Origin of the sequence: Flavobacterium frigoris PS1 (assembly GCF_000252125.1) — a bacterium.
In the GTDB taxonomy this organism is placed as follows: Bacteria; Bacteroidota; Bacteroidia; order Flavobacteriales; family Flavobacteriaceae; genus Flavobacterium; species Flavobacterium frigoris_A.
On the sequence record NZ_AHKF01000017.1, the window covers coordinates 173,015 to 230,685 of the forward strand.

Genomic DNA, 57,671 nt, shown 5'->3' on the forward strand with positions numbered 1-57,671 from the left:
TTAATTAATTTAATGTTAATAGTGATAGCTAGCAGTATTTCATTTTTTGAAATTAGACTGAGCATGTGCCGAAATAGGTATTTTGGTTTATTTTTCATGTTTTTTTTCTGCAATACATTGTTATGATTTGAACTAGGCTATATCGCTTAGATTTCATTTTGGTTTTGAGAGGTGTAGCAAAAAAACAAAGCTTATAGCTATAATAGTAATGGTTTTAAATTGGAGTTTTGTAAGCCGACAAGGTTGTCAGAGAAAGAACTATGAATTATTGATTCAGCTTCAAGTCAATTTTGGGGAGCATAAGCTTTAAAATTTGTATTACATTTAATGAGATGTTCTGAATTATCTCGAAGGGGAAAGGAATACGTAGAATCGAAAAATAGTAAGAAGGGTAGATTATATTTTATTGTGGTATTTTCAATAGGTTTACCTGTATGTTGAATCATTTTTTTTGTTGCAAGTATGCAGGCTATTGCAATTGTTAAGGAGACGGCAATGCTTTTTAAAGAGTTTGCTTTCTCGAATGTATTATCTTTTGATTTTTTTGTTAAACATAGGCAAGTCGATAGTGGAATTGAGATGCAATTTTGATCATTTATGTAAAGGCGGGACTGAAGCTGCTTGATAATGATTTTAATTCGTTAAATTAAGAATTGTGGCTTAATGTGCTTTGCAGTTACAGCGTGCAATTGACAATATAGATTGGTTGCGTATAGTAATTATAAGAATAGATTGTAGTCACAGTACAATTTTGGCGATATCTTTTTGTCTGATTTTTGTGTGTTTTAGTAAGCTATTCTTAAATAGTTGAACAATAATAGGTTTTTAATTTTATTAAACTGTCTTATTTTATATATTTACTACTTAGAGCTTTAGCTAGCTTTTTGTTTTTGATCAAATTAAAACTTACGAATAATGAAAAAAGATATCGGCTCATTAGCTTATTTATTTTTAATGGCATTTTTATATCATATTTCGATTTTCGCGCATACTAAAAGCAGTGTTTTAAGTATTGGGTCTAATATTCATTTAATTAATGGTGATACAAATTATTTAGCATGTTTTTCAGTAGAGATTGAAACAATATCAAATAACAATTTTGCTCCACCAGCCGTACCTACCGGTAGGTATGATCGATATTATTGTTTAAATGATGTAGCAGTTCCTTTAACAGCTACTGGTTCTAATTTGAGATGGTATACAGCTGCTACAGGTGGTGTCCCAAATGCAGTTGCTCCTACTCCTAGTACTGCTAATAAGGGGACTACATTTTATTATGTCACTCAAACAGTAGGTGGCGAAGAAAGTAATAGAGGATTAATTACAGTTAATGTTGATAAGCAATTTAATTTATTTTGTGCAGGTGTTACTACAAGTTCGGTTAGTTTTGATTTTGCAAATGTTGGGCAATCACGATTCGATTATAGTTATGCCATAGATGGTGGGCTTCCAGTACTGGGAAGTCAGACGTCTCCATCAAGTTTTACAGTTAGCGGTTTGTCTGAAGGGCAAACAGTGGAATTAACTGTGACTGCTGTCGGTGCACCAACTTGTGTTTTAAATCCTACTCTTGTGGCTAGCTGTAAAACGAAATGTACTGTAGTTACAGTTCCGAATTTTATAGCTATCGCTCCAATTTGTTCGGGCTCAATTGCTCCAATATTGGGTCCAATATCTCCAAATAGTATATCTGGTACTTGGTCACCGGCGATAGTAAGTAGTACAGCTACTGGAAATTATCTTTTTACGCCTAATTCTGTTTTGTTTCCTTGCGCTACGACTCAAACATTAACAGTTACTGTGATTCCTTTATTAGCTCCTGTTTTTGCGACTGTTCCATCATCTGTATGTCAGAATGCAGCAGCACCCATTTTACCAACAAGTTCTACGAATACCACTCCGATAACTGGTACTTGGACTCCAGCCACGGTTAATACTACTGTTTTAGGACCTGCTAATTATGTTTTTACACCTAATGCAGGCCAATGCGTGTCAAGTCCAACTACTACGGTATCAATCACTGTTAATCAGAATATAGTACCAAATTTTACCGCTGTGCCGGCTATTTGTTCTGGAGCTCCTTTATCAGGTTTACCAACAACATCTACCAATGGTATTACAGGTATCTGGTCTCCTTCATTAAATAATACCGCCACTACAACTTATACTTTTAGACCCACTGCAGGACAATGTGCAACCACGACAACGATGACTATTACGGTTACCCCAAATGGTACGCCAACATTTACTGCGATTCCTTCAATTTGTACCGGTACTGCTTTGTCGCCTTTACCTACAACTTCTAATAATGGCTATAAAGGGGTTTGGTCACCAGCACTAGATAATACGAACACAACAACTTATACTTTTACACCAAATGCAGGTCAATGTGCAGCAAAGGTTACATTAACAATTACAGTTAATCAATTAAGGATACCTAATTTTTCAAGTGTTCCAACAAGTGTATGTGAAAATTCAATAGCTCCAACTTTGTCTTTAAGATCTTCAAATACTCCAGCGGTTACAGGAACTTGGACCCCTGCAACGGTAAACACAGCAGTTGTAGGTACAGCAGATTATATTTTTACTCCAGACAGCGGACAATGTGCAGAGTCACTAACAATCTCCATTAGTGTTAATCCGTCAAATACCTTAGTTGATTTTTCTTGGACTGTTACTGAAGCTTTTTCAGAAAATCAAGTGATTACGGTTGCGGCAACAGGAGCAGGGGATTTTTTATATCGACTGGATGATGGCCCTTTTCAACAGAGTCCAGTTTTTGAATATGTGTCTCCAGGCTATCATTTAATTACTGTGCAAGATGTAACAGGTTGTAGTGTTTCTATAACCAGAAGTGATATTTTAGTTATAGGCTATCCTAAATTTTTTACTCCAAATAACGATGGATACAATGATTACTGGAACGTCTTTACTTTAGTTGATAAATTAGGTTCCAAGATTCAGATATTTGATCGTTACGGAAAGCTTTTAAAAGAGATTAGTCCAAACAGTAGTGGTTGGAATGGCACCTATAATGGACGGCCTCTACCCGCAACTGATTATTGGTTTGTTGTTGATTATCCTGAAGATGGGGTAATTAAAAAGTTCAGGTCACACTTTTCATTAAAAAGATAACACAAAAAAAAAGCTCCCGTTCGGCGGGAGCTTTTTTGTTTATAATAATAAGTTATCAGATTATATTTTGACCGGTTTTTCTGCGGTGAAAATAAAATAAAGACCAATCAATATGAAAGGAATACTGAGCCACTGTCCTGTGGAAAGCAGTCCGAGGGCACTTTCAAAACCACCTTGGCTTTCTTTAACGAATTCTACAACGATACGTACGGAGAATAACAGTACCAGGAAAAGTCCAAAGAGGAATCCTGATTTTTGTCTTGTATCTGTTTTCCAATACAAGAAAAACAAAATGGCGAATACAAAAACATAGCAAAATGCCTCGTATAATTGAGCTGGATGTTTTGCAGGTACTTGAGCTAGTAAATTGGCAAATTGAGGATTGCTGGCAATAGCATGATAAGCTTCTTGTGGGTTTGCTATTTGAGTCGCGTTTACAGCATCATTTGGACTAAAATAATCGCGAATAAATTTTATTCCAAAAACTGAACTAGTTTCTTTTCCTACTATTTCAGAATTGAAAAAATTACCTAATCTTACAAAAATAGCTCCACTTGCAACAGCTATGACTACTCGGTCCAAAATCCATAACAATGGTCTTTTTAGTACTTTTTTACTGTAGTAATACATGGCAATTATTATCGAAATTGCCGCGCCATGACTCGCTAAACCTTGAAATCCAGTGAACTCCCAGCCTGAAATAAATCCAAATAAAGTACCGTTAATATTTTCTCTTATTGGTAAAAATATTTCTAATAAGTGATTTCGAAAATATTCCCAGTCATAAAAAAGAACATGTCCCAATCGCGCACCAAGAAGTGTAGCTAGAACTGTCCAGATAAACAACGAGTCTAGTTTTTCGATAGATTCATTTTCGCGCTCATATATGTTTTTCATGATATACCAACCCAATCCAAAAGCAACTACAAACATAAGGCTGTAGAATCGAATTATAAAAAAGCCTAAATCAATTCCTTCTGATGGGTTCCAAACTATATTTAAAGCGTGTGTCATTATTTTTTATTTGATGTAAAAATACATTTTTTGTTAAGAATTTCGGTGTGAAATTTCTGTTAAAGAATAGTAGCAGCATCTATCACCATTGTGAATGTTGCTAATTATGGCTACATTTCTTCTTAGGAACAGGGTCATAGCCTGTTTTCCCCCAAGGATTACAGCTTACTATTCTTTTTAAGCCTAAAAATCCGCCATAAAATAAACCATGAACTTTTAGTGCTTCTACCATGTAGGAAGAGCAAGTAGGTTCAAATCGGCAAGACGCAGGAGTTAGTGGCGATATAATAAGCTGATAGAGGCGAACCAGTACTAAAAAAGGAAATATGAGTATTTTATTCAGCATGTAATCTTCTTTAATTCGTCGTACATTAATGTTTAAACACTAAAAGTAGTTCCTTCTTTGCCGTCTTTCAATTGTATACCTAAAGCGATTAATTGGTCTCTAATTTGGTCAGAAAGAGCAAAGTTCTTGTCTGCTCTTGCTTGATTTCTCATACTAATAAGCATATTCACAGCTCCTTCTAATTTATCATTCGAACTGTCCGTTGTTTTTTCGTCTTCTAGTCCTAACACATCAAAAACAAAAGCATTCATGGCAAGAGAGAAGATTTCTAAATCAGCAGCAGTTAAACTTTCCTTCCCGTCATTTATTAGATTGATATAACGAACTCCTTCAAATAATTGTGCTATTAAAATAGGAGAGTTAAAGTCATCATTCATGGCGTCATAACAAGACTGTTTCCAAGCGGCGATGTCAATCGTACTTTTTGAAGCTGTAGGTAGTTGTTTAATAACTTCCATTGCTTCCATCAATCTTTTATATCCTTTTTCGGCAGCAACGATCGCGTCATCTGAAAAATCTAAGATACTTCTGTAGTGTGCTTGTAGCATAAAAAATCGGGCTACTGAAGCTGAAAATGCCTTGCTTAAAATAGTGTTTTCACCAGTTAAGATTTCTCTTGGTAAAATATTGTTGCCAGTGGATTTAGCCATTTTTTTGCCATTCAATGTCAGCATGTTGGCATGCATCCAGTAATTGACAGGCGTTTGCCCAGTACAGGCTTCGTTTTGTGCAATTTCACATTCGTGATGGGGAAATTTCAAATCCATTCCGCCTCCATGAATGTCAAAATGGTTGCCTAAGTATTTTGTACTCATCGCTGTACATTCTAAATGCCAACCGGGGAAACCATCGCTCCAAGGAGAGGGCCATCGCATAATATGCTGTGGCTCTGCTTTTTTCCAAAGGGCAAAGTCTTGCGGGTTTCTTTTGTCAGATTGTCCATCAAGGTCACGGGTATTGGCGAGCATATCTTCTATGTTTCGACCGCTTAACCTGCCGTAATGGTTTGTTTCATTGAATTTGACCACATCAAAATAGATAGAACCGTTAGCTTCGTACCCAATTCCGCTTGCAATTATTTTTTTGATGATCTCAATTTGCTCAATAATATGTCCTGTGGCTGTAGGCTCAATACTTGGCGGTAAAAAATTAAAAGCTTTCAGAATTTCATGAAAGTCAACCGTGTACCTTTGCACAACTTCCATAGGTTCTAGTTGCTCTAAACGTGCTTTTTTGGCAATTTTATCCTCACCATCCTCAGCATCGTCTACAATATGCCCCACATCAGTGATATTCCTTACATAACGCACTTTATATTCCAAGTGCAAGAGATATCTAAAAATAACATCAAAAGACATAAAAGTCCTCACATTCCCAAGGTGAACATTGCTGTAAACTGTAGGTCCGCAAACATACATACCAATGTTACCTTCATGAATAGGTTTAAACGTTTCTTTTTCTCCTGACAGAGAGTTGTATATTTTTAGAGTCTGAGTATTGTATAGAGGCATTTAAATTTTTTTTAGGAGCTAGTTCCTGCTTTTCGCTACAATCTTTTTATTTTAAAAAAAACAAAAAGGATTTTCACTTCAATCAGGGCTATGGAGTTGTTTATTAATAAAACAACCTTTCTAGAATTTTGTTTCTAATTTGATGTAATCCAAAAATTCTCTACGAGCTTGAGGGTCTTTAAATTTCCCGCCAAATTCAGAGGTTACTGTACTACTTTCGATATCGCTAATTCCTCTCGAATTTACGCAAAGATGTTTTGCATCAATTACACAAGCCACATCTTCTGTACCTAATGCCTCTTGTAATTCTTGAACTATTTGCATTGTCAGTCTTTCTTGAACCTGTGGTCTTTTGGCATAGTATTCCACGATACGATTCATTTTTGAAAGACCAATCACTCTACCATTAGAGATATAAGCAACATGTGCTCTACCTATAATTGGTAAAAGGTGGTGCTCACAAGTAGAGTAGACGATGATGTTTTTTTCAACTAACATTTCGCCGTACTTATAATTATTGTCGAATGTAGAAGCTTTTGGTTTTTTTTCGGGATTTAATCCTCCAAAAATTTCTTTTACAAACATTTTGGCAACACGATTTGGTGTGCCTTTCATACTGTCATCTGTCAAGTCCATTCCTAGTGTTAATAGGATGTTTTCAACATCTTTTTTTATTTTTTCAATTTTTTCGTCGTCACTAATTGCAAAAGCATCGTCTCTTACAGGGTTTTTTGCACATGAACCAATATGATTTTCTCCTATTTCGTCATGAATTTCTTCATTGTGTTTCATTAAAAGCTACTATTATATAAGTGTATATTTTTAGGCTGTAAAGATAATTAATAAAAACTAAAGATTTTCTATACCTTTTAATAATTAATTAAGGTCGTTTTTGGCATAGCCATCAATATAAAACGTGTTCGACCAAATAAAAAAAAGGCAATAACAAATAGTGTTATTGCCTTTTCTATTATTGTCATTTAACCTCATAACTGTCAGTTATATCGTTTGTCGTTTATGACACGAACTGTTTGTTATATTTTGGCAGCTTAAATTATTTTGCGTTATAAGTTGTAATTGCTGCTTTAAGGATATGTACTGCCTTAACTAAATCTTCTTTTTTTAATACATAAGCTATCCTAACTTGGTTCATTCCTACTCCTGGAGTAGAATAAAAACCAGCTGCAGGAGCTACCATTACTGTTTCTCCGTCAAGATCATAACTTTCCAATAACCAACGTGCAAAATCATCTGCATTTTCAATAGGAAGTTCTGCTATACAGTAAAACGCCCCTTTTGGAGTAGCTACTTTTACACCTTCAATCTTATTTAATTCAGTTATTAGTGTGTCTCTACGTTCTCTATATTCAGAGATTACGTCGTCAAAATAACTTTGAGGCGTGTCAAGCGCTGCTTCACTGGCCACTTGGGCAAATGTAGGAGGACTCAATCTTGCTTGGGCAAATTTCATTGCTGTAGCCATTAGCTCTTTGTTTTTTGAAACAATACAGCCTATTCTTGCGCCACACATACTATATCTTTTAGATACAGAGTCAATCATGATTGCATTTTCTTCTAGTCCAGGGATATTCATTACTGAATAATGAATGTCTCCGTCGTATGTAAATTCTCTGTATACTTCATCAGCAATTAAGAACAAATCATGTTTCTTTACTAATTCAGCAAGTTGCATAATTTCCTCTTTTGAATACAAATAACCTGTTGGGTTTCCTGGATTACAAATAAGTATTGCCTTAGTCTTTGGAGTAATTAATTTTTCGAAATCGGCTATTGGAGGCAATGCAAATCCAGTATCTATAGATGAGATAACAGGAACAACTGTAACTCCAGATGCAGTAGAAAAACCGTTGTAATTAGCATAAAATGGTTCAGGAATGATAATTTCATCTCCGTGATCCATTGTACTTCCCATGGCAAAAAGCAATGCTTCAGATCCACCAGTACTAATGATTATGTCTTCAACTTCAATAGGTAGCCCCTGATTTTTATAGAATTGGGATAACTTTGTTCTGTAACTTTCAAAACCGGCTGAATGGCTGTATTCCAATACTTCAATATCGAAATTTTTTACTGCATTCATTGCGACTTCAGGTGTTTTTATATCCGGTTGACCAATGTTTAGATGGTATACTTTATTGCCCTTTTTCTTGGCTATTTCAGAGTAGGGAACTAATTTACGTATTGGAGATTCAGGCATTTGCTGCCCCTTGTTCGATATTTTTGGCATGATAGTATTATTATTGAATTGCAAATTTGCGATTTTTTTTTCGAATGTAATACCGCTTAGCTGCCTATTTATTGTTAAATCTGCAATGTTCTTTGATATTTTTAGTAAATTTATGGAAATGATATCCTATGAATAAAATTGCTTTATTCTTTTTTCTACTCATTCATAGCCTCCCTGTTTTTGCTCAAGATGGATTTCAATTTAAAAATGGGGTTAATAAGGTGAGTATACCGTTTCAACTTATTAATAATTTGGTGTTCATTCCCCTCGATGTTAATGGAGTTGAATTGACATTTCTATTGGATTCTGGTGTTGAGGAGACTGTTTTGTTTAGTCTGGAAGATAAAAAAGAAGTCAGTCTTAAAAATATTGAAAAAGTCAGTCTAATGGGTTTGGGAAGTGAGGAGGCTATTGAAGGATTAAAATCGGGTGGAAATATGCTTGAGGTGAAAGGAATGAGATCTAGTAAGCATTTATTATATATTATTTTAGACCAAGATTTTAATATGTCATCCCATGTAGGGATTCCTGTGAACGGAATTATTGGGTCTTCTTTTTTCAAAAATAATTTGGTAGAGATAAACTACGGTAAAAAGAGAGTGCTTTTTTATAGAGATAATGACAGAAATAGAAGAAGGATAGAAAGAAAATATAGCAAGCTTGCAATTTCTATAGAAGGAGGAAAGCCCTATGTCACGAGCAGAGTTGTTATTGATTCTGTTACAGTTGATGCAAAACTATTGGTTGATGTAGGAAATAGTGATGCGATATGGCTTTTTCAGAATAGTGCTAAAGAAATATATTTGCCTGAAAAAAATTTTGAAGATTATTTAGGTAAAGGATTTAGTGGTGATGTGATGGGAAATAGGGCTCGAATTGCTGAATTTGGAATTTCCAAGTTTATTTTTAATAGGCCTATTGCTGCTTTTCCGGATTCTAGTTCTTTGCGGCATGTCAAAATGGTGTCTGGTAGATCTGGTTCTGTGGGCGGTGAGATTTTAAAACGATTTTCAGTTATTCTCGACTATAATAATGAAAATATGTTTTTAAGGAAAAATAAAAATTTTGATGACCCTTTTCATTATAATAGAAGTGGAATCGAAATTAGGCACTCTGGGGTGGAATGGGTACAGGAAACGGTGCGTCTTGAAAGTATTCCGGTAGTGGTTGATCAGATGGTCACAAAAAGTGATAAATCAGCTTCTGATTTTAAGTATAAATTTGAATTAAAACCCATTTTCGAAATAGCGCATCTTCGAAAAAATTCACCAGCAAAAAATAGTGGTTTGCAAAAAGGAGATATAATTAAGACGGTTAATGGTATGATGGCCTATAAATATTCATTGGAAAAACTAAATTCACTTTTAAGTTCAGACTATGAAAAATGGATTACAATAGAAGTGGAAAGGAAAAACCAAATTCTAAAATTCAGATTTCAACTTAAAGATATATTATGATAAAAAAAAACACTCCTTGAAATATTTGTCAAGGAGCGTTTTATTTTTTTTTACTAATTTGAATCTAATTGGCAACTACTTCACCTTTAATTTTCAAAGGGACTCTTCCATCATCATAATTAACAGCATTACATTCTACAGTAATTGTTTTTCTGATAGGACCTGGAACCAAATTATACTTCACTTCAATTTTAGCTGTTTTACCAGGTAGAACGGAATCTTTAGGTTTAGAAATAATTGTGACGTTGCTAGTAGACTGAATTGAGAATATAACTAAGGGAGCGTCGCCGGTATTTGTAAATTCAAATACACGTACGCCATTATCTCTTCCTTTTGTTATGGTTCCGAAATCGATTGTGTTGTTCTCAGCTTTGAAATCTATTTTTGCTCCGTTTTGGGCAAATCCAATACTGCTAAACAATACGACTACTATTAATGTTACTATTTTTTTCATCAGAATTTTTTTATATTTATAAAAGTAAAGTTACTTTCTTTTAATTAAGGCACAAATTTTTATTTCGCTTTTTATAGTGTACTTAATTATTTACTTTTGTTCCCAGTGTAAATTACAAAAATCAGACCAAAGTTTAAAACGGTTATTTGTGGGTTTGAATATTCATATAACTGACACAACAAACAATCGAATTTAAAGATTAATTGAATCCAATATAACATGACAATTCCAGCACAATTTGACGCTAAGACTATTGAGAATAAATGGTATGAGTACTGGATGGAAAATAATTATTTCCATTCTGAACCAGACCATAGAACACCATATACTATTGTAATTCCTCCACCTAATGTTACGGGTGTATTGCACATGGGGCATATGCTGAACAATACGATTCAAGATGTCTTGATAAGAAGAGCGCGTCTGAAAGGATTTAATGCTTGCTGGGTTCCCGGTACAGATCATGCTTCTATTGCTACGGAAGCTAAAGTTGTAGCTAAATTAAAGGCCGAAGGAATCAATAAAAATGACTTGTCTCGCGAAGAATTTCTTTCGCATGCTTGGGACTGGACAGATAAATATGGCGGTGTTATCCTTGAACAGCTTAAAAAACTAGGTGCCTCTTGCGACTGGGAACGAACTAAGTTTACGATGGATCCAGATATGTCTGCTTCTGTAATTCGTTCTTTTGTTGATTTATACAACAAAGGATTGATTTACCGTGGATATCGAATGGTAAACTGGGATCCAGAAGCTAAAACTACTTTGTCAGATGAAGAAGTGATTTTTGAAGAGAGACAAGGAAAATTATATTTCATTCAATATAAAATCGAGGGAAGTGAAGACTTCCTGACAATTGCAACGACACGTCCAGAAACTATTTTTGGAGATTCGGCTATTTGTATTAATCCTAATGACGAACGTTTTGCTCATTTGAAAGGTAAAAAAGCGATTGTTCCTATTTGCGGAAGAGTAATTCCTATTATTGAAGACGAATATGTAGATATAGAATTTGGTACGGGATGTTTGAAAGTGACTCCTGCACATGATATGAACGACAAAACGCTTGGAGAGAAACACAATCTTGAAATTATTGATATTTTCAATGAAGATGCAACGATGAATAGTTTTGGTTTGCATTATCAAGGAAAGGATCGTTTTATCGTCCGTGAAGAAATCGCAAAAGAATTAGAGACGATTGGTGCTTTGGCAAAAACAGAAATACATCTGAATAAAGTAGGAACTTCTGAAAGAACTAAGGCAGTTATCGAACCACGATTATCCGATCAATGGTTCTTAAAAATGGAAGATTTGGTTAAACCAGCAATCCAATCTGTATTGGTTGATGGTGATATTAAATTACATCCTAAACGTTTTGAAAATACATACGCGCATTGGTTAAACAATATTCGCGACTGGAATATTTCTCGTCAATTGTGGTGGGGACAACAAATTCCTGCTTATTTCTACGGAGATGGTAAGGAAGATTTTGTTGTGGCTGAATCTATGGAAGAAGCTTTAGTATTGGCTCAGACTAAAACTGCAAATCCTTCACTTCTTATTACCGACTTAAGACAAGATGTTGATGCTTTAGATACTTGGTTTTCTTCTTGGCTATGGCCAATGTCCGTTTTTGGAGGTATTATGGATCCAGAAAGCGAAGATTTTAAATATTATTATCCAACTAATGATTTAGTAACGGGTCCAGATATTTTGTTTTTCTGGGTAGCGAGAATGATTATTGCAGGATATGAATATACAGGAAAAAAACCATTTACAAATGTATATTTGACTGGTTTAGTTCGTGACAAACAAAGACGTAAAATGTCTAAATCCTTGGGTAATTCACCAGATCCTTTGGATTTGATTGAGAAATTCGGGGCTGATGGAGTTCGTGTAGGCTTATTGTTGAGTGCTTCTGCAGGTAATGATATTATGTTTGACGAGGAATTATGCAACCAAGGAAAAGGGTTTACAAACAAAATTTGGAATGCTTTCAAACTCATTAAGGGGTGGGAAGTTTCAGATACAATTCCGCAACCAGAATCATCTAAAGTGGCGATTGAGTGGTATGAGGCTAAATTGCAACAAACACTTTTAGAAATCGAAGATAACTTTGAAAAATACAGAATTTCAGAAGCTTTAATGGGAACTTACAAATTAGTTTGGGATGATTTCTGTTCTTGGTTCCTTGAAATGATAAAACCCGCATACCAACAGCCAATTGACAGTGTAACTTTTGCGAAAGCGATAGAAATGCTTGAAAACAACCTAAAAGTATTGCATCCGTTTATGCCATTTTTAACAGAGGAAATTTGGCAAATATTGGCGCCAAGAACGAAAGAAGAAGCCTTAATCGTTGCTACATGGCCAGAGTTAAAACCATTTAATGCGGATTTAATTTCTGATTTCGAAAGCACCATGGAGGTGATTTCTGGAATTCGTACCATCCGTAAAGATAAAAACATTCCTTTTAAAGACGCTATCGAACTAAAAGCGATCAATAACGATAAAGTTTCGACTTATTTTGATTCGGTTATCACTAAATTAGGGAATCTGACGTCATTAGAATATGTTACTGAAAAAGTAGATGGCGCCTTGTCTTATCGTGTGAATTCTAATGAATATTTTATTCCAATTTCAGGAAATATAAATGTTGAAGAAGAAGTTGCAAAACTGACAACGGAATTAAATTATACTAAAGGATTCTTGAAATCAGTTCAAGGGAAGTTGTCTAATGAAAAGTTTGTAAACGGAGCTCCAGAGAAAGTTTTAGCAAACGAAAGACAAAAAGAAGCAGATGCTTTAGCAAAAATTGAAACAATCGAGCAAAGTTTAGCTGGATTAAAATAAAATTCAAATTGCTTTTTAATAAAAAAATCCCAATTCTGATGTAGTTTAGAATTGGGATTTTTTATGTTTTGAAATTTTTATGCAAATAAAAATAAGAATATCAACGGGAATACAACTCCAGCGACTGCTAGTTTCCAACCGCGTTCTTTGAAGCTGAATTTTCCAGCTTTAATCATTATTGTACCTGTTAATGCAATTATAATGAGGCTGATTGCAAAAATATCAGAATAATAGATCCAAAAATTAGAAGTGTTTTTGTGCAATGACATAGATTGACTAATAATGGGTGTTTTAAAGAAAGAAATGATTTCTCCTTTACCAGTCTTCATATCAATTTCGACATCATGTTTCTCAAATGAAATTGTAAATTGATTTTTCTTTATTCTTTGGCGTCTAAATTTATCATCAATTCCTAGTTTTTTACCTAAATCTTTGGCGAAATCTTCATTAATTTTACTTTCTTCAGGAAGTTGCACTTCAATGGATTTTGTTTCAGAGGTGTACTTTTCCGGATGCCAGGCTTCTCTGTGGTTCATCATGAGCCCAGAAAAGGCAAAGGAGACAATTAGTCCGATATAGAAATAACCTAAGTCTCTATGTAAGTTGCGTAACGTTTTCTTTTTCATTGAATGTGTCGGTTTTGTGTTTGCAAAAATAATGCGTTCTAGTATAAAAAAGCAAAAACTTTTTTCAGTTATTTATGAAGTCAGAAAAAAGTTTTTGAATTTATTTTGACAACTGATTTTAAAATTTATATTTTAATGAAGTCAACACTTGACGAGGTCCAATAGGGTTTACACTATAGTTTTCATGTACTGTATAGGCTAAAACATTTGCAACATTCGATAATTTACATAAGATAGAAAACTTTCCCCATTCGTAACCTGCAGATACATCTATAGTAGTGTAATCAGCTAACGGAACTTGTCTGTCTCTAATAGTTTGTTCTTGGGTATCGGCATCAATAAGAATTTGGTTATTCCATCCACCAACACGTTTACCAATATAGTTTCCTATCGCTCCTATTGAAACTCCTTTTAGTAACCCTGATTGTAACGTATAGAAGAAGCTCATATTCGCAGTGTTAGCAGGTGTTCTTGCTAAACGATCTCCTTCAATAAAACTGCCGTTAAGTCCAGATGTTTTAGTATATCGCATGTCATTATAGCTGTAACCTGCATTGATATTGAACCCATCCGCTGGTCTTGCAGTAATATCTATTTCGATTCCTTTACTGGTTGTTTCACCGCTTAATACTTTTATAGTGGAATCTATATTTAATGAACCATCCGCTTTGAATTCAGCCGTTTGTGCTAAATTGCTATTGGTAATTTGATATACAGTAACATTAGTACTTAATAAACCTTTCCAAAAATCTTTTTTAATTCCCGCTTCATATTGATCAATCAAAGATGGTTTTATTACTTTTCCATCTACCGTGGTTCCTGAATTTGGGGTGAATGAATTCGAATAGCTCGCAAATAATGACATGTCTTTCGTTGGTTGAAATACTAAACCTATTTTTGGCGTAAAGGCTTGGTCAACTCGTACTTGGTCTTTTGATATAGTGATTGGTGTGGTAGTATAATCATGGGTGGTTGCCTGTGATTCTTGCCATGACCAACGCAGGCCTGCTAATACTTTGAATTTAGCAGTAAGTGAAATTAGATCTTGTGCATATACTCCAAAACTATTTGTGTTTGTTTTTACGATTCTTGTAATATCGGCATCAGGAATAGCACCACCTTGATCAAAATTTTCAAAATCAAAAATATTTCCAGATCCATATGTAGATGGTGAGAAGCTAAATCGATATGCTTGTGCAAATGAGTTTTCAAAATCAACTCCAGTAAATAGCTGGTGTTTTACACTTCCCGTATTAAAATCACCTTGTAGATTGATTTGTTGACCAATATTTTGTTCTAGGTTTTTATTTTCTCCAAGAGGCCTGCTCCAATCGCCATTATCGTTTGGTTGAATACGTTCGGTTCCTTTTGAAGTTCTATTATAATTTTGGAAAGAAGTATTGAAATTTAATCTCCAATCTTTGTTGAATTCATGTTTTACTAGTCCAGACACGCTAGATTGTCTTGTTTGACCATTTGACCATGTTGCACCTAAATAAGTACTTCTTGCTACATCAGCAACTTCTTTTCCAATCATACCAGTACCAAAATCAGGTGTCCAATTATCATGTAAATAATCTCCTTGTAATACAATTTCGGTTTTGTCACTTACTTTAAAAAGGAATGATGGGTTAATATAGTAGCGTTCTTTTTTTACTACATCTCTAAAGCTTTCAGAATTTTCATACGATCCTGTAAATCGGTAAGCAATGTAGCTGTTCAAAGGGCCATACATATCAATAGAAGGTTTATAGAAAGCAAAACTACCCGCTTGCATGCTAACTTCTCCTCCTTTTTCAAATGATGGTTTTTTTGTAACCATATTTAAAACTCCACCTGGAGCTACATTTCCAAATAAAAGAGCCGCACTCCCTTTTAAAACCTCTACTTTTTCTAGTGAAGATACTTCAGGAATGGAACCACCGCTAAAACGGAACCCATTTTTAAACATATTGTTTGCCGTCATGTCATATCCTCTGGACCAGATTGATTCTTGAGCACCACCTCGAGCCGAACCTACATAGGCACCATTTACATTTTTTATTACCTCACTTAATCGGATGGCTTGTTGTTGAGTAATAATTTCTTTCCCTATGATCTGTATACTTTGTGGTATATCTAAAGGTTTTAATGATAAACCTGAAAGTACATTTTCTTTTTTCTTATTGGTACTTCCTTTAAATACAATCACAATTTCTTGCAAAGATTCTATGTTTTCATGCAGTTTGAATTCTACATAGGATACTTTGTCTGCTGATACTTTTATTTCTTTTGATTGTTTTTTTAGTCCAATTCCCTCAATTATTAAGGTATGTATACCTACTGGGAAATTATCAAATCTAAATGTACCATCATTATTGGTTTCACTAGTATAAGTTCCTTTTGCTAGTTTTATTACAATTTCTTTCAAAGGATATCCGTCAGCAGAAACTATTTTTCCTTGTATGCTTCCTTTTTCTTGTGCATTTGCAAAAAGGCTTACAAATAATAATAACGCTACGATGCTAATCTGGGTTTTCATCTTATTTAGATTTAATTAAAATAACAGTGCAAATATATAATCTGATTTCGACCTGACAAAGCTTATTTAGATTAAATACTAATAATTATTTTAAGAGTTTGTTTTTCAATTTTTTAGGTCAATTTTTCAGGTCTGAAATGTGTGTGTTTTTGTCAAATTTGAAGCTTTTTTTTCTTTTTTCTTCCCCACCAAATCAATAAACCACTAACTGGAAGGCTCGCTATGAGCAGACTAATCAGGAAAGCAAATATTTTTCCGGCTAAACCAAAGATGCCCCCTGTATGAATATCATAATTCATTTTCATCAGTTTATCGGCAATTTTAGCATCCTTATTTCTTCCCCATAAATGGTTGACTTTTATTTCTTCTAATGAATATTGGTCAAAATAGCGGTAGTCTATTTTACTATAGGTTTCTTTGTCCACATTAGCATTTGCAGCTATAGCGGAACTATCTGTTTCAGGAGGATGTACTTCAATAGATTCTGCTTTGGGATATTCCCTTATCATTTGTAGCCATATTGCGTCTAATGGCTCTATTTGGGTAGTCTTCTGCTCTTTAGTTGCCTTTGAATTTGGCTCTGCATAAACTAACGATTTTTCTCCTCCCAACACTTTGTAATAGGAAAAGGCAAACCATTGAAATCCCCAGACTAATCCCGTCACAGCAAATATGATAGCAATTAGCAGTACATAAAAGCCAGTGATATTATGTAGGTCGTAGTTTTTTCTTTTCCATTTCATTCCCTTTTTCCATTTGAAAGTGAAACGTTTTTTGGCTGCATTTTTATTTTTAGGATACCAAAGGATGAATCCCGAAATGATCAGAATCAGGAAAATTAAGGTTGCTGAGGCTATTACAATTTGGCCAATTTCATCAGGTAGCCATAAATAAAAATGCCCATCTAAAATGAAATGAAAAAAGCCAGTTTCATTATCTACCGTTTTTAATACTGTGCCTGAATAAGGGTCTAAGTAAGTAGTGTAATGATAAGTAGGTTTGTAATGGAAGAATATGGCCTCCGCTGCATCAGTTTTTTTATTGTATTGTAAGGCGTGAATCGTTTTCTCAGGAAGTTGTTGTTGTGCAATTTTCAGCAATTGAGACGGTGGTAAGAAAGAAGCTTGTTGCTCAGGTACAAAACGATACTCTTCTGTCCAATTTTGAATTTCAGCCTGAAAAGCATATAAACAGCCCGTAATGGCAATGATAAAAACAATTATTCCTGAGGACAATCCTAACCATAAATGAAGTAGTCCGATTGTTTTTTTGAAACTTATTTTCATGTGGTGTAAACATTAGAATAACTCCGCTTATTTCAAGCGGAGTTATAGGTTATTGTTAGTTTTTGGTATTAAAACTTATACGCAACAGTTACTCTTGCATTAGTTCCCGCTTCTGCTTGCCAGTAATACATATCACTATAAGTATAATACCCTCCTGAATACAAATACTTGTTTAGGATATTGTTGACAACCAGGTTTACAGATACTTTGTTTTTTTGGTACGAAATCCCTCCGTCTAATCTGAAATAGTCTGGGAGCATAGTCGTATTATCAGTAGATATAAACCATGGTGCTCTTTTTACTTGGTACTGGTATCCCAATGAAAAACCAACGCCGTTTAGTGTACCTCTGTCAATTTTGTAATTTAACCAAGCATTTTGGATGTGCTTTGTTGTTCCGGCAACTTGCTTTCCGATTAGTGACTCATCACTATCTTTGGTTGTTTTTCCTTCTGTAAAAGCATAGTTTAAAATAAGATCTAAGTTTTTAAAAATTTCACCTCTAATATCAAGCTCAAATCCTTTTGTTTTTTGTTGACCACTTTCTCTACTATATTGCATTGCTGTTGTAGAATGTTCAGGATCTGCGGTGAGCACATTGTTTTTGGTAATTTGGTATAGAGAAACAACTGAATTCCATTTTCCATTCAACCAGTCTCTTTTTACGCCTAGTTCTATATTTCCTCCTGTTTCAGGTTTGAATGACTTTCCTTGCCAGTCAGCTCCGTAGTTCTCATTAAAAGATTGGTCGTTTACAAAATAGGCTGCCGTATTTTTATCAATAGAATAACTTAAACCTACTCTAGGTGTAAATCTTGTGTTTTTAGTATCTCCAGAATAGTAGTTTCCTGATTTTAGGACAGTATATCTTCCCGCTAATGTTAATCGCAAGGTATTATCCAAGAAACCTAATTCGTCTTGAACATAAAATGCTTTGTAATTATTTTGGTATTTTACACCACGGTCTTCAAGGCTTTGACTTCTGTCAAAAGTAGGTGAGGCAGCAAGTGTTCCGTGTACTGGATTGTAGATGTCTAAATCAGGCATTGTAAAATATTGCATCCAGTCATGGTAAAATGTTTTATCACTTAAGTCAATTCCGGATAAAATCTTGTGAGATACAGCCCCTGTTTGAGCCTCACCATTTACATAGGCTTGACCTACATATATTTTTCCCAAAATATCCCAAATACCTCCCGCACGTTTAAGAATGGCATCATTAGTGGGGTCAAATCCAGAAGGCCATAAGGACATTCCTTCTTGTTGGTAGTTTAAGTAAGAAGATTGGGCTGTAAATTTCCAATTATCATTAATTTTATGTTCTACAATGGCAAGAATATTTCTTTCTGTCATTTTAGTAGGATCTAAATTAGCTTCAGATGTAGTCGAAGTTCTGGGCAAATCAGCATAACCTCTGTGTGAGAATAAATAATTAGCACCTACAGCATTTACTTTAGAAAATTGCTGAGTGTATTCAAGTGTAATGGCTGTTTTATCACTAACAAGGTATTTTAAGATAGGTGCAAAGCTGTAACGATCATTGAAATCAAAGTCGCGGTAACTGCCTTTCTTTTCTCCCATTACATTAATACGGTATAGTAATTTTCCATTATTAGTTAATTTCCCATCAAAATCTAATGTCCCTCTGTACATATCAAAACTTCCTAGAGTAAAAGTAGCTTCTCCTTTAGTACGCCCACTAGGTTTTTTAGTAACCACATTATAGAAGCCACTTGGATTTCCGTTAGCCAACATAAAGCCAGCAGGACCTTTAACAAATTCGATACGTTCTACCATACTCATGTCCTCAGTAAGTGGTCCCCAAGTCGAACTGAAATTCATACCGTTTCTAAAAGCGGCTACCTGACTTCCTCTCATCGTTATATTAGCATAATTATCCCAGTGCTCAACTCTTGTAGCACCACTTACGTTACGGGTAACACCTTCTAACATATCAAATATTTGTTGGTCGTTGATTAGTTTACCAGTGATTACCTGTATGTTTTGAGGAATTTCAATAATGGGAGATTGTAAACGCAGTGACGAGGAGATTCTATTGGTTTTAAAGGCACTTTTATTACTTAGAATCACCACTTGGTTCAGTTCGTTGTTTGATAAAGTAAGTGTAATGTTTACCGTGGCAGTTTCATTATTTAGTGCTGTAACTTCTTTTTCAATATCGTTATTACCTATAAGACTCACTACCAAAGTATAATTTCCTTCAGCTAAGTTTGCCAGTCTAAAGGCACCGTCATTATCTGTAATGGTAGTTTTGTTTTTTCCCTTTAAGGTAATTGTCACTCCTTCCGCCGCTTTATTTCCGCTTGTGTAAACAGTTCCTTTTATTACCGCTGTTTGTTGCTGGCCAAAAGCAGTGTTTGCTGAAATTAATGCCAAACAGAGTATCAGTAGGTAAGTGGGCATTTTTTTATTAAAATAGTACATGATGAAAAATAATTAAGGTTAAATATTTGTCTTATTTAGATTCAATAAGAATAGCGCAAATCTATATTTTTGTTTTTATTTAACAATAGTTATTTAGATTAAATAAAAATAAAGTTATTACGGATTTGTTTTACAGGGTTTTACAAAACAAATAACAGCTCTTATTTTTAAAAGCAAGGCTGTTATTTATGGGATGTTTTGTTAAAATCACTTTTGATTTTTTCTCTTAAGTGGTTTTAATACATAGTTTTCCGTGTTGCTTACGCGAAAATTCAATGGTTAATCTATCTTTTTAAATTTTACATAAATGGTTATGAGAGTATAAATTTGGTTTTGAAAATACTTAAGTTTGCGTCGCCAAATTACTGTATTTTCAATATGTTTAAATTGGATGGGTTTTTTGAAACAAATTAAAATAAATGATATTATCCTATTTAAAAAAAATACAGAATTCACCTAAAGGGTTTAGAATTGCAAATACCGTTTTCTTTTTTATATCAGGATTTGGATATTCCTCTTGGGCATCTCGTATTCCTGCTATTAAAGCGCAATTGCATTTAAGTGAAGCGCAATTTGGAGCTATTTTATTTGCATTACCGGTAGGTTTAATGGTAACGATGCCATTTACGGGAAGATTATTGAATAAGTACAGTAGCCGCTATTGTATGTTAATAGGTGCTGTTTTGTTTAATATTGTTTTGGCTTTACCTGGTTTTTCTGCTTTTGTTTGGCAGCTAGTTATTATCCTTTTCCTATTTGGTTCATCCAGAAACATTCTTAATTTGTCTATAAATACACAAGCCTTAGAAGTTCAAAAATTGTATCCAAAATCGATAATGACCACTTTTCATGCTGTCTGGAGTTTGGCAGGATTTATAGGTGCAGGATTAGGCTACGTAATGGTAACTCAAAATATTGCGCCTTCTTATCATTTACTTGGTATTAGTGTAGCAATGATGGTAGTTACAGTCTGGTTCTATCCATTAACCATTCTTACTGAACCTTTGAAGGAAAAGAAAAAATTATTTTCGATGCCCGATAAAACTCTGACAAAGTTTGCCGTAATTTGTTTTGTGTCGATGGCCTGCGAAAACACCATGTACGATTGGAGTGGGATCTATTTCCAAAATATATTGCATGCATCAGCAAAATGGACTACCGCCGCTTTTGTTTTTTTTATGACTGCAGTTACTTTAGGTCGATTCTTTGGGGACTATGCCGTCAGTAAATATGGGATAAAACAAATTTTATTTTATTCTGGTATTTTTATCAGCGTTGGTTTTTTGACTTGTTTTCTATTTCCTTTTATTTCAACCACATTGTTGGGGTATGTCTTTATAGGAATAGGGGTTTCTTGCGTAGTTCCGTTGGTATTTAGTATCGCCGGTAAATCAAAAAAATTAAGTAATGGAAGTGCATTAACCTCCATTTCAACTATTGGCTATCTTGGTTTTCTGGTTGTACCGCCAATGGTTGGCTTCATTTCTGAACTTTTAAGTATGAAATGGGCCTTTTTAATAATGGCTTTATTAGGAGTCGTTATGATTTTTATGGTCAATAAAATTACAGCCGAAGATTGATGTTCTAAATCCAATATCCAAAATAAAACTATTTAACTTTTTTCATAATGTATTTTTCCGAGCTAGGTTTTCCTGATTGGATACCTGAAATTTCAGCTACTAAACTATCTTTTGAAATGTTTTTGTAACTTATTTTTTGTGGGTAATCGTGTTTTGGATTTTCAAAAATTAATTCTTTTTCATTAGAATTTGTCAATGGGAAAGCAACTGGTTTATCATTGTTTTGTCCCCTTACCGTTGGAGCATAGGTTAGTTCTTCCCCTATTTGTTGGAGTTGGATCTTTTCAAAGTGAATGGTATCTTTTCCTTTTATGAAATACGATTGTCCTTCATAAGTACTGTCATTTACTTTATTCCAAATTTCCTTTAGATTTCCTTCGGCAGACTTATTTTCCCAAGTTCCCAATAGCCAGTGCGCGGTTTTTATTTTCTCTTTTTCTGTATCTTCTGACGAATTTGAATCTGATTTCTTGCAAGAAACGAAAGAAACGATTAGTAGTATGAAAAGTATTTTTTGAAACATATTGTTTGAAATTATTGTTTATTTAACGGGTACAAAATTATGAAAAATAAACACAACTAGTCCAGATAAAAGCGGCATCAACAGATTTTGACTAACAAGACTTTTTTAATAGTGGTTTTTTTGTAGCAGAAATATAGCAGTTAGCGGGACACGAACGAATTGAACTGACGAAATAAATAGCTCCAAAAAATTGAGGCGAATACTCTTAAATGCCTTCTTTCAAAATAGAATGAACCAGTTCTTTTGTTGGCTTCTGGTCTTTTAGTTTCGCTCGAACTACATCAAAAGTTACTTTAAAATCACAGCCATATTTGTAGGCGCTGCAACCGTAGGCTGTATTTCCTTTGATAACTGTTCCTTTTTGGCATTTTGGGCAGGCTAATGGATTCGAAGTTGCTTTCTTTTCTGCTGATGGAGTAGGAGCAGCTGTTTTTTTAGCTTCTAATTTTAGCTTGAAATTTTCATCAAAGCGCAGTAAACCCTCCACGGTTCCAGCATCGGTTTTAAAGTCTTTTAAATTCACCGTAGACCCTTTTTGAAGCAATCTTAAGTATTGATTCTCTGATATTTTTTTCTCCGCAAAAGTGAAGGGCAACACAAAATTGCAACCTATTTTATAATCAGCGCAACCATAAGCCGACTTCCCTTTGATAAGGGTTGCTTTTTTGCATTTCGGACAAGTTTCTGCTGTAATTCCTGTGGCTTTCTTTTTTACAACCGTAGGTACTTGTTTTTGAAAACTTCCTTCATGCGAAATATTGGCGCGCTTGGCTTCACTTCGTACTTCATACACTAAAGCATCTACCATTCGTTTCATGTTGTTGATAAAGGCAGCTGCTGTAAAAGTTCCTTTTTCAATATCTTTCAACTGCTTTTCCCAGGAACCAGTCAACTCAGCCGATTTTACCATTTCATTTTGAATAGTGTCAATCAATTGAATACCTGTAGGTGTTGGCAAAACCTGTTTTTTGTTTCTTACTATGTATTGGCGTTTAAACAGCGTTTCAATAATATTGGCTCGTGTTGATGGACGTCCAATACCGTTTTCTTTCATTAATTCACGTAAATCTTCATCGTCGACCTGTTTGCCTGCGGTTTCCATGGCACGCAATAAGGTTGCCTCAGTAAACTGATTGGGCGGTTTGGTTTCTTTTTCTAAAAATGAGGGTTGATGAGGTCCTTTTTCGCCTTTTACAAAGCTGGGTAATATGTCGGCTTCTTTTTCTTTTGTGTTTGGGTCTTCAAAAACAATGCGCCATCCCTTTTTTAGGATTTCTTTTCCTGTAGTCTTGAAGGCGACATCTGCTGCTTTTCCTATTACTGTAGTATTGGCAACCAAACAATCGTCGTAAAACACCGCTATAAAACGCTTGGTAATAATATCATAGACTTGCTGCTGATTGTATTGCAAATTGCTTTGTATTCCTGTTGGAATAATTGCATGGTGATCGGTTACTTTTTTATCATTAAAAACCTTAGTCGATTTTTTAATCTTTTTGCCTAAAAGTGGTTCTGTTAACGTAGCATAGTTAGTAAGATTTTGAAGAATCCCAGCTACTTTTGGATAGATGTCATTTGGTAAAAAAGTGGTGTCTACTCTAGGGTAGGTAACTACTTTTTGTTCATATAAGGTTTGGACAATTTTAAGCGTTTCATCTGCCGAAAATCCAAATTTGGTATTACAATATACCTGTAAGCCTGTTAAATCAAACAGCTTTGGAGCAAACTCATTTCCATTTTTCCTTTCAATGGAAATAATTTCGAAATCACTTTCTTGAACTTTATTGGCTAAAAGCTCTCCATCTTCTTTTTTTAAAAAGCGGCCTTCCTCATAGCTAAAAAGTGTTTCTCTATATAAGGTTTGTAATTCCCAATAGGGCTGTGGCTTAAAATTTTCAATTGCTGTAAAACGATCCACCACCATGGCTAAGGTTGGTGTTTGCACCCGCCCGATTGACAATACTTGTTTGTAACCACCATGTTTTACAGTGTACAAACGCGTGGCATTCATACCCAATAACCAGTCACCAATTGCTCTGGAAAATCCGGCGTAATATAAATTATCGTAGTTGGCAGAAGGTTTTAAGTTGTCAAAACCCTCTCTGATCGCTTCGGTAGTCAAGGAAGAAATCCATAAACGCTGTACTTCACCTTTATAATTAGCTTCATTCATGACCCAGCGCTGGATGAGTTCCCCTTCTTGTCCAGCATCCCCGCAGTTGATAACCAAAGTGGCTTGGTCAAATAAACCTTTTATGATTTTGAACTGCTTTTGTATTCCTGAATTCTCCACGACTTTAGTTTCAAATTTGTCGGGAAGCATGGGTAGGTTGTTCAAATCCCAGCTTTTCCAGTAGGCTTTGTAATCGTTAGGTTCTTTTAAGGTACATAAATGCCCAAAAGTATAGGTTACAGCATAACCATTGCCTTCGTAATACCCGTCGCGTTTGGTATTAGCTCCTAATACGGATGCGATTTCACGTGCTACACTTGGTTTTTCTGCAATACAGACCTTCATTTTTTCCTTATAATTTTGAGGGTGCAAATTAGGACTTTTGAAGTTGGTATTAAAAATAAATCTACAGGAGTTATGAACGGGCAGCATTTTCAGCAGCCAGGCAATGTTAGAGGTAATCTTTTGCCTGAGGAGAGGCAGTCGCAACTAGTTTGTTGATTATTGTTTTTAGCTTAGTTTATAAAACGGCACAAGTAATTTTGGATAGTAGTCTGGTCGTATATTTTTTAGTTTTCAAAATCTAGTTTTATTCTCGTCTTATAATAAATCAAAATATAATTTAACTCTAAGGTCAGGTAAAGAGGATATTATGTCGCAAAAATGAAGTTGGTATTCGTTGGCAAAAGACCATAAAAAAACCGTTGCAATTTTGCAACGGTTCTTAAAATTAAGATGAATTAAAATCTTATTTTGGCATAACCACGCTGTCAATAGCATGAATAACTCCGTTAGAAGCCGCCACATCAGCAAGAACAACTGTTGAAGTTCCTCCATTTTCGTCAGTAAGTATCACTTTACCGTCTTTCAAGCTTAAAACAATAGTACCACCTTGAACAGTTGTAACACTATATTTTCCGTTATTGGTATTTATTGCATCAATCACTGTAGCAGCATCAAACTTTCCTGCAACTACATGATACGTTAACACTGCTTTCAGTTTCTCTAAACTTTCAGGTTTCAATAAACCATCTACAGTTCCTGCTGGAAGTTTCGCAAATGCTGCGTTATTTGGAGCGAATACTGTAAAAGGCCCTTCACTACTTAAGGTTTCAACTAGTCCTGCTGCTTTTACTGCAGTAACTAATGTTGAGAAATCTGCATTGCTTGACGCTACACCTACAATGTTTGGTGTTTCTTCCACAGCCACTGTGTCCATTGCTACTGCAGTAGAATCAGTCATTTCTGTTGATTCTGCTTCTTTTTTTTGTCCACAAGAAACAGTGATCAGTCCTAATAATAAAAATGTGCTAATTGTTCTTACTAATTTCATAGTTAATGTTTTAAGTTTAAAAATTGTTATTCTCAAAGATACATATTAAAAGTAAATGTTTAATATTTTTAACAAACAATTAAACAAAAAATAAAAATTAAAAGTAATTTATAGAGGTGTTTTTCCAGTCTTTCACAATATTAATAGGCCTTCAGCCAAGTTTCTTTAGATTATTTTTAAAATCAAAAGAAAACATGCAGTTGTTTTTTTTTAACAAAAGCAAGTGGAATGAAATTTGGTTTTTGGGGAATCACTCTATTTTAAGAATCTTCACTAAGCAGTTAATGAGGGTGATTTATTATTTAGTCTCCAATTTTTGATTACGAGGAACAGTTTGCTTTACGTAGAGAAAGTAATTACATCAACGTAATCAACTGTAATGCTGTTATAAAAAAAACTACAACTTTTTAGGGTTGTAGTTTTTTGCTTTTTATTTGGTTTGAAAACCGTTTTCTATTTAAATCAAAGGCCTATTCAATAACTTCTTTTCTCTTTTTCATTACTATAAAAAATAGGATTGTCAGCGCAATTGAAATTGCAATTCCAATCAAATTTGAGGTCATCACCTCTAAACCAAATCCAATAGTAGGATCATAAAAAAGGTAAGAACCTACTACAGATGTAATAAAGAAAGCTGGTGCCAAAGCAATGATGTAATGCGTTTTCTTTTGGAATAAATATACCGCTCCAATCCACAAGGCGATTGCAGCCGTAATTTGATTTGCCCAAGAAAAATACCTCCATAACAATTGGAAATCCATATTAGTAAGGATATAAGAGATTACAAATAGTGGAATAGCGACCATAAAACGGTTTTTCAAAGCCTTTTGGTCAATATTTAGATAATCAGCAATGATCATTCTCGCCGCTCTAAAAGAAGTATCTCCAGAAGTAATAGGCAATACAATAACACCCAATACAGCGATAGTTCCACCAACAGTTCCTAAGAATACAATAGCAATTTTATTAACTACAGCAGCAGGGCCTCCGTTTTCTAAAAGTACACTAAGATCTTCACCATTCATCAAACTCATAGCAGCCGCGGCCCAAATCATCGCAATTACGGCTTCCAGAATCATCATTCCGTAGAATATTTTTCGGCCATCTTTTTCATTATTTATGGTACGGGAAATAATGGGAGATTGAGTGGCATGAAATCCAGAGAGGGCTCCACAGGAAATGGTTAAAAATATAACAGGATAGTATGGAATTCCTTTTGGATGTAAATTTTCTAAAGTCAATTCAGGTATCGGGTTTCCATACATAAACATACCAATACAAATTCCTACGGCACTCACTAAAAGTAAAAACCCTAGTACAGGATATATTTTTCCAATGACTTTGTCAATAGGTAAAACGGTGGCGATGATATAATAGATAAAGATGCAAAAGACGATTATGGTAAGTACACTAGTTTCATTGCCTATTAGTTCGTTAATCATTTTTGCAGGAGCAGAAACAAATACGGTTCCCACTAAGAGAAGTAGCAAAAGAGTGAAAAAGTTAACGACATGACTGAATGATTTTCCTAAAAAACGAGAAGCCAAAGCCGGTAAATGAGCGCCGCCATATCGCAACGAAATCATACCTGTTAGGTAATCATGAACTCCACCGGCAAATATAGATCCGAAAACGATCCATAGAAAAGCAGAAGGACCGTACAATGCTCCCAAGATAGGGCCAAAAATAGGGCCAACACCGGCTATATTTAAAATTTGGATAAACGCATTTTTGTTGCTGTTCATAGGAACGAAATCAACCCCATCTGTAAGAGTATTTGCGGGTGTTGCTTTGTTTGGGTCAGAATTGAAAGTCTTATCGACAAATTTCCCGTAAGTGAGGTACCCCAAAAGCAATAAAACTATCGCTATAATAAATGTGATCATATTTTCTATTTTTATTATAAATAATGCAATTAAATTTTTGCATATATCGTTATAACCACAAACAAATAATCAAATTATTATAGTATTCGTAATTTTCGGGAAGGTAGCTAAATATATCAGTAAATTTGGCATTATTCTACATATAATAGCTACTTATTGCGTAACCTCATAAAGATCAGTTGTTTAATACGCTATAAAATTTTGAAGGAAAATAGATATAGGCAGCGAAGAGGACTATAAAGGCTTTCATTTGTTACGTTTGCGAAATTGCTATAACAAATAGCTACATCTGATCAGAGGGATTTATTGGGTTGTTATAAAGGCTGAAAACTTCTCAAAGGGATCCCGATTGTGTTTTATTGTTGCGACTTATTTATACTTCGTAGAGCAGCTATTACCAAAAAAATAAAAATTGTTATCTCCATTTTTGTCAGTTTTGAATTTGACTAGAGTTAAATGATGATTTGGCGATTGTAGTAAATATAAAAATTAGTTTTTGTTAAAAAATGAAGAACTAATTTTTATAATTTGATTCGAAAATACGATACTTAAAGAGGCCAACCACAATAGATCCGCCAATACTATTTCCTAAAATAGCCAATATTAAAAACCATAAATAATCGAAAAAAGTAATCGTATCCGAAAATAAAAAAGCTCCAAAAACCTCAATATTACCTACGATACTATGATGAAAACCACCAAAACCGATTACAGCCGTAATCATGAATATTAAAAATATTCTTGTTAGTGAGTTTTTAGCACTATTCAATAGCCAGTTCAGTAACCCCATTAACCATCCCGCAACAATAGCACTCATAAACAACACCCAAGCATCATGATGCAGTACATGACTTCCAATCCTTACAATGGTTTCGTGATCAAACAAACCCAAATGTGGTGCTAAAAGACTAATAAAAAGTGTAAATAAGATACCACCTATCACATTTCCTAAAATTACCAATCCCCATATTCTAAATAATTCTCTAATGGATCGTTGGCCGTTAAGAACTGGTAAGGTTAATACAGACGTTTGCTCAGTAAACAAAGCCGATTTTCCTAAAACAACAAGAATAAAACCAACAGGATATACCAAACTAAAAAGCTTAAATATAGTATTCTCAGCGAGCTTTCCTGAAAGTAAAAAATACAATGCACATATTAGTAAATAGCTAAAACCTATTTCTAATCCAGCTATAATAGCACTAAGAGTAATTGCTTTATTTTTTATTTTAAAAATTTCCTCACCTTCATGAATCACCCTACTTAAAATTTCGCGATATTCATTAACTCCATCTACTTCACTAGACGTTTTCTCCAGTTCTTCTTGGTATTTCTCCTGCTCTTTTTCTTCAGATTTCATAACGATTATTTTACATTATTCGTTGCTTTAAAATTTGGCTGTATTTTTTATTTTAGCATTACAATCTACACTACTTCCAATAATTTTTCGTTTTTGGTAGCTAGGATTTTGTCTGTTTTCTAATGCGTCGTAATTTCTTTTTTTGTAAAGCTCGAGATTTAGTTTGTCTTTTCCAAATAGGTGTATTAAAGGACGAATTCTTACGTCATAAAAGATTCTCGTTTTAGGTGGGATTCCCGTTACAATGTGCTGTAAATAGAAATGAGCAGTTGCTAGAACGAAGTGATGTAGCTTTTACAAATGGTATTTAAATAAAAAAAGTATTGATTTTTAGGGTGCTAGTTTCGTATTTTAAAGCAATCGCTATCTAGAGCTCAATGCGAAGAAAGATGCAATCACATCTAGTTTTTTGTTTTCTTATTTGCTAATCGTTGCGGGCACGGATTGCAAATCCGCCTTTACTTTGTATCAGATAAAAAACACTAAATTTATTCATACTTCTTTGAGCTAGGTCGTCTGCTGGATTAGCAGAAGTTATAGCCTAATAAATCCTCTCTCAATGCAATTACTATTCATTTTTTCTAATGTTTGGATAAATTCCGAAGTGTCAAGGAAGTAACTTGGGTAAGCTTTTTTTAACGCTTTTATTGAATTAGCCGAAACTAATACAACAGCATTTTCCCCTTCAATAATTTCTTTTTCAAATTCAGCATATTCTTTTGCAGCTGTCTCAAATTGATTTTTATTGTATGCGCGAATTTGAACATTTTTATCTTTTACATTTATCCTTAGAAGATAGTAGTCACCATTTAGCTGACCAGACTCAATGTGCTTCGTGGAAACTCTGAGCGCTCTCAAATTTTCTATGACATTCAATCTTTTACAAATTTGAAAATACTTAATCATTAAATCTTTGGTTTCGATTTCTTGATGTTCATTTAACTTTGGAAGGTTTTCTTTTATAGCAAACAGTGAGCTCACTATTTTAAAAAACTCCAACCATTCGTCAGAGCCTTGACTAGATTTTAAAGAGGTATTCGTTAGTAGGCCGGCTGTTTCCACTGCGGTCGCCCAATTATGTTCAAGCTTAGTTCTAATTTGTAATTCTAACTTTAAACCGGAATATTTTTCTGAACTTGAATAATATTTATAGACAAAGTGAATACTTCTGTATCCTGACTCTTTTGGAGTAATAACATAGTTTACAGTTCTCTCTAATCGATGCTTAGATAAATTTACTTCCAATAAATTTTTTAACCGCTTTAAATCTTTTACATCTTTTACAACTATGCGATACCCGCCAATATCTTGCATACCGCCTAATCCCATCTTTTCGTTTAAATCTAATTTATACGTAATGGATTGTAAACGCTTTAGTCTTTGAGAGACCAAAACTGGCGTAATTGAATTTAATTCTAATAATTTTAAAGAGTTATTCTTTAAAACTCTTAATGGATGTAAATGATTCGCACGCCACCTATTTATCATATCTAAAGCGCTCTCAACCTCCATTTCAGATTTAGAAGTAATTAATATATTTCCGGCTTTGTTCAGTTGATTTCTACTATACATATTAAATAATTTCAGATAATTTTATGGCGCTTATCGAGGTTGGGAATTTTAGAAATGAGTGTTTTCGGTTAAAGTAAAGTGATGAGAAACGTTGATTCCACTAAACTCCTGCTGGCTCAAAATTGATTTTAACTGTAGTTTTTATTTTTTTACAGGTTTTGCGTGATCAATTTCCATTAACAAATCTCCAATATTATAATTAAATATTTCGTCATAAATTACATCTTTTGAAATTTCAGTTCCCGGTGAATAATAAACTTGCGGAACAATTAAAAAAACTTCTGTTTTGTCGAGTCTTTTTAACATTCTACCTGAAATCAAATAAGTTCCGTCTTCTTTGAGTTTAGAAGCTTTTTCTTCGGTCATAAATCCTACAATGTCAAAGTTTAATCTGTCAGACAATAGGTTACGATTGTCAGTATCGAAATTGTCGGTGTGAAATTGAATTAGCGCACCTTTTCCGTGTGGATTTTTGCCCATTCTAAAAACTTTAACAGGTATGTCGTCAAGAAAATTTAGCTTATAAACGCTGTCAATTTTTTTGTCTAAATCGTTTTGCATACTTTCTCTAACGATTTGGTTTTCTTTATAATTTGTGTATTTTTTTTCAAGATTTTCCAACATTAAGTCTGTTTTTCTTTTTACTATTATTTGTTCTTGATTTTCTGTTTTTTTTAATTGATTACAACTTGATAGAATACCTAGTGATATCAAAAGAATAAAGAGTTGTTTCATAACTGATTGTTTTTTTAGGGTTCAATCTTTCGTTTTTGTTTAGTATCAAATATATAACTTTCTACCGAAAATACTGATTAAATAAATTCGGTCTCCCAAATGTAAATTGTTTTTACACAAGAACTTTACGGGAATCCTCAAAACGTACTTTCTAATCAAAATCCTCTAGCCCTGATAGAAGCGGCATCCTTTTTATCCGCTTTTTTGCGGATAAAAAGATATAGCGAATAGCAGGAAATAGCTCCTGAAAAAACTTGAAACAGCAAACGTGAAACTTTAAACAAAAATTTCGTAATTTTGCACTCCAAATAAAGGAACAAGAATATGTTAGATAGACTTCAAATAGTAAAACAACGTTTCGACGAGATATCGGATTTGATCATCCAGCCGGATGTAATCTCTGATCAGAAGCGTTATGTGCAATTGAATCAAGAGTATAAAACTTTGAAAGCATTAGCAGAAAAGCGCGATGAATACGTGCTTATCATGGCTAATATTGAAGAAGCAAACGAAATAATTGCCGACAATAGTGATGCTGATATGACCGAAATGGCCAAAATGCAACTGGAAGAGGCGAAGGAAAGATTACCGGAACTAGAGGAAGAAATCAAATTTATGTTGATCCCAAAAGATCCTGAAGATGCTAAAAATGTAATGGTGGAAATTCGTGCCGGAACCGGTGGGGATGAAGCGAGTATTTTTGCAGGGGATTTGTTCCGTATGTACACAAAATATTGTGAAAATAGAGGTTGGAGAACATCTGTTGTTGATATGAATGAAGGAACTTCTGGTGGTTTTAAAGAGGTGATTTTTGAAGTTAGCGGTGAAGATGTTTACGGAACCTTGAAGTTTGAAGCAGGTGTGCATCGTGTGCAACGGGTACCTCAAACGGAAACGCAAGGACGTGTTCACACATCAGCAGCAACTGTTATGGTGCTTCCGGAAGCAGAGGAATTTGATGTTCAAATTGACATGAACGATGTTCGTGTGGATTTTTTCTGTTCTTCTGGACCAGGTGGACAATCCGTAAATACTACCAAATCAGCTGTGCGTTTAACTCATATTCCAACTGGTTTAGTAGCGCAATGTCAGGATCAAAAATCACAACATAAGAATAAAGATAAAGCTTTTGGTGTATTGCGTTCTCGTTTATACGAACAAGAATTAGCCAAAAAACAAGCCGAAGATGCTACAAAACGTACGTCTCAAGTAAGTTCTGGTGACCGTTCTAACAAAATACGTACTTACAATTATGCGCAAGGTCGGGTGACTGATCACAGAGTTGGTTTGACGCTTTACGATCTAGGAAATATCATGAATGGTGATATTCAGAAAATTGTTGATGAGCTAGCGTTAGTGAACAACATGGAGAAACTGAAAGAAGCGAGCGAAGTTTTTTAAGAAGAAACAGAAGAAAGAGCAAAGAAAATATTGCGAAGAATAAATAGAATAAAGATGCCCGAGCAAATGTCGAAGAGTATAGATGCAATAGCAAAGAAAATAGAATAAAGAAAAAAGATGCCATACTGAGTTTTAGTTTTGGCATTTTTTTTAATTTAAAAACGAACAAAAGAGTATAATTTGGTTCAAAGTAGGGCAACCTGAAACTTTAAACTTTAAACTTTTCATTTGAATGACAACACAACAACTAATTGAGCAAATCAAAATCAAGAAATCATTTTTGGCTGTAGGCCTAGATGTTGATTTGGATAAAATCCCACCCCATTTATTAGAACTAGAAGACCCGATTTTCGAATTCAATAAAGCAATTATTGATGCCACGCACGATTTATGTGTTGCCTACAAACCCAATATCGCTTTCTTTGAAGCGTACGGAATCAAAGGATGGATGGCTTTGCAAAAAACAATCAATTACATTAACGATACTTATCCTGATATCTTCACTATTGCTGATGCAAAACGTGGGGATATAGGCAATACATCATCCATGTATGCCAAGGCTTTTTTTGAAGATTTGAATTTTGATAGTGTAACCGTTGCACCTTATATGGGTAAAGACTCGGTAGAGCCTTTCTTAGCTTTCGAAAACAAACATACGATTATGCTGGCCTTAACGTCAAACGAGGGTGCTTTTGATTTCCAGACATTACTAGTGGACGGAAAAGAATTGTACAAACAAGTGCTAGAAACTTCTAAGACTTGGAAAAACAGTGAAAATCTGATGTATGTGGTAGGTGCTACTAAAGCAGAATACTTTACAGAAATCCGTAAAATAATTCCAGACAGTTTCATACTGGTTCCAGGAGTAGGAGCACAGGGAGGAAGCCTTTCTGAAGTATGCAAATACGGAATGAATGACAATATAGGATTACTGATTAATTCGTCAAGAGGAATCATTTATGCGTCTAAAGGAACTGATTATGCCGAAAAGGCCAGAGCAGAAGCTTTGAAAATGCAACAGGAAATGGCAGAAATAGTTCGTTTAAAATTTTAAAAAAGTTAGTTTAAAGTTTTTTCGATTGTGTGTAAAAACTTTGTGCGCTTAGCAGTGAAACTTGAAACCTGAAACTTGAAACAGAAACTTAACGGTAAAACCTTAAACAATTTAAACTTTTCACTTTTGAAACAAAAAATTTTAGTCGATCAACTCGGGACATCCCATACTTTTGAAACTTCGCTTAAGCGAATCATTTCATTGGTTCCTTCGCAAACTGAATTGTTATATGATTTGGGTCAAGAATCTAAAATTGTTGGGATAACCAAATTCTGTGTGCATCCTTATCATTTTAAATCGACTAAGAAAAGTGTTGGTGGCACCAAGAAAGTGAATTATCGAAAGATAAAAGAACTACAACCTGATATTATCATTTGTAATAAGGAGGAGAATACCCAAGAAATGGTAGAAAGACTTCGTGAGATTTGTCCAGTTTGGGTGACTAATATCATTACCATTGAAGATAATTTTCAGATGATAGCTGACTTTGGTCAACTGCTAGACTGCAGGACCGAAGCGCAAAAATGGAATGGCAAATTGGCTTTTGCCCTGAGCGATTTTAAAAACTTCATTAAGGATATTCCAGTTAGAAAAGCAGCCTATTTTATCTGGAAAAAACCATATATGGTCGCGGGTTCAGATAACTTCATAAATGAGTTACTGAAGCTAAACCACTTCAAAAATATATATGACAATAAAGGGCGTTATCCTGAAGTTGCCATTGAAGAAATCGTTGAAGAGGGCGACCCTGATGTCATATTTCTCTCTTCAGAACCGTATCCGTTTAAAAAGGAGGATGGTTATGAAATTAGTAATTATACAGAGAATGCACAAACGGTCTTGGTTGACGGCGAAATGTTTTCCTGGTATGGCAGTCGCCTGCTAAAGGCATTTGAATATTTTAAAATGCTGCACAAAAAACTATGATTCGCATTCTTCTAGGACTAATTCTTCTGGGATTTTTGTTTTGGATTTAGGCTCAACATTAAAGTGTGTTTCTGCTAATTTTTTATATTCCTGTTGCAATTTTTCAATTTCATTTTTCTCTTTCAACAAACCAATCATAACTTGTAATTTTTCTGCAAATTTACAATTTAGAATGTTAAAATAGATATATTAATTTGTTAAGATTGGAATTTGGAATTTAAGTTATATTTTTACCGAAAAAAGTGATTAATTATACCGTTTACGAAAACCCGAATACTACTCAATGGGTTACTTTTGTCCATGGAGCCGGTGGTAGTTCTTCTATCTGGTTCAAACAGATCAGGGATTTTCAAAAGCAGTTTAATGTGTTGTTGTTGGACTTACGTGGTCATGGTGAATCTAAAACTACCATAAAAACAGCCTTTAAACAAAAATATACCTTTTCGGCTTTAGCTAATGATATTCTCGAAGTGTTGGATTTTCTTAAAATAGAGAAATCGCATTTTGTGGGAATTTCAATGGGGACAATATTGATCAGGCAATTGGCAGAGATGTATCCCAATAGGGTGCAAAGCATGATTCTTGGTGGTGCTATCCTGAAAATGAATTTCCGATCGCAAATATTAATGCGTTTAGGGAATATATTTAAATACGTTTTGCCTTATTTGATTTTATATAAGCTCTTTGCTTTTGTTATAATGCCTAAAAAAAGTCACAAACAATCGCGATTGCTTTTTATCAATGAGGCCAAAAAACTGTATCAGAAAGAATTCATTAAATGGTTTAAGCTTACTGCTGAGATTAATCCTGTCCTTAAATGGTTTCGTCAAGTAGAATTAAATATACCAACACTATATGTAATGGGTGAGGAAGACTATATGTTTTTACCCTCAGTTAGAACTGTGGTTGCAAAGCATTATAAGTCTTCTAAGTTATTTGTAATTGAAAACTGTGGTCATGTGGTAAATGTAGAGCAACCAAATGCTTTTAATACCGAGGTTTTGTCTTTTATAAATACTACCAAATAGAGAATTTAAAGAAATAAAAAAATGCCGGTATCCTAAAATACCGGCAGTTCTTTAACTAACCAAAACCAAATAATAAATAACCAGTTTATTACACCGCAAAGATCAGATATATATCCGTCTGAAGCTGTTAAGGTTTTGTTATTAGTTTGTTGCATATAAGTTAAGTTTTGTTAATTGTATTAATTAAAGTTTCTATTCACCTGACTGTGTGAGTTTTAAATATTTAAAGCGGCTCTTTTTTTTAAAATTTTTATTTCATTCCTACTTTTTTTATAAAGCTGATCGAAGCTGTTATTCATTTTCATTTTTAAAATGAATGGAACCATCAACAAGCAATTAAGTCATTACTTTACTGAATAGGAACTTTTGGAAAGCAGAATTACTTACGTATTCTAGCTCGAAATAGTGATAGAGGAATTTAAATGCGTAATTTTCTAAAAAAATGGAAATTCAGGAAACCGAATTATTGACAAACGATATTGAGGCAACAGTTATTTTCTATAGCAAAATACTGGGGCTGAAAATTATTATTGAAAATCGTGAGTCTGTTTCGTTTGCTGCTGGCCGCACGAAATTGACGTTCCGGTACTCAGAAATAGAAAGTCCAGTCTATCACTTTGCTTTTGACATACCAAACAATCAGCTTTTAGAAGCATTTGGCTGGGTAGAAAGCCGTATTGCTATTTTAGAAGTAATTCCCCCTGAGAAAATCGCCGATTTTTATAACTGGAATGCGAAGTCATTCTATTTTTATGATAACAACGGCAATATTTTAGAATGTATCGCTCGTTTTAACTTGGATAACAAATCAGAAAAGCCTTTTGATGGTTCTTCTATTATTTTGATTAGCGAAATAGGCTTTGTGGCCAAAAACGTTTCGAAACTATGTGATCAACTAATCGATAAATATGATCTTCCGGTTTTTTCGATGCAACCCAAACTGGATAAGTTTATTGTTTTGGGAACTGAAACGGGACTTTTTGTACTCGCTGAGGAAGGGAAAGACTGGTATCCCACAAAAACAAAAGCAAAAGCATTCTGGACTAAGGTCGTGTTTGCTAATAATGGAAAAACGCAGCAAATTGAACATACATATTTATAAAAAATGCTCACCATAAGGGAGCGTTTTTTATCTGTAATTATCGTTTTAGCTCTCTCTTCTTTGGAGTGGGCACAGCTGAGGATTTTAATAAAACACAACCGTTTTGTTTGAATATACCATTACTTTTCTGTCGGCATGAAGCTTTATGGCTCTTGCTAAAACAAGTCGCTCTAGATCTCTTCCTTTCATAATGAAATCTTCAACAGAATTGATATGCGAAACTCGGGCAATATCTTGTTCAATAATCGGACCTTCATCTAACTCTTCTGTAACATAATGACTGGTAGCACCTATAATTTTCACTCCTCTTTTAAAAGCAGAATGGTAAGGTTTAGCTCCAGGAAATGCTGGCAAGAACGAATGGTGAATATTGATGATTTTATTTTCGTAGAGGGAAATAAGGCGCGGCGTAATGATTTGCATATAACGCGCTAATACGATAAAGTTGATTTCGTATTTTTTAAGCAATTCGATTTGTTGCTGTTCTCCTTCAATCTTGTTGTCTTTAGTAAAAGGGACATGGTGAAACGGAATGTTAAACTGATCGGCAATTGGTTTTAAATCGAGATGGTTGCTAATTATCATTGGGATTTCCACATTCAATTCACCAGCACTATAACGTCCTAGAATGTCATACAAACAATGGTTGTATTTTGACACAAACAAGGCCATTTTTGGTTTTATTTCTTTGTTGTATAAATCCCATGACATTTTGAAGTTATGAGCAATAGTTTGCTCAAAATCAGCTTTGATGGATGCAACACTAATCAAAGGATTAGTCAGTTCGCCTTCCAGTCGCATAAAGAACACATTTTGCTCCACATCAACGTGCTGGTCTAAGTAGATAATGTTTCCTTCAACTTTTACTAAAAAATTAGTCACGGCAGCGATTATACCTTTTTGGTCTTTGCAATGAATAAGTAGGGTAATCTTCTGCATATTATTGGTTTGTTTTCGAATTGCTGAAGCGCATCGTATTAAATGTTTATTCCTGTTTTTAATATGGGTCACAATAGAATTCAAAACTAAGTCAATTTTTCAAAAACAAATGAAAAAAGCGTAGTTTTTATTTAAAAGAACAATGGTTTTTTGTGTAATTTTCTATAGGATTAGTTGCGGTTTTTAGTAATAATTCAAATAAAAAAATCACATCAGCCACAATTTTAAAGTCAAATTGTGGCTGATGTGATTTTTAAATATACTTTCTTTAAATGCTAAAGCGGTCAGCAATAATTACATTTTCTTGTCTTGTAAAGCAAAAACTCTCTGAAGTAAAACAGAAGTTCTAGAGCTTAGGTTTGTTCTGATGTTTTTTTCTTCAACAGCGACCATTTTAAAAACGCCGTTCATGGCCTGATTAGTTACATAATCCGTTAAATCAGGGTTTACTTTATTCACTAAGGGAATACTGTTGTATTTAGTAATGATACTTGCCCATACTTTATCAGCACCTACTTTAGTAAATGAATTTTTAATTACAGGATTAAATTTTCCGTACAAGGCAGTCGAGGTGCTGTTTTGCAGATAATTTGTTGCTGAACTCTCATTTCCCATTAAGATTCCTCTTGCATCAGCAAAGCTCATGTTTTTTACGGCATCGACAAATATAGGAGTTGCTTCTTTTACAGCATCTTCAGCTGCACGATTCAGTACCTTCAAACCTTCATCTGCTAATGAACTTAATCCCACGCTTCTCAATCCGGCATCAACTTTTCTCAACTCTGCTGGCAATAATATTTTTACAGCTTCATTTCTATAAAAACCATCTGTCGCAGTTAGTTTAGTTACCTGTTTAGAAATCCCGTTATTGAGTGCTTCTTTCAGTCCACCTGAAATGTCAACTAATCCCGTGCCATTGCTTTGTGGGAATTGATTCATAACCTGTTGCATTTCGGCACAACCAAAAAGAGAGAATACTGTTATTAGAATTAAAAATTTTTTCATGTTCATTGTTTTGTGGGTTTCTTCGGTTATCCGTTTTTAAGCTCTTTGCAAAAATACTACTTAATTCAAAAACAACGCCATTTTTGTTAAGAGCACATTATTTGGTTCATTTATAGGAAAAGTTGTCCCGCTGTCCGCTATATCCTTCTCGTTAAAAAACGAGAAGGGATGCCGCTCCCATCGGGGCTATTCCAGAAGTTTTTGCTTTTTTATCAACATATGTAAGGAACGATGAGCAATCAGTAAAAAATTTTGTAAATTGCAGCACTAAAATTATCATATTCTCAAAATGAAACCACAAACACCGTATATTCCTAAGAATAAAGTAAGAATTGTTACTGCAGCCTCCCTTTTTGACGGTCACGATGCAGCCATAAACATCATGAGAAGAATTATTCAAGCCACTGGTGTTGAGGTAATCCATCTAGGTCATGATAGAAGTGTTGAAGAAGTGGTGAATACAGCCATTCAAGAAGACGCTAATGCCATTGCTTTGACATCTTATCAAGGTGGTCATAACGAGTATTTTAAATACATGTATGACTTGCTCAAAGAGAAAGGTGCAAGCCATATCAAGATTTTTGGTGGTGGAGGTGGAGTTATTCTACCTACAGAAATCGCTGAATTGCAAGCCTATGGAATCACGCGTATTTATGCACCAGATGATGGGCGCTCGATGGGATTACAAGGAATGATAAATGACTTGGTAGAACGTTCTGATTTTCCTACAGGAAATAAATTGACGAATGAAGTAAGTCAATTGGAATTCAAAAATCCAACAGCCATTGCAAGAATTATTTCTTCGGCTGAGAATTATCCGGAAGTTGCAAAACCAGCAATGGATGCAATTCATAAAATGAACGAAAACTGCAAAACGCCAGTTTTGGGAATCACAGGAACTGGAGGATCAGGAAAATCTTCTCTTGTGGATGAGTTAGTTCGTCGTTTTTTAGTTGATTTCCCAGAGAAAACAATTGGTTTGATTTCTGTAGATCCATCCAAACGTAAAACAGGAGGAGCTCTGTTAGGAGATAGAATACGTATGAATGCCATCAATAGCCCGAGAGTGTATATGCGTTCCTTGGCAACCCGTCAATCTAATTTGGCTTTGTCAAAATATGTTGCTGATGCCATTCAGGTTATCAAAGCAGCAAAATATGATATTATTATCCTAGAAACTTCAGGAATTGGCCAGTCTGACACTGAAATCATGGATCATTCTGATGTTTCATTATACGTAATGACACCAGAGTTTGGTGCTGCAACACAATTAGAAAAAATCGATATGCTTGATTTTGCTGATCTTGTAGCACTTAATAAATTTGACAAACGTGGTGCTTTAGATGCTATTCGCGATGTCAAAAAACAATACCAACGCAACCATAATTTATGGGATGCGAATACGGATGAAATGCCTATTTTTGGAACTATTGCTTCACAGTTTAATGATCCCGGGATGAATACGCTTTACAAAGCGATCATGGATAAAATTGTTGAAAAAACGGATTCTGATTTAAAATCGACTTTTACAGTGACTCGTGAAATGAGCGAGAAAATTTTCGTTATTCCACCTCACAGAACGCGCTATTTATCTGAAATTGCCGAAAGCAACAGAAAATACGATGATACCGTTTTGAGCCAACAAAAAGTAGCCCAAAAATTATTTGGTATTTTTAAAACTATTGAATCTGTTTCAGGAAATGTTCCAGTAATCAATAAAGTTGGTATCGACGATAGTTCTGTATATCCAAGCGCTATTAAAGAGCATGACGAAAATAATATTTTTCTAAACCTTTTACTGAACCAATTCGATAAAGTAAAAATGGATTTAGATCCCTACAACTGGGAAGTAATCCTGACTTGGGATGAAAAAGTGAACAAATATAAAAACCCAATTTATTCCTTTAAGGTAAGAGACAGGGTAATTGAAATCAAAACGCATTCAGAATCATTATCTCATTCTCAGATTCCAAAAATAGCCTTGCCTAAATATGAGGCTTGGGGAGATATTTTACGTTGGTGTTTGCAAGAAAATGTTCCCGGAGAATTCCCTTTCGCCTCAGGATTATATCCTTTTAAAAGGGAAGGAGAGGATCCTTCTCGTATGTTTGCTGGTGAAGGTGGACCTGAAAGAACTAACAAGCGTTTTCATTATGTTAGTGCTGATTTGCCCGCTAAACGTTTGTCTACCGCTTTTGATAGTGTGACATTGTATGGAAATGATCCAGATCTTCGTCCGGACATCTATGGAAAAATCGGGAATGCCGGTGTTTCTATCTGTTGTTTGGATGATGCTAAAAAACTGTATTCCGGTTTTGACTTGGTTCATGCTTTGACTTCAGTAAGTATGACTATTAACGGTCCAGCACCTATGTTACTTGGTTTTTTTATGAATGCAGCCATTGATCAACAATGTGAGCTTTATATCAAAGAAAACAATTTAGAGAAAGAAGTTGAGACTAAAATCAATAAAATATATAAAGAGAAAGGTGTAGACCGCCCTTGTTATAATGGCGACTTGCCAGCCGGGAATAATGGATTGGGACTGATGCTTTTGGGAGTGACTGGAGATCTGGTATTGCCGTTGGATATTTACAATACAATTAAAGTCAGAACACTTTCGCAAGTTCGTGGAACAGTTCAGGCCGATATTTTAAAAGAAGATCAGGCACAAAACACTTGTATTTTCTCTACTGAATTTGCTTTGCGATTAATGGGAGATGTTCAGGAATATTTCATTACTAACAACGTAAGAAACTTTTATTCAGTTTCAATTTCAGGATATCATATCGCTGAAGCGGGAGCGAATCCAATTACGCAATTGGCATTTACACTTTCTAATGGTTTCACTTACGTGGAGTATTATTTAAGTCGTGGGATGGATATTAATGATTTTGGACCTAATTTATCTTTCTTCTTTTCGAATGGGGTAGATCCTGAATATGCGGTAATCGGTCGTGTGGCACGTAAAATTTGGGCGAAAGCCATGAAAAACAAATACGGAGCTAACGAAAGAGCGCAAATGTTGAAGTATCATATTCAAACTTCAGGGCGTTCCTTACATGCTCAAGAGATTGATTTTAATGACATTCGTACTACTTTACAAGCCTTATACGCTATAAATGACAACTGTAACTCTTTGCATACTAATGCGTATGATGAGGCAATTACAACGCCAACAGAAGAATCTGTTCGTCGTGCGATGGCCATTCAGTTGATCATCAATAAAGAAATGGGCTTGTCTAAAAACGAAAATCCAATTCAAGGTTCTTTCATAATAGAAGAATTAACAGATTTAGTCGAAGAAGCCGTTTTACTGGAATTCGACAGAATTACCGAAAGAGGTGGAGTGCTGGGTGCTATGGAAACAATGTACCAACGTTCTAAAATTCAGGAAGAAAGTTTGTATTATGAAACCTTGAAACATTCAGGTGAATTTCCAATTATTGGAGTGAATACATTCTTGAGTTCAAAAGGTTCTCCAACGGTTATTCCTGCTGAGGTCATCCGTGCAACGGAGCAAGAAAAGCAATTCCAGATTAAAACTTTGGAAAAGCTTCATAAGGCCAATGCCAAACAGGTGAAAGTACAATTGGATGCTATTCAAGATGCAGCCGTTAAAAACGAAAACTTATTTGATCACTTGATGGAAGCTACCAAAGTATGTACGCTAGGGCAGATTACTTCGGCTCTTTTTGAAGTAGGTGGCCAGTACAGAAGAAATATGTAAGCTGAGAACCATTTTTTGCTTTTGCAAAAAAAAGTGTGTGAATCGCTTTTATCGGGATTTATTCAAGTAAAAGCCTTCCATTTATGGAAGGCTTTTTCATTTTTGCTGAGACTACTATTGAGCTAACATATATGCACTACTTTAAAGGAGGTTTTGCTACAACGACAAACGGGAGTCATGTTTTTCCATTAGGATACTTTTTGTGTATCGCTATTTCAGGACAGTCCAATTTAAGTAAAAAAAATGCGGAATATATTTTCCGCATTTTTTTTTATTTATGTTTAAAAATTAAACTACTTGCTGGTGTTTTCCTTCTTTAATTTCTTCTACTAATTTTTCATTGAAAGCTGGTAAGTCATTAGGATTTCTACTTGTGACTAATCCTTTGTCTACAACAACTTCTTGATCATGCCAATCGGCTCCGGCATTTATTAAATCAATTTTTATGGAAGGATAAGAAGTCATTGTGCGTCCTTTAACTAATCCAGCGCTAATTAAAATTTGTGGACCGTGACAAATTGCTGCTACAGGTTTCCCTGCTTTAAAAAAATCTTTTATAAAAGACAAAGCATTTTCATCTGTTCGTAATATATCTGGATTAATAACGCCCCCAGGTAGAACTAGAGCATCATAATCAGCAGCTTTAACATTCTTTAATTCTTGATCAACTTTATAATCTTTCCCCCATTCAGTAGAAGCCCATGATCTTATGCTTTCGCTTTCTGGACTTACGATTTCGGCTTTCCAACCTTGTTTTTCTAAATATTCTTTAGGTGAGCTTAATTCAACTTCTTCAAATCCGTTTGTTGCTAAAATAGCTATTCTCTTTTCCATAATTTGTAATTTTAATTTATGTTGATAGCATAAAATTACAAATTATAATAGGGGACAGTTCATAAATAGGTATTAAAATAAACATAATTTTGTTCAAGCTGTTTTGATAGAAGCCGTCCTTTAATGGAATAATTTACTTAATTCCGGATATTTTTAAATACCCAATATGCAAAACGTCTTCTTGCAGAGTCTCCTCTGATTTGCTGATTTTTAAGGTGTATAGCTCTTTTAACTGGCTATCTAATATGTCGGTTACTTTATAGAGGTCATCCACATCGATTCCGTATTTGTCGTCAATATGGGAGGCGCCAGTTCCCTTGAAACCGCAATGTTTGAAGAAGGTGCTCTTTTTGGCTTTTTTGGATGCCAATCCCATACTTTGGGCAATAGTCAGGATTTTATAATGGTACTCTTCAAACTCATTTTCCTTATAACCGCCCAAGTTGATAAAAAATAAATGGTCTAGGCTGGCGTTTTCAACCGCTTCTTTGGCTGTAATTTCTATTGAAAAATTATCAACCACAGTAACTTCGCGCCAGGCATCGATATGGATTCGTCCCTTGGCTTCAGGCCAAAAAGCTTTCGTTTTTGGGATCAGTTCTTTCAAGGAAGAACCAATTCCAAAAAAAATATCATGTTGCTCGGTAAGTCGGCCAGCCGGCGTACAGCCTAACATGACCATATATAACTTCATTCTTTTTTCCATATTTCAAAGCTACATTATTTTTCCAAAATAAACTTTGGCATAGTTAATGAATATATGCAACCAAAGAAACATATAAAATTAAAATCATGAAAAAAATAATTACACTTTTAGCCATTGCAGGATTATTTGTTTTGCAAAGCTGTACTACATCAGGTTATTTTGAAACTGCACCTATTGCGAGAAATGAAGTTTTTGAAGTTACCACTTCATTCAATTCAAACAATAATTACGGTAGGTTGGTAACGTTTAACCCGCCTATTTATTCATCAGATGTAGTTTTAGTCTATCGATTGTCTGGCTCTAATAGTCAGGGGGATGTATGGGAGTTATTGCCGGAAACCTATTATTTCAATAATGGAGCACTGGATTTTGGATATAAATTTGATTATACCAATAGAGATGTAGATATATATATGATTGGTAGTGATTTGCAATCTGTTACTGCGGCATTTAGATTGAATCAGGTATTACGAATCGTGATAGTACCAGCAAATTATGCTAAAACAATAAACAAAAATAGTTATTCAGATGTCATTACGGCCTTAGATATAAAAGACAATCAAATTCAAAAAATTAATTTATAATAATGAATTCTAAAAAAGGGAGCCGATAGGTTTCCTTTTTTTTGTAACTTTATAAATGCCTGATTAATTGCAAAACAATTATTTGTGAAAAGACAATTTTGCGTCAATTGAGGAGTTTAAAATCAATAATAACAACCTTTAAAAAATACAGGTATGAAAAAGATAAGTACATTTTTGGCGGCAATTGTAATGATTATTATTTCAAGTTGTGAAGGGCCACAAGGGCCACCCGGATTTGATGGTTTAGACGGACAAGATGGAGTGATAGCAGAAGTTTTTGAACTTAAAAATGTTAATTTTAGTTACAACACTACAGATGGATATACTATTTTTCGGGTTTTAGATCCCAAAATATTTGATTCCGATATTGTTCTGATTTATAGGATGACTGGAACTATCGACGCCAGCACGCCTATTTGGCAACTTATTCCTAGGACTCTTTTCTTATCTCAAGGGGAGTTAGATTATGACTTTGATTTTAGTAAGGAAGATTTTACAATCTATGCAGGTGGTACCTATGATTTAAGCTTAACGCCGCAATATATAAACAATCAAACCTTTCGCATTGTAATTGTTCCGGGAAGCTTTTCGGCTTCGATAAATAAAAATAATTATGCAGATGTAATGGCGGCATTGAATGTAAAGGAAAGCCAAATCCAGCGCATTAATTTTTAAGGAATTAAAAACAAAAAAAAGGAACCTTTAAGGTTCCTTTTTTTTTGCTATCTATTGGTATGATTTTATATTAAATTTCTGTTTTCTTAGGATTCTGTTTACTCATTCGTAATGAAACTACGATCCCTACCAAAAGGGATAGTGCAATAAAAAGCAAAGAAGCCCATTCAGGAATCTCCACAAATTCATGAAGCAACATTTTTAGTCCCACGAAACTTAAGATTGCAATTAAACTGAATTCTAGATAGCTGAATTTTTCCAGCATATTAGCTAGGAAAAAGTACATAGATCGCAATCCCAGTATGGCAAAAATGTTTGAACTGAGTACTAAAAAAGGGTCGCTAGTGATGGCCAAAATCGCAGGTACGCTATCAATGGCAAAAACAACATCCATGACTTCGATGACTACCAGTGCAACAAAAAGTGGGGTTGCTGCCGTTATATGTCGTCTTTTTACAAAGAAATGCTCATGGTCGATATGATTTGAAATAGGCATTATCTTCTTAAGACTTTTATATACAAACGATTTTTTTGGCTCGAATTTTTCATCTCCACTGGTAAATAACATTTTCATTGCCGTGAAAATCAAGAAGAAACCAAATAGGTATGTTGCCCAGAAAAATTTATGGATAAGCATAACGCCAAAAAAGATCATAAGCCCTCTAAATACAATTGCCCCAAGAATGCCCCAAAACAAAACCCGATGTTGGTATTTTTGCGGTATTTTAAACGCCGAAAAAATAATAGCAATTACAAATATATTATCCACACTTAAAGATAATTCTATTAGATAGCCGGTAATGAATTTTATAGATGCGGCGAGCGGTTTCAGCTCATCTGGGTTAGAAATGTAATTGTTGTCATAAATCCAATAGATCACGCCAGAAAATAAAAAAGAAATTGTTACCCAAATAGCAGTCCACTTTGAAGCTTCTTTAGTACTGATGATATGAGGTGTTTTATTGAAAACCCCTAAATCCAAAGCTAAGATTATTAGAACTACAGCAAAGAAAGAAATCCAAACAATCATAAATAAGTTTTTTAAAGTTAGACAAAGATACTTTTTGATTTTAATCCTCCCTATTTATTCGAATAAAGTTAGTTTTTCTACCACTCTTGTGTTTTTAATTTATTGTGATTGGGAATTTAAAAAAATACACGTCTAAAATTAGCATGTTGTTATTATTGAAGGGTATTTTTACGAATTTGATTATTTTGAGGTTATTGCCCGTAAAAAATAGAGGTAAAATTTTATAAAAGTAATAATAGGTATATATTTGTACCAAAATAATAGGGGTTTAATCTATAAAATAAGTTTTTATGTCAACAATACGTTTCCAAGCTTTGAGAGAAGCATCAACTAGAAAGCCAGTTAAATTTGAAGAATCGGGTAGAAAATCAGTTCTTTTCGGTTCAAATGTTTTTAATGATAAAGCAATGAAGCAATATTTGACTTCAGATGCTTTTAAAGGAGTACAGGGCGCTGTTCAACATGGAACTAAAATAGATAGAAAATTAGCGGATTATATTGCAATGGGTATGAAGGAATGGGCTCTGTCTAAAGGAGTAACTCATTATACACACTGGTTTCAACCACTTACTGGAGCGACTGCAGAAAAACATGATGCCTTCTTTGAAACATCTTATGATGGTAGCGACCCTGTTGAAAAATTTGGTGGTGCACAGTTGATTCAGCAAGAGCCTGATGCATCTAGTTTTCCAAATGGAGGAATCAGAAATACATTTGAAGCAAGAGGATATACTGCATGGGATCCTACTTCTCCAGCATTTATACTTGGAACTACTTTATGCATTCCAACAGTATTTATCTCCTACACGGGAGAAGCATTAGATTACAAAACACCTTTGTTAAGAGCTTTGCAAGTTATGGATGAAGCTGCCACTGAAGTGTGTAAATATTTTGATAAAAATGTAAAGAAAGTGACTGCAACCCTTGGTTGGGAGCAAGAGTATTTCTTGATTGATAGAGCATTGGCTAATTCTCGTCCAGACCTTATGATGACAGGAAGAACCTTGTTAGGTCATACTTCGGCGAAAGGACAACAATTAGACGATCATTATTTTGGTTCTATTCCTACTCGTGCTTTGGTATACATGAGAGATTTAGAGCAAGAATGTATGTTACTTGGAATACCAGTAAAAACGCGTCACAATGAAGTAGCACCAAATCAATTTGAATTTGCGCCTATTTTTGAAGAGACAAATCTAGCAGTAGATCATAACTGTCTGTTGATGGATGTTATGGAAAAGGTAGCGGAGCGTCATGACTTAAAAGTATTGTTCCATGAAAAACCGTTCAAAGGAGTAAACGGTTCAGGGAAGCATAATAACTGGTCATTAGCTACAGATACAGGAGTTAATTTATTGAGTCCAAGTAAGACTCCAATGAGTAACTTACAATTCTTAACTTTCTTTATCAATACGATAAAAGCAGTACATGATCATGAGTCATTATTGAGAGGGGCTATTGCAACTGCAGGAAATGATCATAGATTAGGGGCAAATGAAGCGCCACCAGCAATTATCTCGGTATTTATCGGTGAGCAATTGACGAAAGTTTTGGCTGAACTTGAAGGTGTGACCGCAGGGAAATTGTCTCCAGAAGAAAAAACAGATCTTAAATTAAACGTAGTGGGTAAAATTCCAGACGTTCTTTTAGACAACACTGATAGAAACAGAACATCACCATTTGCTTTTACAGGAAATAAATTTGAATTTAGAGCTGTAGGTTCTAATTCAAACTGTTCTAACTCGATGACTACTTTGAATGCTATAGTTGCAAAGCAATTAAGAGACTTTAAAGTTGAAGTTGATGCTTTGATTGAATCTAAAGATATGAAGAAAGATGACGCCATCTTTAATGTGTTAAGAGAATACATCAAGCACTCTAAGAAAATCCTTTTTGAAGGAGACGGTTACAGTGAAGCATGGGAAAAAGAAGCTGAAAAAAGAGGTTTAAGTAACTTCAAAACAACTCCTGAGGCATTGAAAGCAAGAGCTTCTAAACAAGCTTTAGATTTGTTTTCTGAATTGGGAATCATGAACCATATTGAAGTTGAAGCACGTTACGAAATTGAATTGGAAGAGTATACTAAGAAAATTCAAATCGAAGGTAGAGTTTTAGGTGATATTTCAACAAATCACGTAATTCCAACAGCTATTCGTTACCAAAACACTTTGATTGAAAACGTAAAAGGATTGAAAGATATTTTCGGATCTGATTTTGAGACTATCGCAAAAGAGCAAATCATTTTGATTAAAGATATTTCAAGACATATCGAAGGAATCAATTCTAAGGTACTTGAGATGACTAACGAAAGAAAGAAAGCTAATGTTTTGACTGACGGTCAAGCAATGGCTGAAGCGTACTGTAATAATGTAAAACCTTACTTTGAAATCATCCGTGAGCACTGTGATAAATTAGAGTTATTGGTTGACAATGAACTTTGGACATTAACTAAATACAGAGAGTTGTTGTTTACTAAATAACAACAAACCTATTTTAAATTTAAAATGCCTATCTATTCTAGATAGGCATTTTTTTTATGTGTTCTTTTTTAAGTGTCTATGTTAATTTAATTATGTCTTTTAAGGTAGATTTTCTTGTACGGTTCTCTAACTTATGATAGCAGGAGGGAAATAGTATAATGAGACATACTTTTAATTAAAAATGAATCTATTCTACAATGAACGAAGAGTTTGTTGAAAATATATAATAATCGCAAAAGGGTTAAACTCGAGTTGCTTTATCTTAAGCCTTTTTTGAAAAGTACAATAAGAAGATATAGGAAATTTTCACTAACTATAGCTTAGGATTGGGTGTGATTTGTAGAATCTATAGGTATTTACGGGATGTATACTCTTGTTAATTAAATAGGTTATTTTGCTTTTAAGGACTTTTTAATGTTTAGTAATTCTTTTCTTATATCAATAAGTATATAGAAATGTAGTTCATCGTAATAGAGTTGTATTTCATCGAAAAAATAGTATTTAATTGAAAAACAGGTATTTGTACGGGGTGTTTTTCTAGAAATGTTTTCTATCTTTGATATGTAATAATCAAATAAGAGCTATGTATTTATACTAAAAGCCTTGTTATTTATTATAAAGGAGAGGATTCCCAAATCACTTTTTTAAAACCTACATAATAGTTTGTATTAATAACCAATTAAATATATTTATTATGAAAAAAGTAGTTCTAAGCATCTCAGCGATGCTATTCGTAGGTGCAGTTTCTTATGCACAATCAAACATGAGTCATGTTGATCAAATGGGTATGACCCACGATGCAATGGTTAATCAAATTGGATGGAATCAGGATTCAGACATTAGCCAAAAAGGTACGTCAAACAAATCCGAAGTGTATCAAGGAGTAAGACCAAATGAAATTAAGTTTTTTGGGGTTAATATTTCTAATGGGAACGAGGCAGACGTGATTCAGGATGGAAAGAGAAATACTGCTTTTATTTCTCAAAACAATTGGGGAAATGATGCTACTCAAACACAAACGGGTGATGATAACAAAGCGACAATTTGGCAAGATGAAACTAGCGGAGGACTTGCGCTTCTAGGACACGACAAAGCGACACAAACACAAACTGGAAAACACAATATCGCTACGATCGATCAAGGAACTTCAGGAAACACAATCCCTAGCTTTTGTATAAATCAAGTGCCTGCAGCTCCAGTTCTTCCTCATGGGTACAATGTAGCTACACAAACTCAGGATGGAAATTATGGTATTGCCTACGCTAGCCAAGGTGGAACGTTAAATAACTCTTCACAAACGCAACACGGTACTCTAGCAGTTGCAGGTAAAGAGAACGTTTCTAACCATTTCCAATATGGAACGGCTAACACCGCGATTTCTACCCAAACTGGATGGAAAAACAACGTTGATGTATTTCAATCAGGATCAAATAATTATGCAAATAACACTCAAACTGCAACTTTCTTAGCTGTAGGTGGTAATGCTAGTGTTGTTTGTCAACAAGGTTCAGGCCATGTTTCAAATGTTACTCAATTCAATCCGTAATACAAGCTTTTAAAAATGGGACAGCTTTTTAGAAGGCTGTCCCATTTTTTAATTTATAAAAAATAGAAAAAATGAAATATTTATTTTTAAATACCAGCCTTTTTCTTCTTTTTTCCGTTGCGTCTTTTGCGCAGGGAAATGAGGGGAATGATGGTTTACAGCAAAATAGTACTTCAATTTTGAATAAGGTAAATATGCTTGATTTAGTAGATGACATAACTAAAAAGGAGGATGCCTTGCTTTTACAAAACAAGTATCAAAATAATGGTGTTATTATCAACCAGATAGGCGCTTCTAATTATGTAAATACGAAATTAAAAGCGGAAGATATAAAGGTGGTCATTGTGCAAAATGGAGCTGAAAATCAATTGACCTTAGATAAGGCAGCAAATGAAATTGCTCAAAAAATAGTTCAAGAAGGACGATATAATTCCATTACTGACTTTTCGCTATATGCAAATTATAATGTGAATATGGAAATAATTCAAAAGGGAGATAACCAGAATGTTCAAAATTATGGAACGAATTCACTGTCCAAGAACATGAAAGTAATTCAATCAGGTAATGGGGCATCGGTAATTATATTAAACAAATAACCAATGAAAATTTTTATTCAAAATAAATTACTGCTCTTACTACTAATGTCTGCTATGTCCTATTCGCAGACTACAAATACAGTGGTTAAGGCTAAAATTGAAATGGAAGAAATGGAAGGGAATGTTAAAATAACAGGTACCGCAGAAAACCTCTCAGATATTTTGCAAAGTTTAACTTATAAGTTATCGGTAATAAAAAAAAGCAATTTAAATGATAATCAATCATTGAATACACAAGAAGGGCTTTTTACTTTAAATCCAAGTGAAACAAAAAGATTGTCCGAAACTCAGGTCAATATGGAACAAAATGTTGAAATTATTGTGTTGTTATTGTTTTATGATGAAAACAAACAGATGATCGGAAAGGATAGAATTGTTCTTGGTGAGGAAAAAAAAAAGAGGAGGTCTTAAATCTTCCGGTTGATGGATTTGAGTTAAGTGGGATTATCACAGATGAGACTAAAACAAAAATGGGGAAGGATTTCTATGATTTATATTATTACAGGTACAATGATAATAAAATAAATGCTAGGAAAATCGTCACCATTAGTGAAGAATTTAGTTTTGCAAGAAACACAAAAATAATTATTAGTATAGACAACGAAGTAATCTATGAATTTCTAGCCAAACCTGACGAAGAATTTCTCAAAAATGTTGCTGATGAATCAGTGTATGCAACGTATTTATATCTAAAGAATTTAGAAAAGCAAAGCAAATATTTCACTCAATATTAATTTTATTTTATATAATATGAAATTCTTATTTTCTGTAACAATCATTTTACTGACACTAGCAGTAAACGCTCAAGATTTAGTTTATAAACCTAAAAACCCGGCTTTTGGCGGTGACACATTCAATTACCAATGGCTAGCAAGTTCAGCCGAGTCTCAAAACTCATTTAAGGATAAAATTGATACCTCGCAAAAGCCACAAACCGAGTTAGAAAGGTTCACTGCAAATTTAAATTCGCAATTGTTAAATCAAGTTTCAAGTTCGCTTTTTACCCAGCAATTTGGGAATAGGGGTATCACTATAGGAAGCTATACATTTGGGAGTTTGTCGATTGAGGTTTATCCTTCATCAGGAGGACTGACTGTCGACATTCTTGATACGAAAACAGGCGAACAAACTCAAGTAATCATCCCAAATAATTAATATGAGAATACAATCCTACTCAGCTATTTTATTCGTTTTTGTATTCATAGGTTGTGGTGCTTATTATAATCAGCCAACTGGGGTTGAAAAGGCAGTTATTGGGGAAAGTACTCCAGCAACTTCTCTATTAAGAGCACTCCCAGAACCAAAAGAACAGATCGTGGTTGGTCTTTATAAATTCAGAGACCAGACAGGACAGTATAAGGCTGCCGAAAACGGAAGTACGTTTAGTACCGCCGTAACTCAAGGAGCAACTTCTGTACTTATTAAGGCCCTTGAAGATTCAAAGTGGTTTATCCCTATTGAGCGTGAAAATATTGGTAATCTGCTCCAAGAAAGAAATCTTATCCGTTCTACAAGGCAAGAATATACAAAAGATGCGGATCCTAATGTACCTCAAATAACTCCTTTGCTTTATGCTGGTGTTTTACTTGAAGGAGGCATTATTTCTTATGATTCTAATATTATCACCGGTGGTTTTGGTGCCCGATATTTTGGCACAGGCGGTTCTGTTAAGTATAGACAAGACCGAGTTACAATTTATTTACGAATGGTTTCAACCGCAAATGGTAAAATAATGAAATCAGTTTATGTATCAAAAACAATACTTTCACAAGCCATCGATCAAAGCCTTTTTAAGTATGTGAATTTTAAAAGACTTTTGGAGGTAGAGACTGGATATACGACAAATGAACCCGTTCAAATGGCAGTGACCGAGGCAATAGAAAAAGCTGTGGCAACTTTAGTTTTAGAGGGAATTAAGGATCAGATTTGGGAAACAAATCTTGCTCAGCCAGAAATTGATAGATTGCTAAAAAACTATGCTTTAGAAAATGAAGATGTAGAGGCAACAGCTATTTACGGAAGAAATCTACAAGAAAGAAGGTCCAAATTTGCGATAGAGTTTTCAGGCGGGACTACTTTGATTGATGGAGATTATCCAAATCCCTTGTTGCGACCGATGGGACGTGGCGCTTTAAAATATTTCTTTTCGCCTAGATTTAATGTAAGTGCCTCAACAAATGTTCTAAAGCTTGCAAATAAAGATCTATTAGATAGAGGATATGCGACATTTGACCTTAATGCAGAGTTAATTATGTTACCAAAAGATAAACTAACACCTTATGTTTTTGCAGGGGGAGGTTATGGGTTCAATTCAAAATTCAAAAATACTCATACGAAAGTTCAGTATGGAGTAGGTCTCGAGTATATGGCATCAAATAACATAGGTGTTAAAATGTACGGAGAGCATAATCTAAATTTCAGCGATAATATAGATTATACAGAGAGAGGAGTTCGGGATGATTATTACTATCGATTTGGTGTGGGGTTCACATATTATTTTTTAAATAAAAAAAGTAATGTTTTAAAAAAATAATGGTAAAAAAGAGCTACCGAAAAAAGACAACTGTTTCAATAAATCTTAATCGTATACTGATGAAAAATATATATCTTAAAATTAGTTTGGTAATATTGTTAGTAGCAATGGTCTCTTGTAGTGAAGAAAAAGTGACCGGAGAGGAATTTGGTACTATTGAGGGAAAAGTAGTGAGTGCTTTGAACTTTTTGCCCTTAGCTAATGCGAAGGTGTTTTCCAGCCCTAACTCTAGTATTGTTTTTACAGATGAAGAAGGTAAGTTTACAGTTTCAAACGTAAAGATTGGCGACTATTCCTTTGAAGCTCAAAAAGACGGTTACATAACAAAATTTGAATCTGTAACAGTAAATGTGAATAAAACTACAAATGTTGTTTTTGAGATGAAGTTGTCAACAACAAATAATAAAGCTCCAGCAGCTCCAGTTTTAGTATCACCTGCAGATAATGCGATTAATCAAGCGCTCGAATTAAATTTGATTTGGACAGCTACTGATCCGGAGAAGGATAGTTTAAAATATGAACTTATTTTGAGAAAAGACAGTAACAATGATGTTGTTGTTTATTCAGATATTACTAAACCAAATTATACTTTAAAAGGACTAACGTATAGCACTAAATATTATTGGCAAGTTTCGGTTTCAGATGGCGTGAACCCTAAAGTTTTAAGCGCTGTTCGAACTTTTACTACAACTGCTTTTCCAAACGCTAGATTCCTATTTGTAAAAAAAATAAATGATAATAACGTAATTTATTCAGGTAATGATTTAGGCAATGAATTGCAAATAACAAGTTCAGCTACAAATAGTTGGAGACCCAGAAAAAATAATCAAGCAAATAAAATTGCGTTTATAAGAGCTAGCGGTTCTCAAAATCATATTTATACAATGAACCCGGACGGCTCTGGAATTTTTAAAGTGACTAATTCCATTCCAATTGCGGGGTTTAATTCCGATTTTATCAATTTTTCTTGGAACACATCAGGGAGTCAAATTATATATCCCTATTTTGATAAATTATATAGGATAAATAAAGATGGTAGTGGTTTGACTAAAATTTACCAAACGTCTAATGGCAAGTTTATATCAGAATGCGATTGGAGTAATGATGGGACAAAAATCGCATTAAAAGTAAATGATGTTAGTGGCTATAATGCAGAGATTTATGTTATAAATACTGCTGGTGTTGTTATAAACCAGGTGGTCTCTGGATTGAAGGGAGCGATCGGAGGATTAAATTTTTCAGTTAGATCTGACAAGATCGTATTTACGAGAGATGTTTCCGGATTTGAAGATGCAAATTATAGACAACTAGATACTCGAGTTTTTCAGTATGTTTTTAGTACGGACATAAGTAGTGAAGTTAGTAGTGGTAAGCCTGGTGGGACTTTAGATTTGGATGTGAGGTATTCTCCAAGTGAAACTGAAATGATAATTATGAATACTTCTAATGATGGACTATCTGCAAAAAACATTGTGAAGTTAACTCCCATAGTAAATAATTTGGGAGATTTAAGAGTAGTTCTTTTTAGTAATGCATACATGCCAGATTGGGAATAATTGTAAAATGATAATATTTTTAAGAATGTCTGTCGAATTTGACAGGCATTTTTTTTGTTAAAAAGCTATTTTTTCCTAAAACACTTCCTATATCCCAATAGGCGAAACCCAAAAAAAATATTTATCTTTGCCGCACAACCCAGTTGCCTAAAAACAACATACACAACTACACTACATGAGTTCAGATACTTCAAAAAGATATGCGCAACGCGGTGTTTCGGCATCCAAAGAAGATGTGCATAATGCCATAAAAAATATTGACAAGGGATTGTTTCCTCAAGCATTTTGTAAAATCGTTCCGGATTATTTAACCCAAGACGAGGACTATTGCTTGATCATGCATGCTGATGGGGCAGGAACTAAATCATCTTTGGCTTATATGTACTGGAAAGAAACAGGAGATATTTCTGTTTGGAAAGGAATCGCTCAAGACGCATTAATCATGAATATTGACGATTTATTATGTGTAGGGGCAACGGATAACATTTTACTTTCTTCCACAATCGGAAGAAATAAGAATTTGATTCCAGGTGAAGTTTTATCAGCGATTATTAATGGAACCGAGGAGTTGATCAAAGAACTAGATTCTTTTGGTGTAACCATTCACTCTACCGGAGGTGAAACTGCTGACGTGGGTGATATCGTTCGTACGATCATTGTAGATTCTACTGTGACGGCTCGTATGAAACGTTCAAAAGTAATAGATAATGCAAACATTAAAGCAGGTGACGTAATCGTGGGTATGGCTTCTTTTGGCCAAGCTACTTATGAGAAAAGCTATAATGGCGGAATGGGAAGCAACGGATTAACATCGGCACGTCATGATGTTTTCGAAAAATATTTGGCAACTAAATATCCAGAAAGTTTTGATGCAGCAGTTCCGGAAGAGTTAATCTATTCGGGGCAAGTTAAGTTAACTGATACTGTTGAAAACTCACCTATTGACGCAGGTCAATTAGTACTTTCGCCTACCAGAACTTATGCGCCAATTATCAAGAAAATTTTAGATAAATACTCATCTGATAACATTCATGGAATGGTGCATTGTAGTGGAGGAGCGCAAACTAAGATTTTGCATTTTGTACAAAACTTACACATCATAAAGGATAATTTATTTCCAGTCCCACCACTTTTCCAACTGATACAAGAGCAGTCAAAAACAGATTGGAAGGAAATGTACCAAGTTTTCAACTGTGGGCACCGTATGGAAGTTTATGTTCCTGAAGCTGTTACACAAGATATTATCGCGATTTCTAAGTCATTCAATGTTGATGCACAAATTGTAGGTAGAGTTGAAGCAGCCGATAGCAAGAAATTGACAATCAGCAGTGAATATGGAGTTTTTGAATATTAATATAAGATTTTGTCTAAGAAGCTAATCCCGCTCTCCGCTCTATCTTTATGTTCTTAAAGAAAGAACATAAAGGATGCCGCTGCTATCGGGGCTAAAAATAAATAGTATGTACGAATTAGTATTTTGGAAATATTTAGACGAAGTCTATTTAAACCATCACGAGGTTTATGAAACCATTTCAGAAGAACAAGCAGAGATCGAAGGCTTAGAAATACTTCCTGTTCAGGTCATCTTGAATAGAATCGCTTCTGTATTCTCAAAATGGGAAAAAGTAGATGACTCTAGTTGGAAAAACAATGACGGAGTAGGTGCTTTTCATATAAGAACGACTTCACAAAGTATAAAAATTGATTGCTACGGTACCGAAGGAAAGACAATGGATAAGTTGGTAAGCATAATGGAAGAATTCAAATGTCCGCTTTATGATCCACAAGTTCCCGAGCGTTACGATGAAATGAGTGAATAAATTCCTGTTTCGTTAAAATGCATAAGGCATTAAGTTTATTAAGTATCTTTTCTTAATTTTCTTAATGCTTTTATATTTCATAAAAGTCCGGTTCATAAATAATGATTTAAATTATCTCAGATGAATTTTAATTTTTCCCAAGATCTAGTTCTTGAAGACGAACAGGTTTTACTTCGCCCATTACAAATAGCTGATGTTGATAATTTATTAGAGATTTCCCTCAATGAGCCCGAAACATGGGAGTATTCTTTAGTTCAGGCAAATGGGAAGCAAAACTTGATCAACTATATTCAATTGGCCGTTAAAGCCAGAGAAAACAAAACGCAATTCTCCTTTATTGTTTTCGATAAGAAAAGTGGAAAATATGCCGGAAGCAGTCGTTTCTATGATATTAATCAAGATTTTAAAACACTGTTGTTAGGCTTTACTTGGTACGGGAAACAGTTTCGAGGAACGGGATTAAACAAACACTGCAAATTTTTATTGTTGCGATTTGCTTTCGAAGAATTGGGCATGGAACGAGTTGAGTTTAGGGCTGACAATAATAATGCTCGCAGTATCGCCGCCATGAAAAGTATCGGTTGTAAAGAAGAAGGCGTTTTAAGGAATCATATGCCCACTTGCGATAGTGATATGCGCAGGGATACAATTATTTTAAGCATACTCAAATCAGAATGGTTTGATAGTGTTAAGGATAACCTAATCAAAATATTGTAAGTTTTTTTGTTGGTATTTGATTTCTGAAGTAGCTTATCTTAAAACTAATTAGTTGCTTGTTTTTTTATTCGGTTTTTTTCTAGTTCTAGTTTATGAATTGGAACTCTCAAATTTCATCAAATTTAAGCTCAGTAAAATAACAATCAAAGTAACACCAACATCCGCAGCAATCGCAAAAACCAAATTACTGTATCCCATAAAAGCGAGCGTGATGAAAACAAGCTTAACTACAATGGCTCCAATGGTATTGAATTTTATTCTAGCCAAAGTTTTTTTGCTAAGACGAATAAGAAAGGGGATAAGAGAAAGTTTATCGTTCATTAGGGCAATATTGGCAGTTTCAATTGCGGT

47 protein-coding genes (1 of these 47 cut by a window edge) are annotated in these 57,671 nt (G+C 34.5%); 23 read left to right on the plus strand and 24 right to left on the minus strand.

What is annotated here, in order from left to right; translation table 11 throughout:
- Positions 1-915 precede the first annotated feature (915 nt).
- On the plus strand, positions 916-3,135 hold the full coding sequence (locus HJ01_RS17135) for a T9SS type B sorting domain-containing protein (protein ID WP_007137938.1): 2,220 nt from the start codon (positions 916-918) through the stop codon (positions 3,133-3,135).
- 60 nt (positions 3,136-3,195) lie between these two features.
- Here HJ01_RS17135 and lgt read toward each other — a convergent pair whose 3' ends face one another.
- The 5 genes from lgt to HJ01_RS08415 all read right to left on the minus strand — a co-directional run bounded on the left by lgt (position 3,196) and on the right by HJ01_RS08415 (position 8,254).
- Positions 3,196-4,149, minus strand: a complete 954-nt coding sequence (lgt, locus tag HJ01_RS08395) for a prolipoprotein diacylglyceryl transferase (RefSeq protein ID WP_007137939.1) — start codon at positions 4,147-4,149, stop codon at positions 3,196-3,198.
- 100 nt (positions 4,150-4,249) lie between these two features.
- Positions 4,250-4,495, minus strand: coding sequence for a membrane protein insertion efficiency factor YidD (yidD, locus tag HJ01_RS08400; protein WP_040473789.1), 246 nt, complete (start codon positions 4,493-4,495; stop codon positions 4,250-4,252).
- A 32-nt stretch (positions 4,496-4,527) separates the two neighbouring features.
- On the minus strand, positions 4,528-6,006 hold the full coding sequence (cysS, locus tag HJ01_RS08405) for a cysteine--tRNA ligase (RefSeq protein WP_007137941.1): 1,479 nt from the start codon (positions 6,004-6,006) through the stop codon (positions 4,528-4,530).
- 120 nt (positions 6,007-6,126) lie between these two features.
- Positions 6,127-6,798, minus strand: a complete 672-nt coding sequence (gene folE, locus HJ01_RS08410) for a GTP cyclohydrolase I FolE (protein ID WP_007137942.1) — start codon at positions 6,796-6,798, stop codon at positions 6,127-6,129.
- Between the two features lie 262 nt (positions 6,799-7,060).
- Positions 7,061-8,254 carry a pyridoxal phosphate-dependent aminotransferase gene (locus HJ01_RS08415; RefSeq protein WP_007137943.1) on the minus strand — a complete coding sequence of 398 codons (1,194 nt, stop codon included), beginning with the start codon at positions 8,252-8,254 and terminating at the stop codon, positions 7,061-7,063.
- A 128-nt stretch (positions 8,255-8,382) separates the two neighbouring features.
- Here HJ01_RS08415 and HJ01_RS08420 point away from each other — a divergent pair, with 128 nt between their 5' ends.
- A complete protein-coding gene (locus tag HJ01_RS08420) occupies positions 8,383-9,711 on the plus strand; it encodes a hypothetical protein (RefSeq protein ID WP_007137944.1) in 1,329 nt (442 codons plus the stop codon).
- A gap of 64 nt (positions 9,712-9,775) precedes the next feature.
- Here the strand turns inward: HJ01_RS08420 and HJ01_RS08425 are convergent, their stop codons facing one another.
- The gene (locus HJ01_RS08425) at positions 9,776-10,165 is read right to left on the minus strand and encodes a DUF1573 domain-containing protein (protein ID WP_007137945.1); all 390 of its coding nucleotides are present in this window, start codon (positions 10,163-10,165) and stop codon (positions 9,776-9,778) included.
- 219 nt (positions 10,166-10,384) lie between these two features.
- Here HJ01_RS08425 and HJ01_RS08430 point away from each other — a divergent pair, with 219 nt between their 5' ends.
- Positions 10,385-13,018 carry a valine--tRNA ligase gene (locus HJ01_RS08430; RefSeq protein WP_007137946.1) on the plus strand — a complete coding sequence of 878 codons (2,634 nt, stop codon included), beginning with the start codon at positions 10,385-10,387 and terminating at the stop codon, positions 13,016-13,018.
- A 77-nt stretch (positions 13,019-13,095) separates the two neighbouring features.
- On the opposite strand, the gene HJ01_RS08435 is transcribed toward HJ01_RS08430, so the two are convergent.
- The 4 genes from HJ01_RS08435 to HJ01_RS08450 form a co-directional block, all read right to left on the minus strand.
- Positions 13,096-13,644: a PepSY-associated TM helix domain-containing protein gene (locus HJ01_RS08435; protein ID WP_040473790.1), complete on the minus strand. Its 549-nt coding sequence runs from the start codon at positions 13,642-13,644 to the stop codon at positions 13,096-13,098.
- Between the two features lie 118 nt (positions 13,645-13,762).
- The gene (locus tag HJ01_RS08440; protein ID WP_007137949.1) at positions 13,763-16,165 is read right to left on the minus strand and encodes a TonB-dependent siderophore receptor; all 2,403 of its coding nucleotides are present in this window, start codon (positions 16,163-16,165) and stop codon (positions 13,763-13,765) included.
- Positions 16,166-16,317: 152 nt separating this feature from the next.
- Complete coding sequence (locus HJ01_RS08445; protein ID WP_007137950.1) at positions 16,318-17,451, minus strand: PepSY-associated TM helix domain-containing protein; 1,134 nt, start codon at positions 17,449-17,451, stop codon at positions 16,318-16,320.
- Between the two features lie 68 nt (positions 17,452-17,519).
- A complete protein-coding gene (locus HJ01_RS08450) occupies positions 17,520-19,874 on the minus strand; it encodes a TonB-dependent receptor (RefSeq protein WP_040473809.1) in 2,355 nt (784 codons plus the stop codon).
- Between the two features lie 440 nt (positions 19,875-20,314).
- Here HJ01_RS08450 and HJ01_RS08455 point away from each other — a divergent pair, with 440 nt between their 5' ends.
- Positions 20,315-21,475: an MFS transporter gene (locus HJ01_RS08455; RefSeq protein WP_007137952.1), complete on the plus strand. Its 1,161-nt coding sequence runs from the start codon at positions 20,315-20,317 to the stop codon at positions 21,473-21,475.
- A 28-nt stretch (positions 21,476-21,503) separates the two neighbouring features.
- Here HJ01_RS08455 and HJ01_RS08460 read toward each other — a convergent pair whose 3' ends face one another.
- The 7 genes from HJ01_RS08460 to HJ01_RS08490 form a co-directional block, all read right to left on the minus strand.
- Positions 21,504-21,998, minus strand: a complete 495-nt coding sequence (locus HJ01_RS08460) for a DUF6265 family protein (RefSeq protein WP_007137953.1) — start codon at positions 21,996-21,998, stop codon at positions 21,504-21,506.
- Between the two features lie 205 nt (positions 21,999-22,203).
- Positions 22,204-24,516, minus strand: coding sequence for a type IA DNA topoisomerase (locus HJ01_RS08465; RefSeq protein WP_040473791.1), 2,313 nt, complete (start codon positions 24,514-24,516; stop codon positions 22,204-22,206).
- A 403-nt stretch (positions 24,517-24,919) separates the two neighbouring features.
- A complete protein-coding gene (locus HJ01_RS08470) occupies positions 24,920-25,504 on the minus strand; it encodes a fasciclin domain-containing protein (protein WP_007137955.1) in 585 nt (194 codons plus the stop codon).
- 470 nt (positions 25,505-25,974) lie between these two features.
- Positions 25,975-27,390, minus strand: coding sequence for a carbon starvation protein A (locus tag HJ01_RS08475; protein WP_007137957.1), 1,416 nt, complete (start codon positions 27,388-27,390; stop codon positions 25,975-25,977).
- A gap of 514 nt (positions 27,391-27,904) precedes the next feature.
- Entirely contained in the window at positions 27,905-28,750 is an 846-nt protein-coding gene (locus HJ01_RS08480; RefSeq protein ID WP_007137958.1) for a formate/nitrite transporter family protein, read from the minus strand.
- 534 nt (positions 28,751-29,284) lie between these two features.
- Positions 29,285-30,322 (minus strand): RelA/SpoT domain-containing protein, encoded by a 1,038-nt coding sequence (locus tag HJ01_RS08485; RefSeq protein WP_040473792.1) that lies wholly within the window; start codon positions 30,320-30,322, stop codon positions 29,285-29,287.
- A 141-nt stretch (positions 30,323-30,463) separates the two neighbouring features.
- Entirely contained in the window at positions 30,464-31,057 is a 594-nt protein-coding gene (locus HJ01_RS08490; protein ID WP_007137960.1) for a hypothetical protein, read from the minus strand.
- A gap of 324 nt (positions 31,058-31,381) precedes the next feature.
- On the opposite strand from HJ01_RS08490, the gene prfA reads away from it, so the two are divergent.
- The 3 genes from prfA (at position 31,382) to HJ01_RS08505 (ending at position 34,439) form a co-directional block, all read left to right on the plus strand.
- Entirely contained in the window at positions 31,382-32,458 is a 1,077-nt protein-coding gene (prfA, locus tag HJ01_RS08495; RefSeq protein ID WP_007137962.1) for a peptide chain release factor 1, read from the plus strand.
- A gap of 232 nt (positions 32,459-32,690) precedes the next feature.
- Positions 32,691-33,512: an orotidine-5'-phosphate decarboxylase gene (pyrF, locus tag HJ01_RS08500; RefSeq protein ID WP_007137963.1), complete on the plus strand. Its 822-nt coding sequence runs from the start codon at positions 32,691-32,693 to the stop codon at positions 33,510-33,512.
- 126 nt (positions 33,513-33,638) lie between these two features.
- Positions 33,639-34,439, plus strand: coding sequence for an ABC transporter substrate-binding protein (locus tag HJ01_RS08505; RefSeq protein WP_007137964.1), 801 nt, complete (start codon positions 33,639-33,641; stop codon positions 34,437-34,439).
- Here HJ01_RS08505 and HJ01_RS17735 read toward each other — a convergent pair.
- On the minus strand, positions 34,434-34,577 hold the full coding sequence (locus HJ01_RS17735) for a hypothetical protein (RefSeq protein ID WP_007137965.1): 144 nt from the start codon (positions 34,575-34,577) through the stop codon (positions 34,434-34,436). The genes HJ01_RS08505 and HJ01_RS17735 overlap by 6 nt on opposite strands.
- A gap of 104 nt (positions 34,578-34,681) precedes the next feature.
- Between HJ01_RS17735 and HJ01_RS08510 the strand changes: the two genes are divergently transcribed.
- Entirely contained in the window at positions 34,682-35,467 is a 786-nt protein-coding gene (locus HJ01_RS08510) for an alpha/beta fold hydrolase (protein ID WP_007137966.1), read from the plus strand.
- A gap of 442 nt (positions 35,468-35,909) precedes the next feature.
- Positions 35,910-36,569, plus strand: coding sequence for a VOC family protein (locus tag HJ01_RS08515; protein WP_007137969.1), 660 nt, complete (start codon positions 35,910-35,912; stop codon positions 36,567-36,569).
- A gap of 84 nt (positions 36,570-36,653) precedes the next feature.
- Here the strand turns inward: HJ01_RS08515 and purU are convergent, their stop codons facing one another.
- On the minus strand, positions 36,654-37,508 hold the full coding sequence (gene purU / locus HJ01_RS08520; RefSeq protein ID WP_007137970.1) for a formyltetrahydrofolate deformylase: 855 nt from the start codon (positions 37,506-37,508) through the stop codon (positions 36,654-36,656).
- Between the two features lie 294 nt (positions 37,509-37,802).
- On the minus strand, positions 37,803-38,513 hold the full coding sequence (locus HJ01_RS08525) for a DUF4197 domain-containing protein (RefSeq protein ID WP_040473812.1): 711 nt from the start codon (positions 38,511-38,513) through the stop codon (positions 37,803-37,805).
- Between the two features lie 289 nt (positions 38,514-38,802).
- On the opposite strand from HJ01_RS08525, the gene HJ01_RS08530 reads away from it, so the two are divergent.
- Positions 38,803-42,243 carry a methylmalonyl-CoA mutase family protein gene (locus tag HJ01_RS08530; RefSeq protein ID WP_007137972.1) on the plus strand — a complete coding sequence of 1,147 codons (3,441 nt, stop codon included), beginning with the start codon at positions 38,803-38,805 and terminating at the stop codon, positions 42,241-42,243.
- A gap of 288 nt (positions 42,244-42,531) precedes the next feature.
- Here the strand turns inward: HJ01_RS08530 and HJ01_RS08540 are convergent, their stop codons facing one another.
- Both HJ01_RS08540 and HJ01_RS08545 read right to left on the minus strand, forming a co-directional pair.
- A complete protein-coding gene (locus HJ01_RS08540) occupies positions 42,532-43,077 on the minus strand; it encodes a type 1 glutamine amidotransferase domain-containing protein (protein ID WP_007137973.1) in 546 nt (181 codons plus the stop codon).
- Between the two features lie 133 nt (positions 43,078-43,210).
- Complete coding sequence (locus HJ01_RS08545) at positions 43,211-43,783, minus strand: DUF1543 domain-containing protein (protein ID WP_007137974.1); 573 nt, start codon at positions 43,781-43,783, stop codon at positions 43,211-43,213.
- An 86-nt stretch (positions 43,784-43,869) separates the two neighbouring features.
- Here HJ01_RS08545 and HJ01_RS08550 point away from each other — a divergent pair, with 86 nt between their 5' ends.
- Positions 43,870-44,367 carry a hypothetical protein gene (locus tag HJ01_RS08550; RefSeq protein ID WP_007137975.1) on the plus strand — a complete coding sequence of 166 codons (498 nt, stop codon included), beginning with the start codon at positions 43,870-43,872 and terminating at the stop codon, positions 44,365-44,367.
- 153 nt (positions 44,368-44,520) lie between these two features.
- Positions 44,521-45,042 (plus strand): hypothetical protein, encoded by a 522-nt coding sequence (locus HJ01_RS08555; RefSeq protein WP_007137976.1) that lies wholly within the window; start codon positions 44,521-44,523, stop codon positions 45,040-45,042.
- Between the two features lie 70 nt (positions 45,043-45,112).
- On the opposite strand, the gene HJ01_RS08560 is transcribed toward HJ01_RS08555, so the two are convergent.
- The gene (locus tag HJ01_RS08560; protein ID WP_007137977.1) at positions 45,113-46,072 is read right to left on the minus strand and encodes a TerC family protein; all 960 of its coding nucleotides are present in this window, start codon (positions 46,070-46,072) and stop codon (positions 45,113-45,115) included.
- A 290-nt stretch (positions 46,073-46,362) separates the two neighbouring features.
- Here HJ01_RS08560 and HJ01_RS08565 point away from each other — a divergent pair, with 290 nt between their 5' ends.
- From HJ01_RS08565 to HJ01_RS08615, 11 genes are all read left to right on the plus strand, one after another.
- The gene (locus HJ01_RS08565) at positions 46,363-48,552 is read left to right on the plus strand and encodes a glutamine synthetase III (protein ID WP_007137978.1); all 2,190 of its coding nucleotides are present in this window, start codon (positions 46,363-46,365) and stop codon (positions 48,550-48,552) included.
- A gap of 694 nt (positions 48,553-49,246) precedes the next feature.
- On the plus strand, positions 49,247-50,098 hold the full coding sequence (locus tag HJ01_RS08570; RefSeq protein WP_007137979.1) for a minor curlin subunit CsgB: 852 nt from the start codon (positions 49,247-49,249) through the stop codon (positions 50,096-50,098).
- 71 nt (positions 50,099-50,169) lie between these two features.
- Positions 50,170-50,694: a hypothetical protein gene (locus tag HJ01_RS08575; RefSeq protein ID WP_007137980.1), complete on the plus strand. Its 525-nt coding sequence runs from the start codon at positions 50,170-50,172 to the stop codon at positions 50,692-50,694.
- Between the two features lie 3 nt (positions 50,695-50,697).
- Positions 50,698-51,105, plus strand: a complete 408-nt coding sequence (locus HJ01_RS08580) for a hypothetical protein (protein WP_007137981.1) — start codon at positions 50,698-50,700, stop codon at positions 51,103-51,105.
- Between the two features lie 35 nt (positions 51,106-51,140).
- Positions 51,141-51,428: a curli production assembly/transport protein CsgE gene (locus HJ01_RS08585; protein ID WP_262487895.1), complete on the plus strand. Its 288-nt coding sequence runs from the start codon at positions 51,141-51,143 to the stop codon at positions 51,426-51,428.
- A gap of 16 nt (positions 51,429-51,444) precedes the next feature.
- Positions 51,445-51,849, plus strand: a complete 405-nt coding sequence (locus HJ01_RS08590; RefSeq protein ID WP_007137983.1) for a curli production assembly/transport component CsgF — start codon at positions 51,445-51,447, stop codon at positions 51,847-51,849.
- Position 51,850: 1 nt separating this feature from the next.
- The gene (locus HJ01_RS08595; RefSeq protein ID WP_007137984.1) at positions 51,851-53,227 is read left to right on the plus strand and encodes a CsgG/HfaB family protein; all 1,377 of its coding nucleotides are present in this window, start codon (positions 51,851-51,853) and stop codon (positions 53,225-53,227) included.
- Positions 53,228-53,286: 59 nt separating this feature from the next.
- The gene (locus HJ01_RS08600; protein ID WP_040473813.1) at positions 53,287-54,783 is read left to right on the plus strand and encodes a carboxypeptidase regulatory-like domain-containing protein; all 1,497 of its coding nucleotides are present in this window, start codon (positions 53,287-53,289) and stop codon (positions 54,781-54,783) included.
- 175 nt (positions 54,784-54,958) lie between these two features.
- Positions 54,959-56,137: an AIR synthase related protein gene (locus HJ01_RS08605; protein ID WP_007137986.1), complete on the plus strand. Its 1,179-nt coding sequence runs from the start codon at positions 54,959-54,961 to the stop codon at positions 56,135-56,137.
- A gap of 106 nt (positions 56,138-56,243) precedes the next feature.
- A complete protein-coding gene (locus HJ01_RS08610) occupies positions 56,244-56,603 on the plus strand; it encodes a hypothetical protein (protein WP_007137987.1) in 360 nt (119 codons plus the stop codon).
- A gap of 120 nt (positions 56,604-56,723) precedes the next feature.
- Positions 56,724-57,320 carry a GNAT family N-acetyltransferase gene (locus HJ01_RS08615; RefSeq protein WP_007137988.1) on the plus strand — a complete coding sequence of 199 codons (597 nt, stop codon included), beginning with the start codon at positions 56,724-56,726 and terminating at the stop codon, positions 57,318-57,320.
- 90 nt (positions 57,321-57,410) lie between these two features.
- Here the strand turns inward: HJ01_RS08615 and HJ01_RS08620 are convergent, their stop codons facing one another.
- Positions 57,411-57,671, minus strand: partial view of a heavy metal translocating P-type ATPase gene (locus HJ01_RS08620; RefSeq protein WP_007137989.1) — the final stretch only. Its footprint extends 1,635 nt past the window's final position; only the last 261 of its 1,896 coding nucleotides appear in the window; its start codon lies beyond the right edge, outside the window; the stop codon is at positions 57,411-57,413.

Bases quoted from the DNA above. Each gene is read 5' to 3' on its own strand.
- cysS (WP_007137941.1), bottom strand. From the start codon at position 6,006: ATGCCTCTATACAATACTCAGACTCTAAAAATATACAACTCTCTGTCA.
- purU (WP_007137970.1), bottom strand. From the start codon at position 37,508: ATGCAGAAGATTACCCTACTTATTCATTGCAAAGACCAAAAAGGTATA.
- HJ01_RS08415 (WP_007137943.1), bottom strand. From the start codon at position 8,254: ATGCCAAAAATATCGAACAAGGGGCAGCAAATGCCTGAATCTCCAATA.
- HJ01_RS08545 (WP_007137974.1), bottom strand. From the start codon at position 43,783: ATGGAAAAAAGAATGAAGTTATATATGGTCATGTTAGGCTGTACGCCG.
- HJ01_RS17135 (WP_007137938.1), top strand. From the start codon at position 916: ATGAAAAAAGATATCGGCTCATTAGCTTATTTATTTTTAATGGCATTT.
- HJ01_RS08465 (WP_040473791.1), bottom strand. From the start codon at position 24,516: ATGAAGGTCTGTATTGCAGAAAAACCAAGTGTAGCACGTGAAATCGCA.
- HJ01_RS08485 (WP_040473792.1), bottom strand. From the start codon at position 30,322: ATGTATAGTAGAAATCAACTGAACAAAGCCGGAAATATATTAATTACT.
- HJ01_RS08440 (WP_007137949.1), bottom strand. From the start codon at position 16,165: ATGAAAACCCAGATTAGCATCGTAGCGTTATTATTATTTGTAAGCCTT.
- HJ01_RS08435 (WP_040473790.1), bottom strand. From the start codon at position 13,644: ATGAAAAAGAAAACGTTACGCAACTTACATAGAGACTTAGGTTATTTC.
- HJ01_RS08580 (WP_007137981.1), top strand. From the start codon at position 50,698: ATGAAAATTTTTATTCAAAATAAATTACTGCTCTTACTACTAATGTCT.
- HJ01_RS08605 (WP_007137986.1), top strand. From the start codon at position 54,959: ATGAGTTCAGATACTTCAAAAAGATATGCGCAACGCGGTGTTTCGGCA.
- HJ01_RS08560 (WP_007137977.1), bottom strand. From the start codon at position 46,072: ATGATTGTTTGGATTTCTTTCTTTGCTGTAGTTCTAATAATCTTAGCT.
- HJ01_RS08420 (WP_007137944.1), top strand. From the start codon at position 8,383: ATGAATAAAATTGCTTTATTCTTTTTTCTACTCATTCATAGCCTCCCT.
- folE (WP_007137942.1), bottom strand. From the start codon at position 6,798: ATGAAACACAATGAAGAAATTCATGACGAAATAGGAGAAAATCATATT.
- pyrF (WP_007137963.1), top strand. From the start codon at position 32,691: ATGACAACACAACAACTAATTGAGCAAATCAAAATCAAGAAATCATTT.
- HJ01_RS08470 (WP_007137955.1), bottom strand. From the start codon at position 25,504: ATGAAATTAGTAAGAACAATTAGCACATTTTTATTATTAGGACTGATC.
- HJ01_RS08610 (WP_007137987.1), top strand. From the start codon at position 56,244: ATGTACGAATTAGTATTTTGGAAATATTTAGACGAAGTCTATTTAAAC.
- HJ01_RS08595 (WP_007137984.1), top strand. From the start codon at position 51,851: ATGAGAATACAATCCTACTCAGCTATTTTATTCGTTTTTGTATTCATA.
- HJ01_RS08475 (WP_007137957.1), bottom strand. From the start codon at position 27,390: ATGATCACATTTATTATAGCGATAGTTTTATTGCTTTTGGGGTACCTC.
- HJ01_RS08425 (WP_007137945.1), bottom strand. From the start codon at position 10,165: ATGAAAAAAATAGTAACATTAATAGTAGTCGTATTGTTTAGCAGTATT.
- HJ01_RS08540 (WP_007137973.1), bottom strand. From the start codon at position 43,077: ATGGAAAAGAGAATAGCTATTTTAGCAACAAACGGATTTGAAGAAGTT.
- HJ01_RS08490 (WP_007137960.1), bottom strand. From the start codon at position 31,057: ATGAAACAACTCTTTATTCTTTTGATATCACTAGGTATTCTATCAAGT.
- HJ01_RS08575 (WP_007137980.1), top strand. From the start codon at position 50,170: ATGAAATATTTATTTTTAAATACCAGCCTTTTTCTTCTTTTTTCCGTT.
- HJ01_RS08570 (WP_007137979.1), top strand. From the start codon at position 49,247: ATGAAAAAAGTAGTTCTAAGCATCTCAGCGATGCTATTCGTAGGTGCA.
- HJ01_RS08530 (WP_007137972.1), top strand. From the start codon at position 38,803: ATGAAACCACAAACACCGTATATTCCTAAGAATAAAGTAAGAATTGTT.
- HJ01_RS08550 (WP_007137975.1), top strand. From the start codon at position 43,870: ATGAAAAAAATAATTACACTTTTAGCCATTGCAGGATTATTTGTTTTG.
- HJ01_RS08445 (WP_007137950.1), bottom strand. From the start codon at position 17,451: ATGAAAATAAGTTTCAAAAAAACAATCGGACTACTTCATTTATGGTTA.
- HJ01_RS08480 (WP_007137958.1), bottom strand. From the start codon at position 28,750: ATGAAATCTGAAGAAAAAGAGCAGGAGAAATACCAAGAAGAACTGGAG.
- HJ01_RS08450 (WP_040473809.1), bottom strand. From the start codon at position 19,874: ATGCCCACTTACCTACTGATACTCTGTTTGGCATTAATTTCAGCAAAC.
- HJ01_RS08460 (WP_007137953.1), bottom strand. From the start codon at position 21,998: ATGTTTCAAAAAATACTTTTCATACTACTAATCGTTTCTTTCGTTTCT.
- HJ01_RS08525 (WP_040473812.1), bottom strand. From the start codon at position 38,513: ATGAAAAAATTTTTAATTCTAATAACAGTATTCTCTCTTTTTGGTTGT.
- prfA (WP_007137962.1), top strand. From the start codon at position 31,382: ATGTTAGATAGACTTCAAATAGTAAAACAACGTTTCGACGAGATATCG.
- HJ01_RS17735 (WP_007137965.1), bottom strand. From the start codon at position 34,577: ATGATTGGTTTGTTGAAAGAGAAAAATGAAATTGAAAAATTGCAACAG.
- HJ01_RS08515 (WP_007137969.1), top strand. From the start codon at position 35,910: ATGGAAATTCAGGAAACCGAATTATTGACAAACGATATTGAGGCAACA.
- HJ01_RS08555 (WP_007137976.1), top strand. From the start codon at position 44,521: ATGAAAAAGATAAGTACATTTTTGGCGGCAATTGTAATGATTATTATT.
- HJ01_RS08430 (WP_007137946.1), top strand. From the start codon at position 10,385: ATGACAATTCCAGCACAATTTGACGCTAAGACTATTGAGAATAAATGG.
- yidD (WP_040473789.1), bottom strand. From the start codon at position 4,495: ATGCTGAATAAAATACTCATATTTCCTTTTTTAGTACTGGTTCGCCTC.
- HJ01_RS08600 (WP_040473813.1), top strand. From the start codon at position 53,287: ATGAAAAATATATATCTTAAAATTAGTTTGGTAATATTGTTAGTAGCA.
- HJ01_RS08615 (WP_007137988.1), top strand. From the start codon at position 56,724: ATGAATTTTAATTTTTCCCAAGATCTAGTTCTTGAAGACGAACAGGTT.
- HJ01_RS08565 (WP_007137978.1), top strand. From the start codon at position 46,363: ATGTCAACAATACGTTTCCAAGCTTTGAGAGAAGCATCAACTAGAAAG.
- lgt (WP_007137939.1), bottom strand. From the start codon at position 4,149: ATGACACACGCTTTAAATATAGTTTGGAACCCATCAGAAGGAATTGAT.
- HJ01_RS08455 (WP_007137952.1), top strand. From the start codon at position 20,315: ATGATATTATCCTATTTAAAAAAAATACAGAATTCACCTAAAGGGTTT.
- HJ01_RS08590 (WP_007137983.1), top strand. From the start codon at position 51,445: ATGAAATTCTTATTTTCTGTAACAATCATTTTACTGACACTAGCAGTA.